The organism is Amycolatopsis sp. NPDC114503, assembly GCF_055633655.1.
The window spans coordinates 519,121-562,863 of sequence record NZ_JBVKDT010000007.1; the positions used below are offsets into that span (position 1 = coordinate 519,121).

General features: G+C 70.3%; 44 protein-coding genes (1 of these 44 only partly in view). 18 read left to right on the forward strand and 26 right to left on the reverse strand.

From position 1 onward, the window contains the following. Positions 1–49: the start of an SDR family NAD(P)-dependent oxidoreductase gene (locus ACZ7OI_RS30610; RefSeq protein WP_470267581.1), read on the reverse strand. Its footprint begins 698 nt before the window's first position; only the first 49 of its 747 coding nucleotides appear in the window; the start codon lies at positions 47–49; its stop codon lies beyond the left edge, outside the window. A gap of 87 nt (positions 50–136) precedes the next feature. On the opposite strand from ACZ7OI_RS30610, the gene ACZ7OI_RS30615 reads away from it, so the two are divergent. Continuing rightward, complete coding sequence (locus tag ACZ7OI_RS30615) at positions 137–901, forward strand: IclR family transcriptional regulator (RefSeq protein WP_470267582.1); 765 nt, start codon at positions 137–139, stop codon at positions 899–901. 245 nt (positions 902–1,146) lie between these two features. Here the strand turns inward: ACZ7OI_RS30615 and ACZ7OI_RS30620 are convergent, their stop codons facing one another. The 3 genes from ACZ7OI_RS30620 to ACZ7OI_RS30630 all read right to left on the reverse strand — a co-directional run bounded on the left by ACZ7OI_RS30620 (position 1,147) and on the right by ACZ7OI_RS30630 (position 4,445). Continuing rightward, positions 1,147–2,421, reverse strand: a complete 1,275-nt coding sequence (locus tag ACZ7OI_RS30620) for an HRDC domain-containing protein (RefSeq protein WP_470267583.1) — start codon at positions 2,419–2,421, stop codon at positions 1,147–1,149. Between the two features lie 71 nt (positions 2,422–2,492). Next, positions 2,493–3,209, reverse strand: coding sequence for a response regulator transcription factor (locus ACZ7OI_RS30625; protein ID WP_033291604.1), 717 nt, complete (start codon positions 3,207–3,209; stop codon positions 2,493–2,495). 672 nt (positions 3,210–3,881) lie between these two features. After that, positions 3,882–4,445, reverse strand: a complete 564-nt coding sequence (locus ACZ7OI_RS30630) for a DUF3000 domain-containing protein (protein WP_470267584.1) — start codon at positions 4,443–4,445, stop codon at positions 3,882–3,884. 481 nt (positions 4,446–4,926) lie between these two features. On the opposite strand from ACZ7OI_RS30630, the gene hemE reads away from it, so the two are divergent. From hemE to ACZ7OI_RS30650, 4 genes are read left to right on the forward strand one after another with little or no spacing between them, the layout of a single operon-like run. Next, positions 4,927–6,009, forward strand: coding sequence for a uroporphyrinogen decarboxylase (gene hemE / locus ACZ7OI_RS30635; RefSeq protein WP_470267585.1), 1,083 nt, complete (start codon positions 4,927–4,929; stop codon positions 6,007–6,009). After that, the gene (gene hemG / locus ACZ7OI_RS30640; protein WP_470267586.1) at positions 6,006–7,415 is read left to right on the forward strand and encodes a protoporphyrinogen oxidase; all 1,410 of its coding nucleotides are present in this window, start codon (positions 6,006–6,008) and stop codon (positions 7,413–7,415) included. Before hemE ends, hemG begins: the two co-directional genes overlap by 4 nt. Before the next feature lie 46 nt (positions 7,416–7,461). Further along, a complete protein-coding gene (gene hemQ / locus ACZ7OI_RS30645) occupies positions 7,462–8,154 on the forward strand; it encodes a hydrogen peroxide-dependent heme synthase (RefSeq protein ID WP_101434650.1) in 693 nt (230 codons plus the stop codon). 6 nt (positions 8,155–8,160) lie between these two features. Next, entirely contained in the window at positions 8,161–9,528 is a 1,368-nt protein-coding gene (locus tag ACZ7OI_RS30650) for a CoA transferase (RefSeq protein ID WP_470267587.1), read from the forward strand. 421 nt (positions 9,529–9,949) lie between these two features. On the opposite strand, the gene ACZ7OI_RS30655 is transcribed toward ACZ7OI_RS30650, so the two are convergent. The 10 genes from ACZ7OI_RS30655 to ACZ7OI_RS30700 form a co-directional block, all read right to left on the reverse strand. Further along, positions 9,950–10,729, reverse strand: coding sequence for a TIGR04222 domain-containing membrane protein (locus ACZ7OI_RS30655; protein WP_470267588.1), 780 nt, complete (start codon positions 10,727–10,729; stop codon positions 9,950–9,952). Positions 10,730–10,830: 101 nt separating this feature from the next. Next, entirely contained in the window at positions 10,831–11,157 is a 327-nt protein-coding gene (locus tag ACZ7OI_RS30660) for an SCO6045 C-terminal-like domain-containing protein (protein ID WP_470267589.1), read from the reverse strand. Continuing rightward, the gene (locus ACZ7OI_RS30665) at positions 11,154–11,957 is read right to left on the reverse strand and encodes an MbnB/TglH/ChrH family RiPP precursor modification enzyme (protein ID WP_470267590.1); all 804 of its coding nucleotides are present in this window, start codon (positions 11,955–11,957) and stop codon (positions 11,154–11,156) included. The genes ACZ7OI_RS30660 and ACZ7OI_RS30665 overlap by 4 nt, the downstream gene beginning before the upstream one ends. Next, complete coding sequence (locus tag ACZ7OI_RS30670; protein WP_470267591.1) at positions 11,950–12,780, reverse strand: TIGR04222 domain-containing membrane protein; 831 nt, start codon at positions 12,778–12,780, stop codon at positions 11,950–11,952. Before ACZ7OI_RS30670 ends, ACZ7OI_RS30665 begins: the two co-directional genes overlap by 8 nt. A gap of 60 nt (positions 12,781–12,840) precedes the next feature. Beyond that, positions 12,841–13,794 (reverse strand): TIGR04222 domain-containing membrane protein, encoded by a 954-nt coding sequence (locus tag ACZ7OI_RS30675; protein WP_470267592.1) that lies wholly within the window; start codon positions 13,792–13,794, stop codon positions 12,841–12,843. 98 nt (positions 13,795–13,892) lie between these two features. After that, on the reverse strand, positions 13,893–14,816 hold the full coding sequence (locus tag ACZ7OI_RS30680) for a TIGR04222 domain-containing membrane protein (RefSeq protein WP_470267593.1): 924 nt from the start codon (positions 14,814–14,816) through the stop codon (positions 13,893–13,895). A gap of 112 nt (positions 14,817–14,928) precedes the next feature. Further along, positions 14,929–15,357, reverse strand: coding sequence for a peptide-methionine (R)-S-oxide reductase MsrB (msrB, locus tag ACZ7OI_RS30685; protein ID WP_344267467.1), 429 nt, complete (start codon positions 15,355–15,357; stop codon positions 14,929–14,931). 19 nt (positions 15,358–15,376) lie between these two features. Then, positions 15,377–15,682, reverse strand: coding sequence for a hypothetical protein (locus tag ACZ7OI_RS30690; RefSeq protein ID WP_470235536.1), 306 nt, complete (start codon positions 15,680–15,682; stop codon positions 15,377–15,379). Positions 15,683–15,732: 50 nt separating this feature from the next. Next, the gene (locus ACZ7OI_RS30695; RefSeq protein WP_470267639.1) at positions 15,733–17,373 is read right to left on the reverse strand and encodes a serine/threonine-protein kinase; all 1,641 of its coding nucleotides are present in this window, start codon (positions 17,371–17,373) and stop codon (positions 15,733–15,735) included. Between the two features lie 117 nt (positions 17,374–17,490). Then, positions 17,491–18,165, reverse strand: a complete 675-nt coding sequence (locus ACZ7OI_RS30700; protein ID WP_470267594.1) for a TVP38/TMEM64 family protein — start codon at positions 18,163–18,165, stop codon at positions 17,491–17,493. A gap of 37 nt (positions 18,166–18,202) precedes the next feature. On the opposite strand from ACZ7OI_RS30700, the gene ACZ7OI_RS30705 reads away from it, so the two are divergent. From ACZ7OI_RS30705 to ACZ7OI_RS30715, 3 genes are all read left to right on the forward strand, one after another. Then, on the forward strand, positions 18,203–19,225 hold the full coding sequence (locus ACZ7OI_RS30705; RefSeq protein ID WP_470267595.1) for a DNA polymerase domain-containing protein: 1,023 nt from the start codon (positions 18,203–18,205) through the stop codon (positions 19,223–19,225). 194 nt (positions 19,226–19,419) lie between these two features. Further along, on the forward strand, positions 19,420–19,812 hold the full coding sequence (locus ACZ7OI_RS30710; RefSeq protein WP_116206681.1) for a DUF6221 family protein: 393 nt from the start codon (positions 19,420–19,422) through the stop codon (positions 19,810–19,812). 473 nt (positions 19,813–20,285) lie between these two features. Next, a complete protein-coding gene (locus ACZ7OI_RS30715) occupies positions 20,286–21,290 on the forward strand; it encodes an MsnO8 family LLM class oxidoreductase (protein ID WP_470267640.1) in 1,005 nt (334 codons plus the stop codon). On the opposite strand, the gene ACZ7OI_RS30720 is transcribed toward ACZ7OI_RS30715, so the two are convergent. Both ACZ7OI_RS30720 and ACZ7OI_RS30725 read right to left on the reverse strand, forming a co-directional pair. Beyond that, positions 21,287–21,943 (reverse strand): maleylpyruvate isomerase N-terminal domain-containing protein, encoded by a 657-nt coding sequence (locus ACZ7OI_RS30720; RefSeq protein WP_470267596.1) that lies wholly within the window; start codon positions 21,941–21,943, stop codon positions 21,287–21,289. The genes ACZ7OI_RS30715 and ACZ7OI_RS30720 overlap by 4 nt on opposite strands. Before the next feature lie 41 nt (positions 21,944–21,984). Next, entirely contained in the window at positions 21,985–23,577 is a 1,593-nt protein-coding gene (locus tag ACZ7OI_RS30725) for a PucR family transcriptional regulator (protein ID WP_470267597.1), read from the reverse strand. A 117-nt stretch (positions 23,578–23,694) separates the two neighbouring features. Here ACZ7OI_RS30725 and pruA point away from each other — a divergent pair, with 117 nt between their 5' ends. Together pruA and ACZ7OI_RS30735 are read left to right on the forward strand one after the other, a co-directional pair. Continuing rightward, positions 23,695–25,323, forward strand: coding sequence for an L-glutamate gamma-semialdehyde dehydrogenase (pruA, locus tag ACZ7OI_RS30730; protein WP_470267598.1), 1,629 nt, complete (start codon positions 23,695–23,697; stop codon positions 25,321–25,323). Between the two features lie 15 nt (positions 25,324–25,338). Continuing rightward, a complete protein-coding gene (locus ACZ7OI_RS30735; protein ID WP_470267599.1) occupies positions 25,339–26,268 on the forward strand; it encodes a proline dehydrogenase family protein in 930 nt (309 codons plus the stop codon). 80 nt (positions 26,269–26,348) lie between these two features. Here ACZ7OI_RS30735 and trxA read toward each other — a convergent pair whose 3' ends face one another. After that, positions 26,349–26,720 carry a thioredoxin gene (gene trxA / locus ACZ7OI_RS30740; protein WP_116205014.1) on the reverse strand — a complete coding sequence of 124 codons (372 nt, stop codon included), beginning with the start codon at positions 26,718–26,720 and terminating at the stop codon, positions 26,349–26,351. 87 nt (positions 26,721–26,807) lie between these two features. Between trxA and ACZ7OI_RS30745 the strand changes: the two genes are divergently transcribed. Continuing rightward, the gene (locus ACZ7OI_RS30745) at positions 26,808–27,047 is read left to right on the forward strand and encodes a DUF2630 family protein (RefSeq protein WP_470267600.1); all 240 of its coding nucleotides are present in this window, start codon (positions 26,808–26,810) and stop codon (positions 27,045–27,047) included. Positions 27,048–27,120: 73 nt separating this feature from the next. Next, a complete protein-coding gene (locus ACZ7OI_RS30750; protein WP_470267601.1) occupies positions 27,121–27,708 on the forward strand; it encodes a TetR/AcrR family transcriptional regulator in 588 nt (195 codons plus the stop codon). A 344-nt stretch (positions 27,709–28,052) separates the two neighbouring features. Here ACZ7OI_RS30750 and ACZ7OI_RS30755 read toward each other — a convergent pair whose 3' ends face one another. The 7 genes from ACZ7OI_RS30755 to ACZ7OI_RS30785 all read right to left on the reverse strand — a co-directional run bounded on the left by ACZ7OI_RS30755 (position 28,053) and on the right by ACZ7OI_RS30785 (position 33,383). Beyond that, on the reverse strand, positions 28,053–29,621 hold the full coding sequence (locus ACZ7OI_RS30755) for an alpha/beta hydrolase (protein WP_470267602.1): 1,569 nt from the start codon (positions 29,619–29,621) through the stop codon (positions 28,053–28,055). Between the two features lie 117 nt (positions 29,622–29,738). Beyond that, complete coding sequence (locus ACZ7OI_RS30760) at positions 29,739–30,812, reverse strand: ATP-dependent DNA ligase (protein ID WP_470267603.1); 1,074 nt, start codon at positions 30,810–30,812, stop codon at positions 29,739–29,741. A 26-nt stretch (positions 30,813–30,838) separates the two neighbouring features. Then, positions 30,839–31,438 (reverse strand): Asp23/Gls24 family envelope stress response protein, encoded by a 600-nt coding sequence (locus ACZ7OI_RS30765; protein ID WP_470267604.1) that lies wholly within the window; start codon positions 31,436–31,438, stop codon positions 30,839–30,841. Beyond that, positions 31,438–31,974, reverse strand: a complete 537-nt coding sequence (locus ACZ7OI_RS30770; protein ID WP_470267605.1) for a DUF6286 domain-containing protein — start codon at positions 31,972–31,974, stop codon at positions 31,438–31,440. The genes ACZ7OI_RS30765 and ACZ7OI_RS30770 overlap by 1 nt, the downstream gene beginning before the upstream one ends. Beyond that, the gene (locus tag ACZ7OI_RS30775) at positions 31,971–32,357 is read right to left on the reverse strand and encodes an Asp23/Gls24 family envelope stress response protein (protein WP_344267437.1); all 387 of its coding nucleotides are present in this window, start codon (positions 32,355–32,357) and stop codon (positions 31,971–31,973) included. The genes ACZ7OI_RS30770 and ACZ7OI_RS30775 overlap by 4 nt, the downstream gene beginning before the upstream one ends. Then, positions 32,354–32,530: a hypothetical protein gene (locus tag ACZ7OI_RS30780; RefSeq protein WP_009075692.1), complete on the reverse strand. Its 177-nt coding sequence runs from the start codon at positions 32,528–32,530 to the stop codon at positions 32,354–32,356. Before ACZ7OI_RS30780 ends, ACZ7OI_RS30775 begins: the two co-directional genes overlap by 4 nt. 397 nt (positions 32,531–32,927) lie before the next feature. Continuing rightward, positions 32,928–33,383 carry an Asp23/Gls24 family envelope stress response protein gene (locus ACZ7OI_RS30785; protein WP_470267606.1) on the reverse strand — a complete coding sequence of 152 codons (456 nt, stop codon included), beginning with the start codon at positions 33,381–33,383 and terminating at the stop codon, positions 32,928–32,930. Between the two features lie 1,063 nt (positions 33,384–34,446). Here ACZ7OI_RS30785 and zapE point away from each other — a divergent pair. Beyond that, positions 34,447–35,490 carry a cell division protein ZapE gene (zapE, locus tag ACZ7OI_RS30790; RefSeq protein WP_470267607.1) on the forward strand — a complete coding sequence of 348 codons (1,044 nt, stop codon included), beginning with the start codon at positions 34,447–34,449 and terminating at the stop codon, positions 35,488–35,490. On the opposite strand, the gene ACZ7OI_RS30795 is transcribed toward zapE, so the two are convergent. Continuing rightward, complete coding sequence (locus ACZ7OI_RS30795) at positions 35,432–36,013, reverse strand: phosphatase PAP2 family protein (protein WP_470267608.1); 582 nt, start codon at positions 36,011–36,013, stop codon at positions 35,432–35,434. The genes zapE and ACZ7OI_RS30795 overlap by 59 nt on opposite strands. A gap of 77 nt (positions 36,014–36,090) precedes the next feature. On the opposite strand from ACZ7OI_RS30795, the gene ACZ7OI_RS30800 reads away from it, so the two are divergent. From ACZ7OI_RS30800 to ACZ7OI_RS30810, 3 genes are all read left to right on the forward strand, one after another. After that, a complete protein-coding gene (locus tag ACZ7OI_RS30800) occupies positions 36,091–37,224 on the forward strand; it encodes a serine hydrolase domain-containing protein (RefSeq protein WP_470267609.1) in 1,134 nt (377 codons plus the stop codon). Between the two features lie 35 nt (positions 37,225–37,259). Further along, a complete protein-coding gene (locus tag ACZ7OI_RS30805; protein ID WP_470267610.1) occupies positions 37,260–37,610 on the forward strand; it encodes a hypothetical protein in 351 nt (116 codons plus the stop codon). A gap of 66 nt (positions 37,611–37,676) precedes the next feature. Continuing rightward, positions 37,677–39,155, forward strand: a complete 1,479-nt coding sequence (locus ACZ7OI_RS30810; RefSeq protein WP_470267611.1) for a hypothetical protein — start codon at positions 37,677–37,679, stop codon at positions 39,153–39,155. Between the two features lie 36 nt (positions 39,156–39,191). Here the strand turns inward: ACZ7OI_RS30810 and rocD are convergent, their stop codons facing one another. Then, a complete protein-coding gene (gene rocD, locus ACZ7OI_RS30815; protein WP_470267612.1) occupies positions 39,192–40,430 on the reverse strand; it encodes an ornithine--oxo-acid transaminase in 1,239 nt (412 codons plus the stop codon). Between the two features lie 184 nt (positions 40,431–40,614). Here rocD and ACZ7OI_RS30820 point away from each other — a divergent pair, with 184 nt between their 5' ends. Next, entirely contained in the window at positions 40,615–41,469 is an 855-nt protein-coding gene (locus ACZ7OI_RS30820) for a PPK2 family polyphosphate kinase (RefSeq protein ID WP_470267613.1), read from the forward strand. A 21-nt stretch (positions 41,470–41,490) separates the two neighbouring features. Continuing rightward, a complete protein-coding gene (locus ACZ7OI_RS30825; RefSeq protein ID WP_470267614.1) occupies positions 41,491–43,584 on the forward strand; it encodes a S9 family peptidase in 2,094 nt (697 codons plus the stop codon). Positions 43,585–43,743 lie beyond the last annotated feature (159 nt).

A 43,743-nucleotide genomic window follows, 5' to 3' on the forward strand; every position in this document is an offset into this window, starting at 1 on the left:
GCGTCAATCCCGCTCCCAGCCCGAGACCCGAACCCGCGCCCGTGATCAAAACCGACTCGCTGTGTTTCTCGCTTGGCCGACCCACGCCCGCAGTGTCGCTTGCGTCGCGGCCCCGCCTCAATCAGACTTCCGCCACATGGAAGCCAGACCCACCGCGGCGGCCCGGCTGCTGTCGGTGCTGGACTGCTTCAGCGCGCAGACGCCGGTGCTCTCCCTGACCGAGATCGCCCAGGCCGCGGGCCTGCCTTTGAGCACCGCGCACCGCTTGGTCGGCGAGTTGGCCGAATGGGGAGCGCTAGCGCGCGACGACCACGGCGGCTACCACCTCGGCCTGAAGCTGTGGGAACTCGGCTCGCTCTCGCTGGCCAGGGCCTCCATCCGCGAAATCGCCCTGCCGTATCTGGGCGATCTCTTCGACGCGACCGGCGAAAACGTGCACCTCTCGGTCCTGGACGGAACTGACGTCGTGTTCCTCGCCCGGCTGGCCGGGCACCGCTCGGTCGGCATCCTCACCACGACCGGCAGCCGCCTGCCCGCGACCACCACCGCGACCGGCCGGGTGCTGCTCGCGCACGCCGCCGCCGACACCCGCGAATCCGCGCTGACCAGCCCGATCGCGGCGGAAACCCCGCACACCACGACCGACCCGGAAACGCTGCGCGCCGAACTCGCCGACATCGCCCGCACCGGCTACTGCGTCGCCGACCGCCAGCTGGCGGACGACGCGGTCGCCGTCGCCGCCCCGATCCGCGACGCTTCGGCCCGGGTCACCGCGGCGGTCGCGGTCGTGGGCCGCCGGGAGACGACCTCGGTGGCACACTTGGTCCCCGCCGTGGTCACGACGGCTACCGGGGTGGCACGGTCGCTCGGTTATCGCCGCCCGGCTCGTCGTCGGGGTTGATTTGGCAGGTCAGCTGTGTTTTTGGCGTCGGCTTCGCCGCCGCGGGCGGGATCGCTTTTAAGCCGGCGTTTGGGGGCTGCCCGGCGTGAGGGGCCTTCGGCCTGTCACGCCGGGCAGCCCCCAAACGCGGGCGCGATCCCGCGTTGTGGTCGGGTTTAGGTGAGTGCCGTCTTGGTCAAGAGGGCACCTCGCGGCTTGCGTCCGAAGGTCTAAATCTCACCTTGAGGTCTAAACCACCCGGCTCGTCATTCGGAAGCCGTGCTGTGCAACGCCTTGCTCAAGGCTGCCACCGTCAGCTCCACCTGCCACGGCCGCGCCCCGCCTGCCCGCAGCGTGTCCGCCACCGAATCCTCCGAGAGGTCGGCGGGCGGTCGCCAGCAGGTGCGCCGGACGAGATCCGGCAGCAGCAGGTTCTCCACCGGAAGCTTGCGGTCCTCCGCGATCGCGGCCAGCGCGGCCCGCGCGGCGGCGAGCCGGGCGGCGGCGTCGGGGTCCTTGTCGGCCCAGCGGTTCACCGGCGGCGGACCGTCGTTGGGCTGGCTCGGGCTCGGCAGTTCGCTCGCCGGCAGCGCTTTCGCCGCCTGCAGGTGCCGCAGCCAGCTGGCCGTGTACTTGCGCTGCACGCGTCCGCTGAACACCGGCAGCGCCTGCAGTTCCTCGACCGTCTTCGGGTCCGAGGTCACCGCGTTGACGATCGCGCTGTCGGGCAGGATCCGGCTCGGCGCGCGGTCGCGTTTGCGGGCCAGTTCGTCGCGGGCCTGCCACATTTCCCGCACCGCGGCGAGGCCGCGCGGGCTGCGGATCTTGTGCACGCCGGACGTCCGGCGCCACGGTTCGGCGCGCGGCGCGGGCGGGGGAGCGGTGCGGACAGCCTCGAACTCCTGCTGCGCCCACTCCAGCTTGCCCTGCGCCGCCAGCTCGGTCTCGAGTTTCGCGCGCAGTTCGTTGAGCAGTTCGACGTCGAGGGCCGCGTAGTTGAGCCAGTCGATCGGCAACGGACGCTTCGACCAGTCCGCGGCGCTGTGCCCCTTTTCGAGCGTGTACCCGAGCAGCAGCTCCACGAGCGTGCCCAGCGCGACGCGTTCGTACCCGGCCAGCCGTCCGGCCAGTTCGGTGTCGAACAGCGACAGCGGACGCAGGTCCAGCTCCGCCAGGCACGGCAGGTCCTGGGACGCGGCGTGCAGCACCCATTCGGTGTCGTTGAGGACGTCCCGCAGCGGGGCGAGGTCGTCGGCGAGCGCGATCGGGTCGATCAGCACCGTGCCGGAGCCTTCGCGGCGCAGCTGGACGAGATAGGCCTTGGGCCAGTACCGGTAGCCCGACGCCCGTTCGGTGTCGACAGCGACGGCGCCCGTGCCCGCGGCGAGCCGCGCGCACGCTTCGGCGAGCGCAGCGGGATCGGTCACCACCGGTGGGGTGCCTTCCGCCGGTTCGCGGAGCAGCACCGGCGTTTCGGAGGCACCGGGGTTCTCGGTGGTCTCGTCTCCGGTCCGGGCTCCGTCCGCCTGTGCAGTTCCCATGTCCGACGACCCTACGGGACGAGCGGACCGCGCCTGGTCCGCCCGCCCCGCAGGGACGTGGTTCGTCGTCGTCAGCGGATCACGCCGGCTCGCATCGCCAGCGCGACCATCTGCGCCCGGTCGCCCGTGCCGAGCTTGCGCCCGATGCGGGACAGGTGGGACTTGACGGTGAGCGCGGAGAGGGAAAGCTCCTCCCCGATCTCCTTGTTCGACTGCCCGTCCGCGACGAGCTGGAGCACCTCCACCTCGCGAGCCGACAGCTCGCGCGGGGTGTTGTCGGTGCCCGCCACTCGCGTGCCGGTCGCCAGGACCGGGGCCACGCTCGGATCCGCGTAGACGCCGCCTTCGAGAACCCGGCGCACGCCGTCGGTGACTACCACCGGCGACGCCGACTTCAGCAGGTACGCCTGTGCTCCGGCCTGGAACGCGGAGCGCACCGCGTACGGGTCGTCGGAGGATGCCAGGACCACCACGCGCGGCCAGCCGTGGCTACGGAGTTCCGTAACCAGCTCGATACCGCTGCCGTCCGGCAGTCCGAGATCGAGGATCGCCAGATCGCACGGGCCGGTGGCCTGTGCTCGCGCCCTCGCCTCGGCCACCGTGGCGGCCTCGTGGACAGTGCCCGCACCCATCTGTGCGAGTCGTGCTGCGATTGCCTCCCTCAACAGCGGGTGGTCATCGACCACCAACACGGAAAAAAGCTCTTCCCGCGGGTGCGGAACCATGCTCGCCGGCAAAGCACCGGCTGGCGTGGATCGGACGGCCTGAGATAAGCCGACGGTAGCCACGTCACTACCTCCCTGGAGTCGGTCGTGCCCCCCGACCGGCACCGGGACCTTCGGCCGTTCAGCCGCGCCAGCTTTAGACCGAAAGTGGTGTCGTCCCAGGCACTGTAGCCGTCCGGACGCCGTTGCGGGGGGATCGAATGGGTATCTATCCGAAACAGTTCGTCACTCAGCGAGGTCGCTGTAACACGATCGGACTAACGATCGGAGTCTTGTTAACGACTGGCGACCCGGCCGCGATGCACCTGAGTTACCGGCATTGAAACGGGCGTGCAGATGGCCCGTGCACCTGCGGGTGCTGGCGGAGCGGGGCCGCCGCCCCGGCGGCCCGGATCCGGAAATGCGCCTCGGCCGGGGCAAGATCATTTTCTTTCACGTTTCGCCGCGCGCTCGGCCCGGCCGTCGGCGTCCTGGCGAAAGCGCCGGAAAGGGCTCCGGAACCGCGTCGAAGCTGGTTACCGGGGGTTCACTGCCTGTGATCACGCCCGGCCACGAACGTGCGGCATCCGGAGCAGCGGCCTCCGCGGTCCACGATGGACGGTCGGCGGCGGACGCCCGGAAGCCCCGCCCAAGATCTCGGCGGAGGGCCGGGAGGGCGCGAATCCGCCCGGGAAGGCGCGTTCGTGCGCGTGCAAGCGCGAAGAAGAGGCTGCCCGACCGGGTGAACTTGGGAAATCAGGAGCTCTGGCGCTGCTCGAACAGCGTGACGCCGACCGGCGGCAGCCCCACGACGCTCGCCATCACCTGGCAGAACGCGAGCCCGTGCGGGCCGAGCGCGGCGTCGGTCGGGGTCCAGGAGGCCCGCAGTTCGAGGTCGTCGGTGCGGGCCGGGCCGGAGATGTCGCCGAACCGGGCCGAGGACGTCTCCGTGACCGTCCCGCCGAGCGCCTTCCACGAAGCGCCGGAGGCCTCCAGCGCGTCGGTGAGCCACGACCAGCCGACCGCGGGCAGGAACGGGTCCGTGGCGAGTTCGCGGTCGAGTTCGGCGCGCACGTACATGACCAGGCGCATCACGCCGTCCCAGCCTTCTTGGCCGTCCGGGTCGTGCAGCAGAACCAGCCTGCCGGACGCCTCGACGTCGGCGGGTCCGGAGACCTCGCAGCTCAACGCGTACGACCACGGCGCGAGCCGTTGCGGCGCGCGCATCGTCTCCAGGCGGATCTCCGGGCGCGGCCGGACGGCTTGCAGCGCCGCGACGGCTTCGCGGAAGAGATCGGGCACTGGCGTCATCGCGGTCACGCACCGACTGTAGGGCGGCGACGCCCAGTTGCGGACGCAGGCGCGCCGAGCGAGACCCAGCCGCGACCCGGGGAACGGCTCCGGCTGCCCTTTCGCCTCTCCTGCCGTGCCCGCTCCCGCCGCGGTGCCGACGAGGTCCCGCGCGGCGCGTGCGCCTGGGTGCGCGAGGCGGCGGCAGGGCTGGTCGTGGGTGTGTCGGTGTGGAGGACGTCCTTGATGCCGTATTGGTTGCGTCGCGCGCACCGATACTCCACGTCGGGTGTGCCAGACGCAGCCGACGCCGCAACGGTGCGCTGGACACCTGCACTGATTGCTGCGTCCGGTTGCTCAATGCGCAACGAATACGGCATTGGCACCGGCAGGCGGATGCGGATCCGAGTGTCGGGGCGCGTGGGATCCCTGAGCAAGCGCGGCCACCGGCTGCGGCGTCGGCGGACGTTGAGCACGGGGCGGCCCAGGACTGTCGGACCCGCGTGGGACCATGGGGGTCGTGCCTCAGGTTTCGTCCGCGCCCGTCGGCGCTCCGTCCGTTTCGCCCCGTCGCGCCTTGCCCGGCTCGGCTTTCCTCGCCGCCGCGCGCGGGGAGCGGCCCGCGCACGTTCCGGTGTGGTTCATGCGCCAGGCCGGTCGCTCGCTGCCGGAGTACCGCGCGCTGCGCGAGGGCGTCCCGATGCTCGACGCGTGCTTCGACCCGGAGATGCTCGCCGAGATCACGATGCAGCCGGTCCGCAGGCTCGGCGTCGATGCGGCGATCCTGTTCAGCGACATCGTGGTCCCGCTCAAGGCGGCCGGCGTCGACATCGACATCGTGCCCGGCACCGGCCCGGTCGTGGCCTCGCCGATCCGCGATGCGGAAGCGGTGCGCGCGCTGCCGAAGCTCGAACCGGAGCAGGTCGCGAAGGTCGCCGAGGGTGTCCGGCTGCTGGTGGACCGGCTCGGCGAGACGCCGCTGATCGGGTTCGCCGGAGCGCCGTTCACGCTGGCCAGCTACCTGATCGAGGGCGGTCCGAGCCGCAACCACGAGCACACCAAGGCCCTGATGCACTCGCAGCCCGAGGTCTGGCACGACCTCGCCGCGCGCCTGGCCGACATCGCCGCCACGTTCCTGCGCGCCCAGCTCGACGCGGGCGTTGACGCGGTGCAGCTGTTCGACTCGTGGGCCGGCGCGCTGTCCGAGCGCGACTACCGCGAGTTCGTGCTGCCGCATTCGGCCCGGGTGCTGGCGGTGGCCGGCGAGTACGAGGTGCCGCGGATCCACTTCGGCGTCGGGACCGGCGAGCTGCTCGGCGCGATGCGCGAGGCGGGCGCGGATGTCGTCGGCGTCGACTGGCGGATTCCGCTCGACGTCGCGGTCCACCGGCTCGGCGGCAAGGTGTCGGTGCAGGGCAACCTCGACCCGGCGCTGCTGTACGCGTCGTGGCCGGTACTGGAGGCCGAGGTGCGCCGGATCGTCGAGGAGGGCCGTGCCGCTCGCGGGCACGTGTTCAACCTCGGCCACGGCGTCCTGCCGGGGGTGGACCCGGAGGTGCTGAAGCGCGTCGTCGACCTGGTGCACTCGCTGTGAAACACGTCGCGGTCGTCGGCGGCGGGATCTCCGGGCTGGCCGCGGCGTACCGGTTGCGCCGGCTTCTCGGCGACCGGGTGACGATCACCGTTTTCGAGAGCACGGCCGCGATCGGCGGGAAGCTGCGCACGGCGGAGGTCGGCGGAGTCAGCTACGACGTCGGCGCCGAAGCATTCCTCGCCCGGCGGCCCGAAATGGTTTCGCTGGTCGAGGAGGTCGGTCTCGCCGATCGCCTGGTGCATCCGACGAAGGCGCGCGCCAAAATCCACGCGGGCGGTTCCGTGCAGAGCCTGCCGCCCGGCACCGTGATGGGAGTTCCGGCGTCTGCGGATTCCGTCGCGGGCGTGCTGTCCGACGACGGGCTGCGTGCGGTCGAGAAGGAGCATTCGCTCGGCCCGGTCGAGCTGGGCGACGGCGACGTGCCGCTCGGCCCGCTGCTGCGCGCGCGGTTCGGGGACGAGCTGGTGGACCGGCTGGTCGACCCGCTGCTGGGCGGCGTGTACGCGGGCGGGGCCGATGGTCTGGGCCTCCGCGCGACGATGCCCGGCTTGGCCGATGCGATCGAGGGCGGCGCGGGTTCGCTGACCGAGGCCGCTTCCTCGCTGATGCCGAAAACGCCAGGCACCGCACCGGTTTTCGGCAGTCTCACCGGTGGCTTGCGGGGATTGCTCGACCGGCTGCTGGACCTGTCCGGGGCTGAACTGCGCACTTCATCGACGATCCGCGCCCTGACGCGGACTCCGTCCGGATGGCGTCTGGAATTCGGCGCTGCCGCCCCGGCGCACGCGCCCGCCGACAGCCCAGTCGACGCGGACGCGGTACTCCTGGCGGTGCCCGCCCCGGCCGCGCGGAAGCTGCTCGACGGCGTGGTCCCGGCGGCTTCGACGGCGTTCGGCGAGGTCGAACTGGCGTCGATGGCGGTCGTCGCGTTCGCGTTCCCGCCGGGCACTGAGCTGCCTGATGCGTCCGGAATCCTCATCGGCGCGGGGGAGCGGGATGCGGAAGGCGTGCCGTACGCGTCTAAGGCGTTCACGTTCTCGTCGAACAAGTGGGCTCACTTCGGCGGCCCCGGCCCGGTGCTGGTGCGCGGTTCGGTCGGCCGGTTCGGCGAACCTGGCGCGTTGAACGGAGACGACGATTCGCTGGTCGCCGCGGTCCGCGCGGACCTGGCCCGGCTCGCCGGCGTCACCGCGACGCCGATCGACACCTTGGTGACGCGCTGGGGCGGCGGCCTCCCGCAATACGGCACCGGGCACCTGGAGCGGGTGACGCGGATCGAGACGGCAGTGGCGGAGGTCCCGGGCCTGGCCGTGGCGGGCGCCACGCTGCACGGTGTCGGGCTGCCAGCCTGCGTGGCCACGGCCGATGCCGCCGCCCGGCGGATCGCGGAGCAGCTCTTCGTGTGACGGAGCCCCATGGCGATCGCCGCGCGAGGAGTGCCAGGATGGAGTCATGGCGCGGCTGAATTACAACGAACTCAACGACACGATCCGCTACACCACGTGGTCGGTCTTCCGGATCGAACCGGGGAAGTTGGGGGAGGACCGCGGCGCCGCGGGCCGTGAGACGGCCGAGTACCTCGACGGGCTCGAGGCCAAGGGCGTCGTCGTCCGGGGCGTGTACGACGTGTCCGGCCTCCGTGCCGACGCGGACTACATGATCTGGTGGCACGCCGAGGAGATCGAGCAGGTCCAGGCCGCCTACACCGGGTTCCGGCGCACGCCGCTGGGCCGCGCGTCGACGCCGGTCTGGAGCCAGACCGCGCTGCACCGGCCGGCCGAGTTCAACAAGAGCCACGTGCCCGCGTTCCTGGCCGGGGAAGAGGCGCGCAAGTACATCTGCGTGTACCCGTTCGTCCGGTCCTACGACTGGTACCTGCTGCCCGACGAGGAACGCCGCAAGATGCTGGCCGACCACGGCAAGGAGGCGCGGGACTACCCGGACGTGCGCGCCAACACCGTCGCGTCGTTCGCGCTCGGCGACTACGAGTGGATCCTCGCCTTCGAGGCCGACGAACTGCACCGGATCGTCGACCTGATGCGCCACCTGCGCAACACCGAGGCCCGTCGCCACGTGCGCGTCGAGATCCCGTTCTACACCGGCACGAAGGTGCCGCCCGCCGAACTCGTCGCGGCTCTGCCGTAACCGCCGGTGCAGGACGTACTAGCCGGGGCCTGGCAGTCGCTCGCCGGGGAACCGCTGCCCGCCGTGTCCTTGACCGGCGACGAATCCGTGCTGCCCGGGCATTTCCGGGTCCCCGCCATGGCGACCGCCAGCATCGCCGCGGCCACGCTGTCCGCCGGTGAACTGCTGCGCCTGCGCGGCATCGACCCCGGCACGGTGTCGGTCGACACCCGGCATGCCGCCGCCGCGTTCCGCAGCGAGCAACTGCTGCGCATCGACGGCGAGCCCGCGCCGAGCCCGTGGGGCCGCATCGCGGGCGACTACCGCGCCGCTGACGGCTGGATCAAGCTGCACTGCAACACTTCACGGCACGAAGCGGCGGTCTGCTGGGCGCTCGGCGTCCCGGCGACTCGCGAAGCGGTGACCAAGACCGTGGCCGCGAAATCCGTGGCAGAGGTCGAATCCGCCGTGGTGACCGCAGGCGGCGCGGCGGCGTTGATGCGCTCGCGCGAGGACTGGCTGGCGCATCCGCAAGGCCAGGCAGTCGCGGAACTGCCGCTGGTCGAACTGGACCGGATCGGCGACGCGCCGAAGCGCACGCTGTTCGATTCGGACCGCCCGATGGGCGGCGTCCGCGTGCTGGAGCTGACCCACGTGCTCGCCGGCCCCGTCGCAGGCCGCGTGCTGGCCGCGCACGGCGCGAACGTGCTGCACGTCGGCGCCGCGCACCTGCCGCGGATCCCCATGCTGACCATGGACACCGGCCAGGGCAAACGCTCCGCCTTCGTCGCGCTCGACACCGAGGGCGGCCGCGCGAAGCTGAAGAAGCTCATCGCCCGCGCGGACGTCCTGGTCCAGTCGTTCCGCCCCGGCGCACTCGCCCGGATCGGCTTCGGCCCGGAGCAACTCGCCGAATTGCGACCCGGCCTCGTGGTGGCGGACATCTCGGCCTACGGCTGGACCGGCCCGTGGGCCCGCCGCCGCGGCTTCGACAGCCTCGTGCAGATGTCGTCCGGCATCGCCGAGGAGTACGCCAGTGACGCTCCCGCTCCGCTGCCCGCGCAGGCTTTGGACCACGCCACCGGCTGGCTGACCGCCGCCGCGATCATGACGGCCATCCGCCGCACCGTCACCGACGGCGGCAGCTGGCAAGCCCGCCTGTCCCTCGCCGGCACCGGACGGTGGCTGGATTCCTTGGGCCGCAAGGACCCGGAACCGTCCGAAGTGGACTACGCGGACGTACTCGAGACGGTCGACAGCGACTTCGGCCAGATGACCCGGGTGCGGATGGCCGGAGAACTGCCGGGTGCGCAGCCGCATTGGGACCACCCGTCGCACAAGCCTGGCGCGGACACCGCGGTGTGGGCTCCTGTTGTGCCGCATCCGGTCTCGTGAGCGCTGTTGGTTCCGCGAGCGCAGCCGTTTCGTGAGTGCCATGCCGGTTCTGTGAGCGCGACTGGTTCCGCGAGCCCCACCGAATGGTGAGTCTCGTGTGAACCGTCGGTGTGGTGAGCACAGGCAGGTTCACGGTGCCCTGGCCTGCGAGCGCCCCGCCGGTCAATGAGCGCGCCCAGTTCTGTGAGCGTCGCCGGATGGCGAATGCGCGCGGGTCTAGCGAGCTCCGCAAGTCTCGTGAGCGCAGGCAGGCCCACAGGCACCCCGGCCGATGAGCGTCGTGCTGGTCTGCGCGCACCCAGTCCCGTGAGCGCCACCGGACCGCGAGCGCCACGCCAGTCCCATCGGGACCACGCCTGCCCCGTGAGCGCCAAGCAACCTCGCGAAACCGTCCACCCCAACGCCGCTCCCGTCGCACCGGCTAAATCGGCATAAGCCCTCCCGCGACCCGCTTGTCCGGATAAGCCGCCAGCCCGCCCACCGCGACGAGTTCCGCCGGTCCGCAGCCACGACCCCCAGCACCCTGCTGTTCGGCCTGCGCGAGCACAGTCGCCCCAGCAGTCGTCGGCGGCAGCGAATTGACCTTCCGCTCGCCGAACATCTTCGTGATCCGCTGACTGCCGACGAGACAGAGCCAGAGCGTCAGTCCGATCTCGATGAAAACCAGCAGCACCATGACGTTCAGGTGAGACCGGCCGACGTCGTAGACCAGACGCGCCACGCCGATCGCCAGCACGACCACGGCGATCGCGGTCAGCGTGTACCCGAGGGGCGTCAACGGCCGGCGCCGGCTGACCAGCCGCCGCTGGACCAGATCGGTTTCGAGCGTCCGTATCGCAGGCTTGACCGCCGAGGACCGCGCGATCCACGACGCCAGGAGACCTCGACCGGCCGCCTGGTGCACGGCTTGTTCGAGCGGCGGCGACGCCGGTGGCGGACCGGCGGAGACGACCTCGCCCCGTGGTCCGACCTGCAATTGGCCGCGCGCGAGCAGCGCCGCGATCGCGGTCTCGACCACCCGAGGCCGCCCGCCGGCCAAGTACGCGACGTCGTAGGCATCTCGCGACACGGCGGCCGACTCCGGCGCGGACGCCTGCGTGGCCAGCTTGTCCTTGCCAGTGGCCAGAATGCTCACCATGCCCACGGCGGTGGCCGCATAGACCAGGTAGATCGGGCTCAAGGCAGCCCAGAATCCGTTCACGACAGGTTCCCTCCCTCCCGGTCCGGCAGAGATCGGGTAACACCGCCGTAACCAGACATGTCGCCAGCGTAACCAGCACCACCGACAAAACCGGAACGGGTTCAGCGGCGAAACCATCTCCACCGGGGTTTGGGCAGGTCACCGCGGGCGACGAGCCACTCGGCGAACGCGTCGGCATACTCGCGAGCCCGGATTGAAGTCGTCTTCGGACGCTCCGCCGCGTAGGTGTCGAACAACGGCCGATACCGCGAGCCGAGCGCCTCAGGCAGGTCCGGCCGCAGGTACGCCACTAGCCGCCGCCGCTTGGCGAGCAACACGTCGGCCTCGATGCGCAACCGCGAGGCATCGAACCCGGACGGCGCCTCCGACCCGGTCAACAGGCTGTCCAGCAATGCAGCCTGCCGGGCAGCCAACTCTTCCCGGCTCACTGCGTCACCGCGCTCCGCAACGCGACCAGTTCGGCAGCGAGTTCGGAATCAGTCGGGTAGTCGTCGTCGCGCTCCAGAAGAACCCCCGGCGGGTCCGTGCGCCGACGCAGTTCGGAGAGTAGATCCAGCACCTCCGGAAGCACTGGATGCGCATGCGTGTCGTGATAAACCCCGTCGCGCTCCACGCCGCCCGCCATATGCACGTACGCCAGCCGCTCCCACGGAATCCCGTCCAGGAACGCCACCGGGTCGGTGCCCACGTTGCGCGCGTTCGCGTACAGATTCGCGACGTCGATGATCAGCAGACAGCCGGTCCGTTCGGTCAGTTCGGTGAGGAATTGTTCCTCGGTCAGCTCGCTTTCCGGCCATTCCAGCAGCGCGGCGATGTTCTCCAGCGCCAACGGCACGTCCACAATGGACTGAGCGAGCCGGACGTTGTCCACCAGCACGTCCAGCGCCTCGCGGGTGCGCGGCAGCGGCATGAGATGCCCGGAGTCGAGCCCGCCCGCGCGGACGAAGCACACGTGGTCGCTGGCCAACGGCGCGTCGAGGACCCTGGCCAGTTCGGCCAGATGCTCCACCCGCGCGGTGTCCAGCGGCTCGGCCCCGCCCAGCGACAGCGACACCGCGTGCGGAAGCACCGGCATCCCGCGATCCTTCAGCGCCAGCAGGCTTTCCGGCAGGTGCGGGGCGTGCAGGTTCTCCGCGACCACCTCGACCCAGTCGACGCCCGGCAGCCGCGCGATCGACAGGTCCAGTTCCGGCCGCCAGCCGATGCCGATCCCCAGCCGGTCAGCCACCGCACCCACCTCCGCCTCCGCATCCGCCGCCACCGCCGCAGGACGATCCGCCGCCGGACGAGCTTCCCGCGCCGCTTTTCAGCGCCAAGCTTGTCGCATGGTCCGGATACAGCGCGAACCCGCCCAGCGCGACCAGCGAGGCGGCACCGCCGATCAGCGCGCCGGACTGCGCCCGCTGGGCCGCCGGATCAGTCCGCACCGCGGCGACCATCGCTCGCCCGGCCTTGGTCAGCTGGACCTTCGGCCGCTTGCGGCTGGTCACCGCCAAGACCAGGAGAATCGCCGTGACCGCCAGCAGCACCGTCAGCCCGCCTGTCGGCCGGTGCAGTGCAGAGCCGTTGGCCCAGCGCGCCAGACCGACCAGGAGCAGAGCGACGTAGACGAGAACCACTCCCGTCGCGAACCGGGCGGAAGCGACCGCGACCAGACCGCGCTGGCGGAGGCCGTTCCCGATGCTCCGGACCGGCGCGGAAACCGCTTCCGCTCTACGCAGCGTCGCGGTCGTCTGAGGCCGATTCCGCACTGTCTCGTAGACCGCCTGCTCAACCGGCCCCGTCGGCGCTCCGGAGACAGCGGTGAGCTGACCCCTGGTGTCGACCCGCAGCAACCCGCGCTCCAGCAGCGCCGCGATCGCTGTGTCGACCGTGCGATCGTGCCCGCCGGCGAGGTAGGCGAGCTGATAGACGTCGAGCCGCCAGTGCAGGTCCGCAGGCGCTCTCGGCCCGACGCGCGGCCAGGCCAGTTGCACCGCCAGCGTCAAGGCCAGCGCCGCTCCGTAGATCGCCAGGAACTGCGGGCCGGAGATCCCCCACGGTTCGTGCACGGCGTCTCCCTCCTCGGTCCGGATGTCCTGCTGACGCCCGGACCGCGCGGTTCGTTGCGTCTATCCGCCGCAGCCGCCCCCGCCGCCGCAACTGCTGCCTCCGCCGCACGAAGACCCGCTGCTGCAGGAGGAACCACTGCTGCACGACGATCCGCCGCTCGATCCGCCGCCCCCGGCCCAGGTGGTCCCGCCGCCGCTGAGCAGCGCCGTGCTCATCTCGTCGTCCGGATACAGCGCGATCCCGCCGAGCGCGACCACGCCCGCAGCCCCGGCGAACAACAACATTCCGCCGCCGTTCCTGCTCGTCTCGGCAAACTCCTCAGGCCGTTCCTGGGCGGCTTTCGCGTCTTCGCGAGCCCGCACCACGACGGCGTGGCCCGCGTCGGTCGCCTGGGACGTTTTCTTGCCCTTTCGGGACGTGAACGCGATCAACGTGAGGATCCCGGCCACGACCAGCAGCCCGACCAACCCGCCGATCGGCCGGTCCAGCTGCGCTCCGTTGACCGCGCGGACGATGCCGATCAGCAACAGCGCCGCGTACGCCGCCAAAATGCCGCCGCGGAAGCCGTCCAGCCCGTCGCCGACGACGGTCACCAGCCCGCGCCGCTCGAGGTCCTCGCGGATCTTCTCCACTTCCGCCCGGACCGCCGGCAACCTGCGCACCATGGCGACGGTCGCCGTGCCGCTCTGCGCGGCGTCGTGCACCGCTCGTTCCAGCCTCTTGCGAGCCGGTCGCTTGCCGATCGCGCTCAGCTTGCCCTTGCTGCTCACCCGCAGCAGTTCTTGCTCCAGCAGCGTCGCGATCGCGGTGTCGACCGTGCGGTCCGAGCCGCCGGCCAGGTAGGCGAGCTGGTAGACGTCCGGGCGCAGCGGGGCCTCGACGGCAGCGGGCGCGTTCCGCTGCCGGGACCGCGCGATCGACGGCCAGCTCAGCTGCACCAGCAGCACGACGGCCAGCGCCAGGCCGAAGATCAGCAGGAATTGCGGGCCGGAAATGCCCCACGGTTCGTCCACGGTTACCCCCTCTTTTCCGCTTTGCCGGAACCCTAACCGGACCGTCTCCGGAGGCTGACGGCAGAACTGACGCAGCCGGTGTCCGATTCGTTCCCGGCTCAGCTGTTCCCGCCGCCGCAGCCCCCGCCGCACCCGGATCCGCACCCGTTGCCACACCCCGAACCGCCACAGCCGGATCCGCAGCCCGCTCCGCCGCCACAGCCCGAACCGCAGCCCGCTCCCGCGGCCCAGTACCCCACTCCTCCGGCGAACCCGCCCGCGACGCCCGTACCCGCGATGGCAGCCCGTGCTTGCCGGGTCGCCGGGAGGCCTCGGAGCAGCGCGACCCGCAGCTCGCGATCCGGATGGTTCGAAAGCCCGCCGACCGCGACGTTCCCGGTCAAGCCGCTGATCAGGCTCTGGTCCGGCCACGCTGCTTCGGCGGCCGCACGCCCGGCCTCGGTCGGCCGGATCCGCCGGGCGGCCCGGCGACGGGACAGCGCGGAGAACGCGAACCACCCCGGCAGCAGAAGCGAAATCAGCACAAAGCCGTTCAGTCCGCCGACGAACGCCGCTACCCCGGCCGCCGTCAGCACAGCTTCTCCGACCGCGGTCCACTTCCACACCCGTTGCAGCGCCTGACCGTCGACGAGCAGACCTCGTTTGGTCAGGTCCTCGACCAGCTCGCGGACCGCGTCGCCCCAGACGAGGCCGCGCAGCACGGTCGCGATCCCGACCCCCGTGCCGGTCAGCTCGGCGGCTTCGCGGCTCAGATCGTCGGACGGTTCGGTCGGCGTGCGATACAGCCGCCCCACGGAATCCGCCCGCAGCTGCTCCCGCTCGAGCATCGAGGCGACTGTCGTTTCGGCGACGCGGATCGGGCCGTTGGTCAGCAACGCGACCTGCGCCGCGGACGTCAGCCGGGTTTCGGGATGCCTGCCGCGGCGCAACCGGGCGGCGGTCCGCAGCCCGAGCCACCAGCAGACCAGCGCCAGCACCAGGACCAGCGCGGCCGGCATCGCGCGTTCGATCGTCCACTCCATCACGGACCCCCTCCGGATGAACAATCCACGCTACCTGCCCGGCCCGGGTTGCCGCCGGACGAAAAACCGCCCTCCCCGGGAACGGGAAGGGCGGCCTTGGGGGACCCGGGCGTCAGTCGCCGGATTCCTCGACGAGCTTCAGGGAAATCGAGTTGATGCAGTAGCGCTGGTCCGTGGGGGTGGCGTAGCCCTCGCCCTCGAACACGTGCCCGAGGTGGCTGTGGCACGAAGCGCACAGCACCTCGATGCGCCGCATGCCCATGGTGCGGTCCTCGCGCAGCAGCACCGCGTCGGAGTCCGCCGGGTCGTAGAACGACGGCCAGCCGCAGTGGCTTTCGAACTTCGTGTCGCTGCGGAACAGCTCCGCGCCGCAAGCCCGGCACTCGTACACGCCGGTGGTCTTGGTGTCGGTGTACTCGCCGGTGAACGGCCGTTCGGTGCCGGCTTGCCGGAGCACCGCGTACTCCTCCGGGCCCAGCTGCTCCCGCCATTCCTGGTCGGACTTCACCACGCGGGGAGTGGTGCCGACGACGGGTTTCATACCTTTCACCCTTCCCACGTTACCTGGAGAGAAAAGCGACCGTGTGCAGCGCGATGTCCCAGGCGGTGACCAGCAGCCCGAGCACGATCAGCACCACGACCAGTGCGGACACCCAGTAGCGGAGCCCGCCGGTGCGACTGCTGGAGTCGGCGAAGTCGGCGACCTGGTCCAGGCACGCCTCGACGGTGAAAGTCGGCCCGGTGCGCTCCATCCGGTCGAGATGAGCGGCGAACGCACGGGCCTCCGGGTCGTACGGATCCAGCCCGACCAGATCCTCGTGGAACCGAGGATTCCAGCCCGGCGGCAGAGCTCCGTTCTCGGCCATGCCTCAAAGGTAGGCCATTCGTCCCGCCGGACCCACCTCTGCGGCGAGTGTCACTGCGCGGGCGCGCCGTTTCCGATGCGCGGGTCACTGTTGATCATCAGCGTGCCGTCTGGCCCGGCAATGACCTGCACGACCTTCTGCATCGACGAGCCGTCCCGCATCGTGAGGGTGATCTGTACGTCGGCAGAACCGTCAGGATTGTTCTGGCGCTTGTAAACGTTCGCACCCCGATAGGACGTCGGCTTGTTTTGGTCCCAGTACGAGGCGAACGCAGTCTGATCGCCGAAGACCGCCTGCGCCGACGGGGTCAGCACCGCCCATGCGGTGGGCGACCCGGCGTCCTTGTAGAAGTTGACGGCCAACAGGCCCGCAGGTCCCCACTCGACGTTGCCGCTGGACTTTACCGGCGGCGCAGAGGAACTCGGCGTGCTCGACGGAGACGCCGGAGCGGACGAGCTCGACGCCGGAGGCTGCGCGTTGTTCGACGAAGCCCCGCCCTTGTCCCGGCTGCTGCTCAACACCAGGAACACCACCAACGCCACCACGACAACCGCCGCGACCCCGCCGGCGAGGAACGCCATCTTCTTCTTCCGAGCCGCCGCAGGCGAAACCCGCTCTCCGGTCCCGGAGCCGGAGTAGTTCGGTGCAGCAGCAGTCGGCGTCGGCCGCACCGCGGGCTGCGGACGCGGCGGAGTGTTCGGCGGAGGAGCCGGACGCGAAGGCGCGTTCATCGGCATGAACGCCGCAGTAGGAGTCCGCGGCGGGTTCGACGGAGCCTTCGGCGCGGCCGCCGCCGCAGCCGGAGCAGCCTCACGGGCCCACGGCGGCCGGGACCCGTTGCTCCCCGGGCCGCGATTCTCCGACAGCAACTGCTGCGGCGCAGCCGGTTCCCCGGTCGCCAGCGAAGCAAGCCGCTCTCGCGCCTCGGCCATGCTCGGCCGCTCGGAAGCCTCGCTGCGCAGCAGGCTCATCAGCAACGCGGTGGCCGGACCGGCCTGCGTCGGCGGGTTGACCTGGCCGTTCGCCGCCGCGTACAGGAGCGCGAGCTGGTTCGTGGTGTTGCCGTACGGCGTCTGTCCCTCGATCGCCTGGTACAGCGTCGCTCCGAGAGCGAAGACGTCCGAGCTGGGAACCGGGTCGGCACCGCGGGCCAGTTCGGGCGCGAGGTACGCGGGAGTGCCGCCGATGAGGCCGGTCTGGGTGAGCGTCATGTCGCCGGCCGCGCGGGAGATGCCGAAGTCGGTGATCTTCGCGGTGCCGGTTTCGTCGATCAGGATGTTGCCGGGCTTGACGTCCCGGTGCACGATCCCGGCGCGGTGCGCGGCCACGAGCGCCGCGGCGACCTGCTCGCCGATCCGTGCGACCTGGCCGACCGGCAGCGTGCCCTGTTCGGACAGCACCGCGGACAGGCTCGGGCCGTTGAGGTACTCCATCACCAGGCACGGGTCGCCGCCGTGCTCGGCGACGTCGAACACGACGATCGCGTTGGGGTGCTGGAAGCGGGCGGCGTTCTTCGCCTCGCGCATGGCGCGCTGGCGCATGTTGTCGCGTTCGGCCTCGGAGACGCCCGGCTGCGGCAGGATCTGCTTGATCGCCACGGACCGCTCCAGGCGCACGTCGACGGCACGCCACACCACGCCCATGGCACCGCTACCAATGTGCTCGACAAGGCGGTAGTGCCCCGCGATCAGCTGCCCGGTGTCGATGACGCCCGCTCCTGACGAAAGTCCCGTGATCGTGTTCGTGCGCAGCACGGATGCCCCTCGCGCACCCGGACGAGTGTAGCGGTCGGAAGTACCTGCCCGCCGTCAGCCAGCCGGTGCCGACGGCACGGGAGCCTCCGGCTCGGCGGCTGGGACGCGCTTCCGCAGCACTCGCACCAATCCTGCCGCGCCGAGCACCGCGAAGACCGCGTAGCAGGCCAGCAAAGCGGGCGGCGTGTCGCCGGTCAGCGCGTCCGCGAAAACGACCACCGCGACGGTTCCGGGGACGCTCCCGAGCGCCGTTCCGGCAAGGTACGGAACGAGTTTCACGGACGAAACGCCGCACAGGTAGTTCATCGCCGAAAACGGGACGACCGGGATCAACCGCAGCGATGTGATGGCGAGCACGCCGCCGTCGGACAGCCGGTCGTTGACGGCTCGGACCGGCGCGCGGTGCAGATGGCGCAGGATCAGATCCCGGCCGAGCAGCCGCGCCAGCCCGTACGCCAGTGCGGCGGCGATAGTGGTGGCCGCCAAGGCGATCAGCACTCCCGCGACGCTGCCGACGAGCAATCCGGCGGCCAGATTGAACACGGTGCGCGGGATCGGCGCGACGGTGAGCAACGAGTAAGCCACGAGGAGTACCAGCGGAGTCATCGATCCGGTCGCGGCCGCCCAGGCGCGCAGCTGCGCCGGTCCCGGGATCGGCAGCCACAGCGCGGCGGCGCCGAGAAGAGCTAACACGACCAGGGCGACGATCAGTTTGGTTCTCCCGGACACCCCGCCACGGTACGGCACTCGCGGCTACGGTGGCCGCATGCCCAAAAACGGCGATCCGGTCGAATACCAGGTGGGGGAGCGCACCGTCCGGGTGTCGAGCCCGGACAAGGTCTACTTCCCCGAACGCGGCATCACGAAGCGGCAAGTCGTCGAGTACTACCTCGCCGTGGCCGACCCGTTGCTGCGGGCGATCGGGGAGCGGCCGACCACGCTGAAACGCTACGTCGACGGCGTCGCCGGCGAGTGGTTCTACGCCAAGCGCGTGCCCAAGGGCGCGCCGGACTGGCTCGAGACCGCGCGGATCACCTTCCCGTCCGGCCGCACCGCCGACGAGGTGTGCCCGACCGAACCCGCGGTGTTCGCCTGGGCGGCCAATCTCGGCACCTTCGACTTCCACCCGTGGCCGGTCCGCCGCCCTGACCTGGACCGTCCGGACGAACTGCGGATCGACGTCGACCCGCCGGAACGCGCCGGGTTCGCCGACGCGGTCGAGGTCGCCGGCATGGTCCGCGAGGTGCTCGCCGACGCCGGGCTCACCGGATACCCGAAGACCTCCGGCGGCCGCGGTGTGCACGTCCTCGTGCGCATCCGCCCGGATTGGGACTTCATCGCGGTGCGGCACGCGGTGATCGCGCTCGGCCGCGAGGTCGAACGGCGGCTCCCGGACAAGGCGACGGTGTCCTGGTGGAAGGAGGAGCGCGGCGGCCGCGTCTTCCTCGACTACAACCAGGCGGCTCGGGACCGGACGGTCGCGTCGTCCTGGTCGGTGCGCGGAACCCCGCGCGCGACCGTCTCGACGCCGTTGACCTGGGATTTGCTCGCCGACGTCGACCCGGACGACTTCGACGTGCTGACCGTCCCCGATTTCCTCGCCGAGCACGGCGACCTGCACGCGCCGATGGACGAGACGGCGTTCGGCCTGGAGGCGCTGCTGGAGTGGTACGAGCGCGACGACCGCGACCTCGGCGGCGCGGAGCTCCCGTACCCGCCGGACTATCCCAAGATGCCCGGCGAACCGAAGCGGGTGCAGCCGAGCAAGGCCCGATCCGACCAGGCGTGATCGTCCGATTGCCGGGCGTGATCACTCTGGGTGATCAACATCGCGGGGAATTTCTGTGATGTTTCCGCAGGTCGCACTGAGTTTTTCGAGGTCGATTACCATGGGGTGCGCTGCTGGCTGGTAACGCGCCGGGGTCGAGGTGCGACTATTGCCGGGGCCGGAGGGGGAGCCGGGACCCGGAGGAGGGAGACGTCGTGGACGACCTGATCGCGTTTCTCGCCGCGCGTGTCGGACAGCGGCAGGCGCTGATCATGCAGGCGGTGCAGAAGGGCAAGGCCGGAGAGCCGTTGAACCGCGGAGAGGCCAAGGTCGGGCTGGAGGAGCGGGTCCGTTCGCTCGGCGATCTCGAGCTCGACGTGGTCAATCAGATGATCAACGAGATCGAGGCCACCCGGCGGATCATGCTCGCGCATCGGACCACGGTGTCGGAGAAGGTGCCCGGGTTTCCGTTGTACGGCAGTGAGTATTGGTGCGAGACGTGCCATGTGCCCGCGGACGAGGCTGGGTCCAACTGGTGTTTGACGTTGCGGTTGCTGGCGTTGCCGTATGCGGAGCATCCGGATTACAGCGAGCGGTGGAGGCCGTGAGGTAGCTGCGGCTCGTCGCCTGGGGGCGACATTGCGCCTCGTTTCTTGGTTGGGCACCCCGAAGCTGATTGTGACGACGGCGCGGGGGGGGTTTTTGGGGGGGGGAAGAGGGCCTGAGAAAAAAACCCAGATCGGGGTGCTTGTCAAGGCGGGAAAGATGCCTTGACAAGCACCCCCGCGCCGCGTTTTGGCTTCGTATCGGGGTGCAGGGTGGGGGCTGGCTGCCTGGGTCAGTGGGGTGTGTCGGTGGCGGTTGTGGGGGTGGGCGCGGGGCTTGGGGGGGGTGCTGTGGGTTGGGTTCGCGGGTGTCTGTTGGGTGGCTGTGAAGGGCTCCTTGAGGGAATCTAAGTACGTGAAGGGGCCCCTCACGGCCTGGCGTTGGTCGTGAGGGGAACCCTGCGGGAATCAGGGGCCCTGAAGGTGGCCCTCACGGATGTCGGGGCGGGAATTCGGGCTGGGTGGACGGCGTTGGCCTGAGCGTGGACGTTCCGATTTCCGTGCTGGACCGCTCGCCTGTGCGGCGAGGGCGGGGGACCGCGCAGGCGATCCGGGACACGGTCGCGTTCGCACGCGACATCGAAGCGCTTGGCTACCATCGGTTTTGGGTTTCCGAGCATCACGGCGTGCCGGGGGTCGCGGGGTCCGCGCCCGCGGTGCTCGCATCGGCCGTCGCGTCGGCGACTTCGCGCATTCGGGTCGGGTCTGGCGGTGTGATGTTGCCCAATCATCGGCCGCTCGTGGTTGCTGAGCAGTTCGGGGTTTTGGAGTCCTTGTTCCCGGAGCGGATCGACCTCGGGATCGGGCGGTCGGTCGGGTTCATCGAGCCGGTACGCCGGGCGCTTGGGCAGGGCAAGGACGCGGCTGACGGCTTCGATGGCCAGGTTCGCGACCTTCTCGCGTTCTTCCGCGGTGAGCACGAGGGTGTGCACGCGATCCCTGCAGAGGGGCTGTCGGTGCCGGTGTTTCTGCTCGCGACTGGTGCGGGCGCGGATCTCGCTGCGGCGCTGGGGTTGCCGCTGGTGATCGCGCCGGCGCATGGTCAGCGTGCGATGGTGGAGGCGATTTCTCGGTACCGCGAAGCGTTCCGGTCCGATGTGGACGATCCTTATGTCGTCGTGTCGACAGCGGTCGCGGTGGCGGACACCGCAGCGGAAGCTCGGCGGCTGCTGGTGCCCGAGGCTTGGTCCACTGTGTACTCGCGCAGCCATGGCGTGTTCCCGCCGCTTTCGCCTGCGGACGAGATTCTGGCGCTGCCGATGACTGACCGGGAACGCCGACGTCTCGACGACACACTGGCCGGGCAGATCAGCGGCACTCCGGACGAGGTCGGCGCGCGTCTCCAGGACCTGGTCGCCTCGACTGGTGCGGACGAGTTGCTCATCAGCACCAGCACTTACGACCCGGTCGCGCGCGTCGAATCGTTCGCCGCGCTGGCTCGGCTTGCTGATTTGCCTGCGGCGGAACGGCTTTCGGTCTAGCCGAGGACGATCGGCAGCTTCTCCGCCAACGACCCGAGCGCCGCTTTTTCGTCGTCGGTTGCGGCTCGGCGGCCGGTTGCTACGAGGAGCGCGCTTCGGTCGTCCAGCGACGACGGCAGCGGCGAACCCAACGCGGCTTCCACCGTCCGGCGGGTCGCTGCCAAGCTGTCCGCGTCCGGACCGTCCACTCCGGACAGATGCATGACCAGGTCAAGGTGGTGCAACGTGGCTTCCACGACGTAGGTCTCGAAATAGTCCGCGACCGTCAGCACGTAGTCGCGGGTTTCGACCTTCGACGCCGGGTCCGCCAGTTTCGCGGCGCGTCCGGCTGCTTGGGCCAGGTCGTCGAAGTGGTGCGCCAGCCAGGCGGTGGTGCCGTAGCTGACCGCCGCGCGGCGAGTGAAGAGGGTTTCCGCATCCATGCCGGTCGGCAGGTCGGTGCCGATTTCCCAGTATTCGGCGGCGGTGTGCGTCGGCTCGGCTTCCGACGGGGTCGCGAGCGTGATCAGGATGTCCTGCGCGTCGATGACCAGGTGGAACACCAGATCCTGCACCAGCCAGCCGGTACAGCCCGACGGAGCGAGCCACTGCCCGCCTTCGAGCGATTTCACGGCATTCTGAAGTGCGTTCCAGGAGCGGAAGAAGAGGTCCACGACGGCACTTTAGCGATCGCGAACCCCCTCGGCATCCGGTTTTACAGTCGCAGCAACAACTCGGTGAGCAGCCGTTGCGCCGGATCGGTCAGGTCGATCCCGGACACCTCCGACGCCCGCCGCACCCGGTAGCGCACGGTGTTCGGGTGGATGTTCAGCGATCGTGCGGCTGTGCGGACGTCGCCGAAAGCGTTCAGGTACGCCAGCACCGCGGGCACCAGAATGTCGCCGTGGTCGGCGTCGTGGGCGCGCAGTTCCGCGAGCCGGGGATCGCGCAGCCGGGGCTGATCTCCCAAGTAGGACAACACTTCCGACAACAACACGTCGGCCCGGACGTCGGCCAGCGACGCGACGTCGGACGGCCAATGACCGCGCGTCATCGCCATCAGCACCCGGTCGGCATCGCCTCGCGATAACGCTGCGTCGGACAGCCTCGGGACGATCCCGCCGAGCGCGGCGCGGACCGGTGCGTCGAGGTGTTTCCGTGCCGCACCAACGATTTCCTTCGCCAAAGCCAGCACTGGGGCATCCGAGTGCTCCGGCAGATCCGGGAGCAACGCGTACACCCGACCGCCGAGCACGCTCACGAGCGCGGTCCGCCGATAGGCCGCCGTGTGCACGGCGATCAGGTGCACCAGTTCCGCCCGGCGCAGCAACCGGTCCGAAGCGGCGCTCGACTGCTGTCGAGAGAGAGTGAACGCCAATACCTGCGCTGGACGCGCCGGATCGGCACCAATGTCGTCCGCGACCGATTCGGCGTCAACGCGTCCTTCCAGCAGTCCGGCCAGCAAATCCTCGCGCAGCCGTAGTTGCGGATCGGGAAGGGTTCGCGCGCGGATCAGTTGCGGGGCAAGCGTTCGGCTCGCGCCGAGCAGCGCGACCTCGGCTTGCTCGGTCAGCGGCTGCGCGCCTTCCTGCACCCAGATCGTGCCGAGCGGCTGCGATCCCGCGTGGATTCCGGCGGCGATGCGGCGGCGAATCCCCAACTCCGGACGCTCGTCGACGCGCACGATTCCTTCGCCAGCCCGCAACCTCTGGTAGACGCCCCATTCGCGAAGGATCGCGAGGTATCGTTCCGGCCCTTCGCGACCCAGAATCGACAACCGCCGCAACTCGTCGACCTCGTCTCCGGCTCGCGAGTACGCCAGCACACGGCTCGCGGTGTCCTCGATGCTGACCAGGCCGCCGGTGAGCGTCGCGACCGTCTGGGCCAGCGCGAACAGGTCGCCGAGCACCTCGCCGGTTTCCGCCTCACCGCCCGCTCGGGCCGCGTCGACCACCCCGCGCGCCAGCGCCTCGACCTGCTCCCACCGCGCTTCCGCTCCGACCGTCAGCAGCGCGACGCCAGCGTCCGCCGCGACGTCCGTGCCGCCTTCGCCCTTCACCGCCACCGCGGCTGCTCCCGCGCGTCCTGCCGCCCGGATTGCTGCAGCCGCTGACCGGCCTCGCGCGCCGATCACCAGGACCAGGTCGCCGGGATGCGTTTCGGGCGGGTCCTCGGGGTCGAGGATCACCACGTCCTGTACCGGAACGCCCAGTCCGCGCGGCGCGACGAGCACTCGCACGAGGGGTTCGCCGAGGGTCGCGAGCACGTGCCGCAGCGAGGCGCCGGCGAACGGTTCGGCGGTCGTCATCGCGTAGGCCGATCGGACAAAACCATATGGGCGATTCTAGCCGGTTGAACAACCCCCTGGACGCCGCGCAGCGTTATCTTTCGGGCAACCGACGAGTAAGCCAACGAGGGAGCCGCCGTGGACGCCGTGACCCAGACCCCCGCCCCGAAGAACGAGCCGGTGCTGACGTACGCGCCGGGCAGCGCCGAGCGCGCCGAGCTGGAGGGTGCGCTGAAGAAACTGGGTCAGGCCGGTCCCGTCGACCTGACGGTCACCGTCGGCGGCGAGCAGCGCGCGGGCGGCGGCGAGAAGATCGACGTCGTCCAGCCGCACAACCACGGCCACGTCCTCGGCACCATCCAGAGCGCCACGAAGCAGGACGCGAGCGACGCGATCGCCGCAGCCGCGAAGGCCGCTCCGGAGTGGCGCGCGCTGTCCTACGACGACCGTGCGGCCATCCTGCTGCGCGCCGCCGACCTGCTGACCGGCCCGTGGCGCGCGACGCTGAACGCGGCCACCATGCTCGGCCAGTCGAAGACCGCTACGCAGGCTGAGATCGACTCCGCGTGCGAGCTCGCCGACTTCTGGCGCTTCAACGTCGAGTTCGGCCGCAGCATCCTCGACCAGCAGCCGGTCAGCTCGCCGGGCGTGTGGAACCGGATGGAGCACCGTCCGCTCGAGGGCTTCGTGTACGCGATCACGCCCTTCAACTTCACCGCCATCGCCGGCAACCTGCCCACCGCGCCCGCGCTGATGGGCAACACCGTGCTGTGGAAGCCGTCGCCGACGCAGAGCTTCGCCGCGCACCTGACCATGCGGCTGCTCGAAGAGGCCGGCATGCCGCCGGGCGTGATCAACCTGCTGCCGGGCGACGGCAAGGCTGTCTCCGAGGTCGCACTGACGCACCGCGACCTGGCGGGCATCCACTTCACCGGCTCTACCGCGACCTTCCAGCACCTGTGGGGCACTGTCGGCGCGAACATCGCCGGCTACCGCAGCTACCCGCGTCTCGTCGGCGAGACCGGCGGCAAGGACTTCGTGCTCGCGCACCCGTCGGCCGACATCGACGTGCTTCGCACTGCGCTTGTCCGCGGCGCCTTCGAGTACCAGGGTCAGAAGTGCTCCGCCGCTTCGCGTGCGTACGTGCCGCGAAGCCTCTGGGAGCAGCTGAAGGACGGCCTTGCTTCCGAGACCGCCGCGCTCAGTTACGGCGACGTCACCGACCTGTCGCACTTCGGCGGTGCCGTGATCGACCGTCGCGCCTTCGACAAGCACGCTTCGCTCTTCGAGCGCGTTAAGAACGACAGCGAGGTCGAGATCCTCGTCGGGGGCACGGCGGACGACAGCGTCGGCTACTTCGTGCAGCCGACCGTCCTCGTGTCGACGAACCCGAAGCACGAGATCTTCAGCACTGAGTACTTCGGGCCGATCCTGTCGGTCTACGTGTACGAGGATGCTGAGTTCGACTCCGTGCTGAGGCTGGTCGACGAGACCGCTTCGTACGCCCTCACCGGTGCCGTGATCGCCAATGACCGCACGGCTGTCGCGAAGGCGTCTCAGGCGCTGCGGTTCGCCGCGGGCAACTTCTACGTCAACGACAAGCCGACCGGTGCTGTCGTCGGTCAGCAGCCGTTCGGCGGGGCGCGCGCCTCGGGCACGAACGACAAGGCCGGCTCGGTCTTCAACCTGCTCCGCTGGACGAGCCCGCGCTCGATCAAGGAGACGTTCGTGCCGCCGACCTCCGTGCGCTACCCGCACCAGGGCTGAGAAGGAGAGACCGCCATGCTGCGTGCCCCGTTGCTCGCCGCCGCTCGTTCGCGGCGGATGCGTGCGCTGATCGAAGCGGTACCGGTGACCCGGTCCGTAGTGCGCCGGTTCGTGTCCGGCTCGGCTACCGCCGACGCCGTGCGCGCCGCACGGGAACTGGCCGCCGACGGCCGGAAGATCACCATCGACCACCTCGGCGAAGACACCACTGACGCCTCACAGGCCACCGCCACCGTGCAGGCGTACGAGGAGTTGCTGACGGCACTGTCCGAACAGGGCCTCGCCAAGGGCGCGGACGTCTCGGTGAAGCTGTCCGCTGTCGGGCAGTTCCTGCCGGGCGACGGCGAAGGCGTCGCGCTCGAGAACGCGCGGAAGATCTGCGCGGCGGCCGACGCGGTCGGTGCGACGGTGACGCTCGACATGGAGGACCACACCACCACGGACTCGACGCTCGGCATTCTCCGCGAGCTGCGCGCCGAGTACCCGTGGGTCGGCGCGGTGCTGCAGGCCTACCTGCACCGCACCGAGCAGGACTGTCGCGACCTGTCCGGTCCCGGGTCGCGCGTGCGGCTGTGCAAGGGCGCTTACGCCGAGCCGGAATCGGTGGCATTCCAGGACAAGTCCGAAGTGGACAAGTCCTATGTGCGCTGCCTGCGCGTGCTGATGGCGGGCAAGGGCTACCCGATGGTGGCTTCGCACGACCCGCGGATGATCGCGATCGCGGGCAAGCTCGCGGCCGACGCCGGACGCACGACCGGCGACCACGAGTACCAGATGCTGTACGGCATCCGGCCGGAGGAGCAGAAGCGGCTCGCCGGCGAAGGCGAGACTGTGCGCGTGTACGTGCCCTGCGGCGACGAGTGGTACGGCTACTTCATGCGACGGCTGGCCGAGCGGCCGGCGAACCTCGCGTTCTTCCTGCGCGGGCTCGTCACCCGGTCCTGAACCACCGCGAAGGCCCGGCACACCCTGGTGGGTGCCGGGCCTTCGCGTTTCCCCGGGTTGTGCGCCTGCGGTGGCTGGGCTCAGGCCTGCTCGGCTTCTTGCGCGGCGGCGGCCTTGCGCACCTCGTCCATGTCGACCTCGCGGGCCTGGCGGATGAGGTCCTCCAGCGCGGCTTCCGGAAGGGCGCCGGGCTGGGAGTAGATGAGGGTCTTGTCGCGGATCACGGCGAGCGTCGGGATCGAGCGGATGTTGAACGCCGCGGCGAGCTGCTGTTCGGCTTCGGTGTCCACCTTCGTGAAGGCGATGTCGCCGTGCTTTTCCGACGCCTTCTCGAACACCGGTGCGAACTGGCGGCACGGGCCGCACCAGCTTGCCCAGAAGTCGATCAGCACGAACTCGTTGTCGGTCACGGTCTGGTCGAAGTTGTCCGCGGTCAGTTCCACTGTGCTCATGCGCGGTTCAACGAACGAGCCGGGTGGGGAATTCCCCGGGGCGGGGTAGCGTCCTGGTGGGTGTCCGACGCTGTCTTGGAGGTAGATGTGGCTGACGGGATCTTGGGGCGGATCGACGAGCTGATCGCGGAGGAGAAGCAGCTGCGCGACCGGGCGATCGGGGTCGGGCTGTCCTCGGACGACCGCGAGCGGTTGCGCCGGGCCGAGGAAGAGCTGGACCAGTGCTGGGATCTGCTGCGGCAGCGGCGGGCGCGGGTCGAGTTCGACGACGACCCGGACGAGGCTTCGGTGCGGTCGGTGGGCGAGGTCGAGGGGTACCGGCAGTAGCTCTCCGCTCGATTAAAAGCTAACTGTTAGCTTTTGGTAATCGGCCAGGTTTTGTGGCTGATAGCATCCGCGGATGACTGAGCCGTCCGGGCGGCGCGAGCGCAAGAAGGCTGCGACCCGCCAGAAGATCGCCGACACCGCGCTTCGGCTGTTCCTCGAACGCGGGTACGACGAGGTGGGCATCCGGGACATCGCCGCCGAGGCCGACGTCGCGGTGACCACGGTCTTCTCGCACTTCGCCTCGAAGGAAGCGCTGGTCTTCGAGCAGGACTCGAACTTCGAGGAAAGCCTTCGCGGGGCGGTCTCCGGGCGGATGCCGGAGGAGTCGTTGATCCCGGCGTTGCGGGGCGAGATCCAGGCGTTGGTGCGGCATTGCACGGCGGACAGCGTCGCGCCGGTCTGGCGGATGATCGACGGGTCGCCCGCGCTGCGCGAGTACGAGGAATCGATGCGGCTGCGGCACGCGGAGTCGCTCGCTGACGCGATGGTGGCCGATCCCGGGCTGGGACGGACTCTGACGGCGTGCCGCGCGATCGCCCGGTTCGTAGTCGACGCCTATTCGGTGGCTCGCGAGGCGGCTGATCCGGAAGCCGCGGTGGACGAGGTTTTCCGGATGATCGAGGCGGCTTGGGCGGCGGCCAGTCCCGCCGTGTCCCATTAGGACGGTCTGGAGATCCTGACTGGCCCTGCTTAGTTCCCGGCTGCGAGTGGCGGAATTTGGTGCGCTGCCGAGGTTTTCGGCACTCGCGGTGAGGTCTTTCGTCTCGTGTGGGTGAGGTGATCCGGCCGGGCTGAGTGATGCACTCTCGAACAAGCGTTCGAGATACTGGTGAGGTGTTCGAAACGACTTCGGCGGGGCAGCCCCGGTCCCGCCACCTCAGACCACAGCGGGGCGAACGATTCGGCCGGGTGCTGCGCGTCGGATGGCGGCGATGTCTCGGTCGGCTGGCATCGCTCGGCAGCTGCGTCGCCGCGGAAACCGCGAGGCGCAGGAATGGTCGATTCCTAGGCGGGGCAGAGAGTGCCGTTGTCCGGGATCTTGCCGTCGATCAGGAAGGACTGCGCGGCGGAGGTGACGCAGGGAGACTGGCCGACCGCGCCGTGCGCGACGCCTTGCCACGTGACGGTCACGGCGCTGGGCATCTGATCCGCGGCCCTGGTGGTGCCGATCTGCGGCGTCACCGGGTCGGTGGCGGTGGCGGCCACCAGGATGGGCGGGGCGCCGGGCGCGCCGGCGGGAGGCAGCGCCTCGCGGCGGACCGGCCAAGCGCCGCACCAGGCGAGTTCCTGAGCGACCGCCGCGCCGAACTGCGGGTATTTCGCGCGCATTCCCGCCGCGACGCGGTCGAGCTGATCGGCGGGCAGCCGGGTGGTCGAGTCGTTGCAGCGGGTCGCGATGGTGCCGCCGATGCGCGACGTGCGTCCGCGGACGTCCGCGACGATCGGATTCGCGAAGCCGGCCAGCGCGGTGATGTCGCCGTTCTTCGCGGCGTTCAGCGCGTCGGCGAGGGCGGGCCAGTTCGAACGGTCGGCGAGTCCTTGGAACACCGCGTAGGTCGCCACGCCCGGGCTCATCGTCACGCCGTCGTCAGTGTCCACAGGGGACGTACGGAGTCGGTCGGTCACCGTCTTCAGCGCGGCTTTCGCATCGCCCATCGGGCAGTTGCGGGCGGCGCAGTCGGCGGAGAAGGCGTCGAACGTCGCCTGGGCTCCAGCGGCCACCGCGTCGAGCACGGCCGCCCGGTCCGCGCCCGGGTCCGGGATGCCGTCCAGCACCATGCGGCCCACCTGCGCCGGATAACGCACGGCGTACTCCGAAAGCACCTTCGAACCGTCGCCGCGGCCGAGCGCGTTCAGCCGGTCCAGGCCCAGCTGTTTGCGCAGCTGGTCGAGGTCTCCGGCGGTGCGCCAGCTGTCCAGCGCGGTCTGCGCGGTGTCGAGGTCGAGCGCGCACTGCTGACCGGCCCGGCGAGCCGCGTCGAGCACCTCGCCGAGGCCGCCGTCGGCCGGGTCCGCGCCCAGCAGGTCGGAACGCACCTCCAGCGGCACGCACTGCACTCCGCCGGACAGCCCGGTGCCGCGCCGGTCCACGCCGATCAGCGAGAACTTCTTGAGGAACTCCGGCGGCAGTTTCGCCGCCAGGCGCGCGGCGAACAGCGACCCCGGCTCGCCGCCGATGTCGTTGACCACCACGAGCGGGATCGGACCGTCGCCCGCCTTGAGCACGAGGATGCGGGCGAGCAGATGCTGCGAGTCGTCTGGCGCGTCGAGCGGGGAAGTCAGGCGCGCGCAGCTGACGTGCAGCGAATCGGGCAGCGCCGGAGCGGCCGTCCGCTGACGGGTGTCCGCGTCGCAGTTGGCCCACCGGAGACTGGACTTCTTGGGCTCGGCCAGCGGCGGCAGCGGCACCGCGGCAGCGCTCGGGGGCGGCGCGGTGGCGGCGCGCCCGTCGTTGTCGATCACCGCAGGCCGCACGGAGGGCCCGCTGGTGCAGCCGGCCAGCAGGAGCACTCCCAGCGTCGCCGCCACCAGCCGGGCGCGCGAACGGAAACGGCTGGCGGAAGGGCGGTGCACGGGCTGGTCCTCACGTCTGCTCGGCGGAACTCTCGGACGAGCTTGGCACGCCTGGTGTGGGAAGCCAGTGAGCGGGTCCTGCGGCGTGTCCGGCTCGCGCTGGTCCGGGCGGCCCGGTCAGCGGGTCCGTACGACCTCGCCCCGGAACACCGCCGACAGGTCGTAGCGCGCCGGCTCGTCCAACTGCGCGTAGCCGCACGACGACGGCTCGCGGTCCGGCCGCCAGCGCGCGAACTGGGCGGTGTGCCGGAAGCGCGACGGATAGCCGCCCTCCGTGTGCTCGTACGAAACCTCCACCACGCGCTCCAGCCGCAACGGCACCCACGGCTGCTCCTTCGACCGCCAGCGCGTGATGCCGCCCGGGATCCGCTGGCCCTCGCGGACCGCGTCGCCCAGCCACGGGTGTCCTTCGCCGTCAGTGATCAGCGGGGCCAGCTCCTGCGCCAGCTCGCGGCGACGCGCGACCGGGAACGAACCGACCACGCCGACGTGGTGCAGCAGCCCGTTCTCGTCGTACAGCCCCAGCAGGAACGAGCCGACCGCCTCGCCCGGTTCGCCGTCCACGTGCCAGCGCAGGCCCGCCAGCACGCAGTCCGCGGTGCGGGAATGCTTGTACTTGAACAAAACCCGCTTGCCCGGCGAGTACGGCTCGTCCAGAGGCTTGCCGATCACGCCATCCAGCCCGGCTCCCTCGAACAATTCGAACCAGCGCCGCGCGGTCTCCGGGTCGGTCGTCGCCGGCGTCAGCGCGATGCCCGGCAGCGATTCGAGCCTTTCGCGGCGCGCCGACGTCGGCTCGTCCACAAACGACTCATCGCCCAGCGCGAGCACATCGAAAGCCACGAACTGCGCGGGAGACTGTTCGGAGAGCAGCTGCACGCGGCTCTCCGCCGGGTGGATGCGCTCGGTCAGCGCGTCGAAATCGAGCTTGCCGTCGCGGGCCACCACCAGTTCGCCGTCGAGCACGACCCGCTCCGGCAAGGATTCCCGCAGGGCGGCGAGAACCTCCGGGAAGTACCGGTTCAGCGGCTTCTCAGCGCGCGACTGCAGGGTGATCTCGTCGCCGTCGCGGAAAACCAGGCAGCGGAACCCGTCCCACTTCGGCTCGAACAGCAGGCCGCCGGAATCGGGGATCGCTTTCGCCGGCTTCGCCAGCATGGGCTTGATCGGTGCCTGCACGGGGAGGGCCATGCGGGCATTCTGGGCGAAACGCGGGATCAGCGCACGCGTGCCGAGCCGGTCGTGTCGAGTTCGAGCCGCACCGCGGTCGGCAGCGTCTCGACGCCGAGCGACTCCCTGGCCCGGGTCAGCACGTACGCGTCGAGGTCTTCCCACACCCGCCGGACTTCCGTGCCCTCCGCCAGCCAGACCGTGATCCGCAACGCCGGTTCGGCCACCGTGCCCACCGATCGGACGCGAGCCCGGGTGACCCCGTCAACGCTCTCCACGTCCGTTTGCACGGCCCCGGCCAGCGCCCCGGCCGTGACGGTCAGCTCCGAGCCGATCGTCTCGTCGAGCTTCAGGTCCGGACGGCGTTCCGGGCGCAGCGAACGGAAAAACCACCACAACCCGAACACCAGCAGCACCACCCCGAGCACGACTGCACCGATCCGCGCGTACAGCGCGTGGTCGCCGAGCCAGCCGACCGCGATCGGGTCGAGCACTGGCCGGTGCCCGCGGAACTGCCCTAGCCACCCCATGCCGACCACCAGCGCACCGGCACCAGCCAGCAGTCCGAGCACGCCGACCAAAGAGGTCAGCGTGCGCTCGGCACCGTGCGAACGACCTTGCGCGCGACGCGCCGCGGAAGCACTCATCACCGGTCCTTCGGAGAGTCGACGACCAAAGACACCTTCGGGCGGCGTTGCAGCGGGAGATCGTCCAGCACCCCGGAGACGGTCTCCAACAGTCGCGGCCGCAGCTGCTCCTCGTTTTCCAGACGGCTCGTCGCCCGCACGCGCACCCTGCGGGAGCTTGCCGTCACAGACGCGCCGCGCACGTTGTCCTCCGCGCGCACCGCCAGCCCGACCAACCGCGCGAGCGCCCGCGGCGAGGTGCTCACGGTGATGCCGTCGGCGGGATCGGTCATCCGCACCGCGCGGTCGCCCGCACCGAGCGCCAGCAAGAGGAGCACCAGCCCGGCGAGCACCGCGATCCCGGCGGCGATCCGCACAGGCGTGCTGCTCCAGTCCAGGTCGGCGATTTCGGTTTTCCACCGCGGCCACGGCACGAGAAGCGGCGCCTTGCCCGGCTGCCACCAAGCCCACCCCACCTCGAGCGCCAGCAGCGCGCCTCCGGCTGCGACGGCCAAACCGAGCAAAGTGGACAGAAGGCGGACGAGGACGCGCATCATCGCACCCTCGGCGGCACGTCCGGCAGCAGCGCGGTGACCGTCACCGCGACCGAACGCACGTGATAGGAGGTGATGCGTTCGACCTCTTCGACGACCTTGGCGCGCACCTGCCCGGTCACTTCCCGCACCGGCGCCGGATAGCGCAGTGCGAGATCGAGGGACAGTTCGACGTCGTTGTCCGATCCGCCGACCTTCGCGGACGCACCGGAAGTCCCGGTGCTGACCCCCGCGACGCGGCGCTCGGTGAACATCGTCCCGGGCACCTGGTCGGCGGCGTGCTGCGCGACCTTGCGCACGACGGCCTGGGCGATGGTCAGCGAACCGCGCTCGGCGGGCTCCGGAAGGTCGCTGCGGGACGGCCCTGCCTCGACCGCCCGGGTCACTTGTCTCGGCCCTTCCCGAACAGGTCGCCGAGGTCGAGTTCGCCGTCGAGGACCCGGCCGACCACGAGCCCGATGATGCCGACCGCGAAGGTCACCAGAAAGGCGGTGAACCCCTGAGTGGCGGCCAGGCCGAGAATCAGTCCGGCGAGGATCCCGGTCTGCGTTGCGTTCAACGTGCGCCCTCCTGGGATTGCGTGCTGCGGTGCGTTGGGTTGCTGCGTGATCTGACGTGCTGCGGTGTTGAGGTTCGCAACTGGTGCGGCGTGCTGCTAGTGGGTCGGCGAGTGCGTTCGGGTCCCGTGCGGCTGCGGTTCACGCGGTGCTTCGGGCTTCCCGGAGCTGCCGCTGGGCCTTTCCTCGGAACCCGCGCCGCCCGGCCTGACCGGCTGACGTCGGTGCCCTGCGGTCCGAGGCGTTCCAGCTGAAGCGCCGCAGCGCCGGTGCTCAGCAGACGCGACGCGGTACGCCCTGCCCGCCGCTCTGAGTTGGCGTGCCTGGCCCTCTGGGACCGACGCGCTGTCGAGGTCGCGGGACAACCAGCCTCCGGCCGAGGCATCGGCGATCACCCGGTCATTCGACCCTGGTCGATTCGGGTTCGTCCTCCTCGCCGGGCAGGTGGATGTCGTTGACCGAGATGTTGACCTCGATCACCTCGAGCGCGGTGATCTGCTCGACCGCGGTGATGACGTTGCGCCGCACGTCGCGGGCGACCTCCGCGATCCGCGCGCCGTATTCGACGACGACGTCGAGGTCGATCGCGGCCTGCTTCTCGCCGACCTCGACGGAGACGCCCGCGGTGGAGGTCGCGCCCGAACCCGGGATCCGGTCCCGGAGAGCCCCGATCGCCCGCGAGACCCCGCCGCCGAGCGCGTGCACGCCGGCGACCTCGCGCGTCGACAGCGCCGCGATCTTCTGCACGACCAGCGACGAAATCGTCGTGCGCCCAGCGGTGTCCGTCTGCTCGACCGACGTGAGCGCGGCAGACGGAACAGCAGTGGGGACATCGGGCCGGTTCGGGGTCGGCATGGTTCCTCGCTCCCTGTATGCGGACATGGCGCGTCCAGTGTCACCGCGAGCGGCCCGCGGCGCCGGAGACGTGCTCGCCCAAAAGACCTCCCGACCGGGCGAAAACTCACGCGGCATCCCTCGAACGGGTGAGTCGGCAGATGGCCAACGACGCGACAGCCGAGCCGCCGGGGCCGCGACGGTCGGCCCGCGCCTGGCTCGCCTGCTCACCGCAGGGCCACCCGCGCCCTTCGACGCAGACGTGGCGGACCAGGGGCGGTGCGTGATGCAGGCGGGGCGGACTGGAAGCGGCGCCTGGTGCAGGCGGGGCGGACTGGAGGCGGCGCGTGGTGCGGATGGAGCGGACCGGAGACGGTGCCTGGTGCAGACGGGACGGCATAGACATGACCTGTCGTTCAGCAGCGGGCTCGCTGACGGCGGTTCGACGACGCGCACCGCTGGCAGTCCGTGCCGCAAAGTGTCGGACTCGACCGGCGGCAGCGGCCCCGAGTCACCATGCGCTGGCTGCCTGGTGCCAATGACGCTGGTCCGCATGCCGATCATCGGCCTCGCTCGACCCAGTTGCGCGGGCCGGTGATGCAGTTCGGCGCGGTGCCGGGCCAGCCACTTCGCCGCTGGTGCCGGGCCAACACCGAAGTCTCGCCCCTGCCCCGCAACACTGGGCCAGCGAGGTAGTGCCGGACCGACCGCGAACGTGCGACCGCCGAGATACTGCCGGACCGGCCGCGGAACGCGCGACCGCCGAGGTAGTGCCTGACTGACCTCGGAACGCGCGACCGCCGAGATACTGCCGGACCGAGCGCGGAACCCGCGACCGCCGAGGTGACACCGGGACCAACTGCGGACCGCACGATCCCCGAGGCACCTCCAGGCCAATGCCGTCCCCTCGCCTAGACGACGCAGCGCAAGACCAGCGCCGCAGCCCGGTGACAGTCGCCACACGCGCCCCGCCTCGCCCGTCCCGTCCCCGGACAAAAGCAGGCCCCGACCGGGGGATTTGCCGCGTCTGCCGACGCTGAGGCGAGCCGAACCCGCCGGTGCGGGCCGGATAGGCTCTTCGACCATGCCCGCAGCTGCGCTGACCGACCGGTTTCCCGAGCTTGGGGCCGACGAGCTGATCGCGTCCCTCGTGCCGCCGCCGCGGTTTGGCGAGGCTCGGTTTTCCACTTACCTCCCCAACCCGGACGAGCCCAGCCAGGCGGCCGCGGTCGAGGCGTGTTCTGCGTTCGCTTCGCGGATCGGCGCGGCCAAGGCCAAGAAGTCGCGGTTGCGGTCGCTGTTCGGCGGCGGGGCGGCGATTCCGGACGGGCCGATGGGGCTTTACCTCGACGGCGGGTTCGGCGTCGGCAAGACCCACCTGCTCGCGTCGACCTGGCACGAGACTCCGGGGCCCAAGGCGTACGGGACGTTCGTCGAGCTGACCCACCTCGTCGGCGCGCTGGGGTTCGCCAACGCGGTCGCGCGGCTGTCCGAGCATCGGCTGCTGGCGATCGACGAGTTCGAGCTCGACGATCCCGGCGACACCACGTTGGTCAGCCGGTTGCTGCAGGAGCTCACCGACGCGGGCGTCTACATCGCGGCGACTTCCAACACGCTGCCGGACAAGCTCGGCGAGGGGCGGTTCGCGGCGGAGGACTTCCTGCGCGAGATCCAGGCGTTGTCGCGGCGGTTCGGCGTCGTGCGGGTCGACGGGCCGGACTACCGGCACCGCGGGCTGCCGGATGCGCCGCCGCCGGTCGGCGACGACGAGATCGACGCCTCCGCGACCGCGCACGAAGGGTCCACTGTGGACGAATTCGGTGCGTTGACGAAGCATCTCGAGCGGCTGCATCCCTCGCGGTACGGGAAGCTGCTCGACGGCGTGCGGCGCGTGCACCTCAAACACGTGACGCCGGTGCCGGACCAGATGGTCGGGCTCCGGCTGGTCGCGCTGGCGGACCGGCTGTACGACCGGGCGATCCCGGTGGTCGTGTCCGGCGTGCCGCTGCCCGAGCTGTTCGGCGAGGAGATGCTGAACGGCGGCTACCGCAAGAAGTACCTGCGCGCGATCAGCCGGTTGACGGCTCTGGCGCGCGACGCGGTGACAGCACCGCCCGCAGCGCGGTGACCACAGCGGGGGCGAAGCAGACGCCGCCGGCGATGTCCGTGAGGTAGTGGTAGCCGAGGCCGATCATGCCGACGGCCGCGCAAGCGACCAGCACCGCGCCCACTGCGACAGCGATCGCTTTGAACCGGACCAGCAGCACCACGACGGTGAGCACGGCTACCAGGCTCACGGTGTGGCCGCTCGGGTAGACGAGCGTGCCGCCTTTCCAGCGGTCGAAGACGGGTTTCAGGGCCCAGCTGTTGAGGGCGATGGCGACGAAAGGGCCTGCTACGGCTAGCAATGCGTCGCGCCGGTTGCGCTGATAGAGGCAGATTCCGGCGATGACGGCGACGGCGGGGATGAGCACGTACGGCTCGGTGGGCAGCACCAGTGTGTTGAGCAGGCCGGGGCTCAGCGTGGAGGCGGACCTGTCGGCCCATTGGTCCACAGTGCCGGGTGCGTAGGGCGCGACGAGCAGTCCCAGCACAAGGGTGGCGAGTGCGCAGAGCGCGGAGAAGAGGGCGAGAGTCCGCCTGGCGGTCACGGAGCGAAGCCTAGTCACATTCACGGCGGCGCGCGGGTCCTCCTTTCGACAACTGACGATCGGAGGGACGAGAACCAATGGGGGACATCGAAATCCACGGGACTGTCGCGGGCGGCTTCGAGACGGTCCGCGACGAGTTCGCCACGGCGGCCGAGGCGACCGCGGGCGTGCAGTTGGCGGTCCGCGTGCGTGGGCGGCTGGTGGTCGATCTTTGGGCTGGTGACGTCACGGGCGAGACGTTGACCGGCGTGTACTCCTCGACCAAGGGCGCGACGGCGCTGGTGGTAGCACTGCTCGTGCAGGACGGCGTTCTTGACCTGGACGCGCCGGTCGCGCACCACTGGCCGGAGTTCGCCGCCGCGGGCAAGGGCGGGATCACGGTGCGGGACGTGCTGAGCCACCGTTCCGGCGTGATCGGGGCGGACGGCGGGCTGTCCGCCGAGGAACTCGCGGACGATCAGGTGATCGCCCGAAGGCTGGCCGGGCAGCGGCCGTTCTGGCGGCCGGGATCTGCTTACGGCTACAGCGGATTCGCCGGGTTCTCCGTCGTCGCGGAGGTGGTCCGGCGGAGCACCGGGCGGTCGGTGCAGGAGCACTTCGAGGAGAGGGTGCGCGAGCCGTACGGTCTCGATCTGTACCTAGGACTTCCCGAACAGGAAGAACACCGGTACCGCGAGGTGCTGGCGGGGGAGGCGAGCGCGGAGGAACTGGCGGCGTTCCAGGCGTACGTTCCGGGGCCGCACAGTCTGGGCGGCATCGGCTACGGGCTCGACTCGACGCCGCCTCTCGATCAGGTGGCGTTCGTCAACACGCGGCGGGTGCGGGCGCTCGGCCAGGTTTCCGCTGGTGGCGTCGGCAGCGCACGCGGGCTGGCTGGACTGTATGCCGCCGCGGTGTCCGGTTTGGACGGACGGCCGCCGCTGCTGCGACCTGGCACGCTCGGCGAGTTCGCCATGCTCCATTCGACCGGTCGCGACCTGGTGACCGGCGACGCGGGCCAGTACGCGCTCGGGTTTCAGGCGAAGGGGCTGCAGTATCCGTTCCTCAGCGCGAATGCGTTCGGGCACAACGGATCCGCCGGTTCCGAGTCCTTCGTGGACCCACTCAGCGGCCTCGCTTTCGGGTACACGCGGCGGCAGTTCTCCGCCACCTGGTCCTATCCGGAACACGATCGGCTGGCCGGGGCAGTCCACGCGGCGGTCAGCCGGTGAAAGCCGGGTAACCGCCGTGATGCGATGCTTGTCCCATGTCGCTGTTCTCGCGCCGTCCGGCTGAAACCCCGTCCGGCCCGTTCCGCTTCCGGATCTCCGAGATCTACCAGATCCCGACGCGCGGAGTCGTGGTCACCGGCACGGTCACCGACGGCACCGTCCAGGTCGGCGCGAACGCGGTGGTGCAGCTGCCCGGCGGCGCCCGCGAGGTCGTGGTGACGAGGATCGAGACGGCGCGCCGCAAGCGGCAGTCCGCGGAAGCCGGTGCCGAGGCCGGGCTTTACCTTTCTGGCCTCAGCACCGGCGACATTCCGACCGTGCCGGGCGGTGACGGACAGCAGCAGGACAACACGGCGCTGAGCGGCGTCGAGGTGACGTCGGCCTGAATGGGACGCTGTAGGTGAGCACCCCCGTCTGGTGGCTTCGCGCGGAGTGCAGTAAACACACCAATTGTGCTCAATTCACCAGAACCGCGGCGGTCTCCGGCGATCCGGTTGATCCGGTTCCTGCGGCTGGTGTACGCGCTGCCGCTCGGGCTCGCGATCGCCGGCATCGTCGGCGGCTTCGTCCTCGACTACGGCTGGTACATCGCGGCCGGGTCAGTCGGCCTCGGTCTCACCATCATGGTGCTGATGCTCGGCAGCACCGCCCGCTCGCTGCGTGGGACCGCCTCCCCGCAGGGCATGCGGTTCGTCCAGCAGGACGGCGACCGCGCGCTCGCCAAGATCGAGCGCCTGAGCACGACCGGGACGCAGATCAACGACGCGTACGTCACCGAGCTGAAGCTGGTCGTCGCGCCGTCGAAGGAGACCGCGTATCGGGCGACCGCCCGGGAGCTGATCCATCCGCTCCGCTCCGCCGCGTATCAGCCGGGCACGGTCGTCGTGGTCAAGCACAGTTCGCGGTATCCCGGCGTGGTCGTGGTGGACACCGATCCGCCGCGAGAATGGACTGAGCGGCCGTGGAAGGTCGGCGTCATCGGCGAGGATCGAACGCCGGAACCTGAAGCGCGGCAAGGGAAAGTTTCCGGGCGGCTGGCGATGACAGCAGTGAGCACGCTGGTTATCGCGGCGGCGTTGCTGGTGCCGATTCGCGACGACGTCCTCGGCCAGCTTCTCTCGCCGCCGGATCTGTTCACCGCGGACGATTTGCGTGCCGGCGTGGCGAAACTGTCCGCCGAGAGCGAGCGTTTCGAAGACCTGACAGTGGAATCGGGCCAGTTGCGCGCGACAATTCCCGGTGCGTACCTCAGCTATCGCGGCGGGACCGTCAAGCGCGACTCGACCACCGCCAGTCCCCGAGAGAAGCAATTCGCCGCGAGCGAGGTCAATTTCGCCGCGATACCCGGCCTCGTCGCGCGGTTCGGTGAAGACCCCGCGGACACGCGCGTGCGCATCAGCCGCGAGGACGTCGGGATCACGATGACCGTCCGGTCGGACAAGGACAGCAACCGCGAGCTGGTCGCGGACGCGAAGGGCGTCCCGGCGCTCACGACGGATGCGTTCACCGAGCAAGGCTTCCGGGAGGTGGCCGCGCTGCTGATCAAGCTGAGCGGCCGTCAGGAAGCGTACGAAGCGATCATCCGCACCGACCACGTCGAGTTCCAGGTACCAGGCCCTGGGCGGGGTACTTCGGACGACTACGAATGGCATCGCGGGCGTCTCGTCGAACACCGGCCCTCGCCGATCCAGCCGGATCCGGGCGCGCCGCTGTTCACGTTGTCGGAGCTGTCGCCGAAGGCGTTGCCCGCGATCCTCGCGAAGGTGAACGAGCGCATGCCCGGCTTCCCGCGCGACAAGGTTTCGGTTGCGCTGCGGGAGAGCGACGGCGCGTGGAGCCTGAGCACGTCCGTCCAGGACGACTACGGCCGCGGCATCGACGTGACCGCCTCGCCGGACGGGTCGACGGTCGCGGTGATGCCCACCCGGTGACCGCCGCCCGGAAAAACGGCGGTCACCGAGCAGGGGTCAGCCGCGCACGACCTGGGCGATCGCGTCGACGCCGCGGTCCAGTTCGGCCTCGGTGATCACCAGCGGAGGCGCGACGCGCAGCGTGCGGTCGTGCGTTTCCTTGCACAGCACGCCCAACCCGGCCAGCGCCTCGGACGCCGCCCGCCCGGTCGGCCCGCCCGGCGCGATGTCGACGCCCGCCCACAGCCCGCGTCCGCGCACCTCCGAGACGCCGTCGCCGACCAGTTTCGCCAGCCGCTCGTGCAGATGCGCACCGAGTTCGGTGGAGCGCTTCTGATACTCGCCGGTCTGCAGCATCCGCACGACAGCGCGGCCGACGGCACACGCGAGCGGGTTGCCGCCGAAGGTCGAGCCGTGTTCGCCCGGCTTCAGCACGCCCAGCACGGCACGGCTGCCGACCACTGCGGACACCGGGACGATGCCGCCGCCGAGGGCCTTGCCCAGCGTGTACAGGTCCGCGCGGACGCCTTCGTGCTCCAGCGCCAGCACGGTGCCGGTGCGTGCGAGACCGGACTGGATCTCGTCGGCGATCATCAGCACGTTGTTCTCGTCGCACAGCCGTCGCACTGCGGCGAAGAACCCCTCAGGCGGCACGACGACGCCCGCCTCGCCCTGAATCGGCTCCATCAGCACGGCTGCGGTGCGCGGCGTGATAGCCGCCTTCAACGCTTCAGCGTCGCCGTACGGCACCTGGACGAAGCCCGGCGTGAAGGGCCCGTAGTCGGCGCGCGCGGTTTCGTCGTCGGAGAACGAGACGATGGTGGTGGTGCGGCCGTGGAAGTTCGATGCCGCGACCACGATCTCCGCCGTGCCCGCCGGAACGCCCTTGACCTGGTACGCCCACTTGCGCGCGACCTTCACCGCGGACTCCACGGCCTCGGCCCCGGAGTTCATCGGCAGCACCATTTCGGTGCCGGTCAGCTCGGCCAGCTCGCGGCAGAACAGGCCGAGCTGGTCGTGGTGGAACGCGCGGGAGGTCAGCGTGACGCGGTGCAGCTGCTCGGTCGCGGCGGCGACCAGCTCGGGATTGCGGTGGCCGAAGTTGAGCGCGGAGTAGCCGGACAGGAAGTCCAGATAGGACTTGCCCGCCACGTCGGTCACCGAAGCGCCCTCGGCTTCGGCGATCACGACCGGCAGCGGATGGTAGTTGTGCGTGCTCCATTGTTCGTCGAGCGCGATGAAGCCGTCGGAGGAGGTGGGACGCGCGGTGCCGGCAGGCTGGACGGACGCTGTCATGCGTTCAGGCTAGAGGCCGTTCGCGGGGAGTTCAGCCGGGAAACGTTGCTTTCCCTCGTCGTTCGTTGCGCAATCGGGGGGTCTGCCCGGCGATTTGCTGCGCGGCTCGCTCGACCGGATGACACCCGCCCGCACCGGCGGAGAAGTCCCCGGGATCGGCGGGCGGTGCGGTTATCGTCCCGAGATGGCGAAGAAGCAGCAGAACGGAAACCGGGTCCGCGACGCGCTCCGGGCGGGCGACGAACTGCCGGACCCGGCTTCGTCGCCCGTGGGGCCGGAAAAGAAGGCGAAGGGCGGCAAGAAACTCGAGTCCGCCGGGGAACAGCTCGCCGGATTGCAGGAAGCGCTGTACGCGGAGGGCATCGGCGGCGGCGCGCGCAGCGTGCTTTTGGTGTTGCAGGGCATGGACACGTCCGGCAAGGGCGGCACTGTCGGCCACGTGCTCGGCCTGGTGAACCCGATGGGCGTGCAGTACGCCGGGTTCAAGAAGCCGACGGCCGCCGAGCGCAAGCACGATTTCCTGTGGCGCATCCGCAAGAAGCTCCCGACGCCGGGTCACCTCGGCGTGTTCGACCGCTCGCACTACGAGGACATCCTGGTGCCGCGAGTCCTCGGACAGCTCCCCGCCGCCGAGCGACGGCAGCGCTACACGCAGATCAACGCGTTCGAGAAGGAGCTGACCGACAGCGGCACTGCCATCGTGAAGGTGTTCCTGCACATCTCGCCGGAGGAACAGCTCAACCGGCTCACCGCGCGGCTGGACCGGCCGGAGAAGCGATGGAAGTTCGACCCGTCGGACATCGAAGCTCGCCGCCAGTGGCCCGCGTATCAGAAGGCGTACGCCGACGTGCTGAAGCGCACGTCGACCGAGCACGCTCCGTGGTACGTGGTGCCCGCCGACCGCAAGTGGTACCGGAACTGGGCGGTCGCCGAGCTGCTGGTCGAGACGCTGGCCGAGATGGACCCGAAGTTCCCGGAGCCTGCCTACGACGTCGACGAGCAGCGGGCCGCGCTGCAGGGTGTTGGCGCGCCCGGCTGATGATCTGAAAGAGTGCTGGTCGTGACCGATTTCGCACTCGACGACGTTCCGTTCCTCCGCCAGCAGGCCCGCACCCAGCGGTTCACTCTCGGCGCGCCCAAGCAGTTCCGGGTCGCCCCCGACGGTTCGCGGGTGCTGTTCCTGCGCAGCGCCACCGGCACTGATCCGCGGCACAGCCTGTGGTCCTTCGACCTCGCGAGCGGCGAGGAGACGAAGCTGATCGACGCCGCCGAGCTGGTGTCCGGCGACGAGGACCTGCCGCCGGAGGAGCGGGCGCGCCGCGAACGGGCCAGGGAGATCGGCGGCGGCGTGGTGGCCTTCGGCGTCGACGACGCGTTCACCGTCGTCACCTTCACGCTGTCGGGGAAGCTCTACACGCTCGATCTCGCGAGCGGCGAGACGCGCATCCTGGTCGACAAGTCCGTGATCGACCCGCGGCCGAATCCGACCGGCACGCACGTCGCGTACGTGCGCGAGCGCCGGCTGCACGTGATCGAGCTGGCGACCGGCGAGGACCGCGTGCTCGTCGGCGAGGACGACGAGGACGTCGCCTGGGGCCTCGCGGAGTTCATCGCGGGCGAGGAGATGGACCGCACGCGCGGCTACTGGTGGGCGCCGGACGGGCGCAGCGTGATCGTGGAGCGCGCGGATCGCGGGCCGGTGCCGCGCTGGACGATCGGCGACCCGGCGAACCCGCAGCAGCCGGCGAACGTGGTGGCGTATCCGTCGGCAGGCTCGCCGAACGCCGAGGTGTCGCTGGCCGTGCTGGGCCTCGACGGCAGCCGCGTCGATGTGGCACAAGGCGACTGGGAGTACCTGGTCACCGTGCATTGGTCGGCGGGCGGACAGCCGCTGCTGGCCGTGCAGCCGCGAGACCAGAAGAAGCTCACCGTGCTCGCGCTGGACCCGGCCGACGGCTCGGTCGCCGAGGTGCACACCGAAACCGACGAGCACTGGGTCGAGATCTTCCAGGGCGTGCCCGCGTGGACCGCGGACGGCAAGCTGGTGGTGGAAAGCTCGGCTGACGGCGATCACCGTCTCGTGGTGGACGGCAAGCCGGTCACGCCGCCGGGGATGCAGCTGCGGATGGTGCTGCACGTCGGCGAGGAAATCCTCTTCACCGCTTCGGAGAACGACCCGACGCAGATCCACCTGTACCGCACCGAAGGCGACACGGTGAGCCGACTGTCCACAACGGACGGTGTGCACGTCGGTTCGGGCAGCGCGGCGCTCACTGTGCTTTCCTCGTGGAGCCTCGACCACAGCGGACCGAAGGTGACCGTGCTGCGGGACGGCATCGAAGTCGGTTCGATCGAATCGTCCACTGTGGACCCCGAGATCGTGCCGAACCTGACCTGGCTCACCCTCGGCGAACGCCAGCTGCGCGGGGCCCTGGTGCTGCCGCGCGGATATGAGCCCGACGAGGGCAAGCTGCCGGTGCTGCTCGACCCGTACGGCGGCCCGCACGCGCAGCGGGTTCTCCAGAGCCGCAACGCTTTCCTGACGCCGCAGTGGCTGGCCGACCAGGGTTTCGCCGTGCTGGTCGTGGACGGTCGCGGGTCGCCCGGCCGCGGACCGGCGTGGGAGAAGGAAATCGCCGGCAAGCTCGCCGACGTCACGCTGGCCGACCAGGTCGACGCCCTGCACGCGGCCGCCGAGGCACACCCCGAGCTGGACCTGGAGCGGGTCGCGATCCGCGGCTGGTCCTACGGCGGCTACCTTTCCGCGCTCGCGGTGCTGCGGCGGCCGGACGTGTTCCACGCGGCGGTCGCGGGCGCGCCGGTCACCGACTGGTCGCTGTATGACACCCACTACACCGAGCGCTACCTCGGAAAGCCGGACGACGAACCGGAAAGCTACGAGCACAACTCGCTCATCGCGAGTGCCGGTTCGCTCGAGCGAGCACTGCTGATCGTGCACGGTCTGGCCGACGACAATGTCTTCCCGGCGCACGCGCTCCGGCTCTCCTCCGCGCTGCTGGCGAAGGGGCGCGCGCACGGTTTTCTGCCGCTTGCGGGCGCGACGCACATGACGCCGCAGGCGGAGGAGGTCGCGGAGAACCTCATGCGGACGCAGGTTGAGTGGATTCATGGGGAGCTGGCTGCTCTTGGGTAGGAGGGCTGAAGTCCCGCTGTGTTTGGTGGTGCGGCAGAGCTGTGTTTGATGGCGCCGGCTTCGCCGTCGCGGGCGGGATCGCCTTTAAGTCGGCGTGGTGGGGGGGAACGGGGCCGGGCCGGGGGGAGTGTACACTTCTTCTCCCCACCCCACCAAAAT

Coding starts and splice junctions, on each gene's coding strand:
- hemE (WP_470267585.1), top strand. CDS start 4,927: ATGGGGGTCGTGCCTCAGGTTTCGTCCGCGCCCGTCGGCGCTCCGTCC.
- ACZ7OI_RS30785 (WP_470267606.1), bottom strand. CDS start 33,383: ATGCCGACCCCGAACCGGCCCGATGTCCCCACTGCTGTTCCGTCTGCC.
- ACZ7OI_RS30805 (WP_470267610.1), top strand. CDS start 37,260: ATGTCGCTGTTCTCGCGCCGTCCGGCTGAAACCCCGTCCGGCCCGTTC.
- ACZ7OI_RS30750 (WP_470267601.1), top strand. CDS start 27,121: ATGACTGAGCCGTCCGGGCGGCGCGAGCGCAAGAAGGCTGCGACCCGC.
- ACZ7OI_RS30615 (WP_470267582.1), top strand. CDS start 137: ATGGAAGCCAGACCCACCGCGGCGGCCCGGCTGCTGTCGGTGCTGGAC.
- rocD (WP_470267612.1), bottom strand. CDS start 40,430: ATGACAGCGTCCGTCCAGCCTGCCGGCACCGCGCGTCCCACCTCCTCC.
- ACZ7OI_RS30620 (WP_470267583.1), bottom strand. CDS start 2,421: ATGGGAACTGCACAGGCGGACGGAGCCCGGACCGGAGACGAGACCACC.
- ACZ7OI_RS30705 (WP_470267595.1), top strand. CDS start 18,203: ATGCCCAAAAACGGCGATCCGGTCGAATACCAGGTGGGGGAGCGCACC.
- zapE (WP_470267607.1), top strand. CDS start 34,447: ATGCCCGCAGCTGCGCTGACCGACCGGTTTCCCGAGCTTGGGGCCGAC.
- ACZ7OI_RS30680 (WP_470267593.1), bottom strand. CDS start 14,816: ATGGAGTGGACGATCGAACGCGCGATGCCGGCCGCGCTGGTCCTGGTG.
- msrB (WP_344267467.1), bottom strand. CDS start 15,357: ATGAAACCCGTCGTCGGCACCACTCCCCGCGTGGTGAAGTCCGACCAG.
- ACZ7OI_RS30690 (WP_470235536.1), bottom strand. CDS start 15,682: ATGGCCGAGAACGGAGCTCTGCCGCCGGGCTGGAATCCTCGGTTCCAC.
- ACZ7OI_RS30725 (WP_470267597.1), bottom strand. CDS start 23,577: ATGACGACCGCCGAACCGTTCGCCGGCGCCTCGCTGCGGCACGTGCTC.
- ACZ7OI_RS30770 (WP_470267605.1), bottom strand. CDS start 31,974: ATGATGCGCGTCCTCGTCCGCCTTCTGTCCACTTTGCTCGGTTTGGCC.
- ACZ7OI_RS30735 (WP_470267599.1), top strand. CDS start 25,339: ATGCTGCGTGCCCCGTTGCTCGCCGCCGCTCGTTCGCGGCGGATGCGT.
- hemQ (WP_101434650.1), top strand. CDS start 7,462: ATGGCGCGGCTGAATTACAACGAACTCAACGACACGATCCGCTACACC.
- trxA (WP_116205014.1), bottom strand. CDS start 26,720: ATGAGCACAGTGGAACTGACCGCGGACAACTTCGACCAGACCGTGACC.
- ACZ7OI_RS30800 (WP_470267609.1), top strand. CDS start 36,091: ATGGGGGACATCGAAATCCACGGGACTGTCGCGGGCGGCTTCGAGACG.
- ACZ7OI_RS30820 (WP_470267613.1), top strand. CDS start 40,615: ATGGCGAAGAAGCAGCAGAACGGAAACCGGGTCCGCGACGCGCTCCGG.
- ACZ7OI_RS30760 (WP_470267603.1), bottom strand. CDS start 30,812: ATGGCCCTCCCCGTGCAGGCACCGATCAAGCCCATGCTGGCGAAGCCG.
- ACZ7OI_RS30765 (WP_470267604.1), bottom strand. CDS start 31,438: ATGAGTGCTTCCGCGGCGCGTCGCGCGCAAGGTCGTTCGCACGGTGCC.